Below are 55,706 nucleotides of genomic sequence, written 5' to 3'. Positions count from 1 at the left end.
CCCGATGTGTTACCCGCCCACCATGACCAAACGTGAAGCTCCAATCTACAAGGTGATTTTCCTTAACCAGGGCCAGGTGTTCGAAATGTACGCCAAGCAGATCTATCAAAGTGATCTGTGGGGCTTCCTGGAAGTGGAAGAGTTCGTCTTTGGCGAGCGCACACAGTTGGTCGTCGACCCGGGCGAGGAAAAACTCAAGGCTCAGTTCGAGGGCGTGGTGCGCAGTTTTGTGCCGATGCATTCGATCGTGCGCATCGATGAAGTCGAGCGCCTGGGCACGCCGAAAATCAGCGAAGCCCGTGGCATGAGCAATGTCATGCCGTTTCCGATGCCGATGCCTGAGAAGTAAGGCTTAAGACCGCGTCGACCCCTTCGCGAGCAAGCCCGCTCCCACTTTCGACCGAGTTCCACCTTTGGAATACAGTCGAAAGTGGGAGCGGGCTTGCTCGCGAAGGCGGCAGTAAAGGCGCTACAGAACTCAGGGCAGTGGCGAAAATGGCGAGCGGCCATCTGCGCTCTGCAGTTCCTGCAGGTAGTTACGGAAAATCTGACCCAACACCTGGGTCGCCACTTCCAGTTCGTCCCGCTGCATGTGCTCGGCCACTTCGTCGGCCGTGTCCAGCGCATCTTCGGCGCCGTTGACCGCCGCCATTTTCAGCACGATATACGCCTGAACGTTATTGGCCGGTACGCCTTCGCCGTGGAAAAACATGGTGCCCAGCTGGAATTGCGCCTGGGCGTGGCCCTGCAACGAGGCTTTCTCGAAGTAGCTCAAAGCCTTGTTGAGGTCGCGTGCGGGATTTTTACTGTCGTAGAAGTACTCGCCCAACTCGTATTGCGCCTGCGCATCCCCGCCATCGGCCTGTTTCTGGCACGCGCTCAGGGCTTCGGCCTGGCTTTCTGGCTGGGTATTGAGGGTGCAACGACCCATCGCTGGGATTAACAACGAGTTGCCGCCTGCCTGGGCAAACGCCAGCAGCGGCTGAAGGAGCAACAGGCAGCCCAGAACCAGGGTGCGGCCGGTGCGTTTCATGGGAATCGACTTACCTCTGACGGGGCGCGGGACCCACGGGGGGATCCAATAAGCGCGCATTATGAAATAAGCAGGCACCTGCTTACAAAGTCTTTACTCGTTTTTCTGCTGCGTGGGCAAGTTATCTGCCGGATTGCAGGTGAATTCTCGAAAAAAGACGGAAATGCCTGTAAGCAAAGTAGCAAATCTGACGCCGCCAGGGGCGACGTCGGATTTTTGAGCCGCTTATTTCAAGGCGGCGAAGGCGCGCTCGGCGGCATCAAGGGTCAGTTTCAGCTCGGCATCACCATGGGCGATCGAGGTGAAGCCGGCTTCAAAGGCGCTCGGGGCGAGGTACACGCCGCCGTCCAGCATCAGGTGGAAGAAGCGCTTGAACAGGTCGGCATCGCTGCCCATCACATCGTCGAAGGTGACGATGTCGTCGGCGCCGCTGAAGTACAGGCCGAACATGCCGCCCGCCTGGGTGGTCACGAACGGAATGCCGGCCGCATCGGCGCGCTGTTGCAGGCCGTCCAGCAGACGAGTGGTGTAGTCGGTCAGTTCGGCGTGGAAGCCCGGGCGGCTGATCAGGCGCAAGGTGGTCAGGCCGGCGGCCATGGCCAGCGGGTTACCCGACAGGGTGCCTGCCTGGTACACCGGGCCCAGCGGCGCGATGTGTTGCATGATTTCGCGCTTGCCGCCGAAGCAGCCCACCGGCATGCCGCCACCGATGATCTTGCCGAAAGTGCTCAGGTCCGGCGTAACGCCGTAGTAAGCCTGGGCGCCGCCGAGGGCCACGCGGAAACCGGTCATCACTTCATCAAAAATCAGTACGACGCCGTGCTTGTCGCACTGTTCGCGCAGGCCCTCCAGGAACCCCGGCGCCGGCGGCACGCAGTTCATATTGCCGGCCACTGGCTCGACGATGATGCACGCCACTTCCTGGCCGACTTCGCTGAGCATCTGCTCGACCGCAGCGATGTCGTTGAACGGCAGGGTCAGGGTGTGTTTGGCAAATGCTGCCGGCACACCGGCGGAGCTCGGTACGCCCTGGGTCAACGCGCCGGAGCCGGCTTTGACCAACAGGCTGTCGGAGTGGCCGTGGTAGCAGCCTTCGAACTTGATAATGCTGTCGCGGCCGGTGAAACCACGGGCCAGGCGAATCGCACTCATGGTGGCTTCGGTGCCGGAGCTGACCATCCGCACCATCTCCATCGACGGCACGATGGAGCACACCAGGTCGGCCATCTCGGTTTCCATGGCGGTGGGTGCGCCATAGGACAAGCCGTGTTGCAGCTGCTGGCGCACCGCGTCCAGTACGTCCGGATGGCTGTGGCCGAGAATCATCGGGCCCCACGAACCCACGTAGTCGACGTAGCGCTTGTCATCTTCGTCGGTGACGTAGGCGCCTTCGGCATGTTTGAAGAACAACGGCGTGCCGCCAACGCTCTTGAACGCTCGCACGGGGGAGTTCACACCGCCGGGGATGTGTTTCTGGGCATTGGCAAACAGGGTTTCGGAACGGGACATGATCGTGTTCTCTGAATTCAAGATTTTAGAAGATCGTTGAAGGCGCGGGCGCGGCGCGTGACTTCCTGGGTGCTGTCGGCACCAAACAGGCCGTGGACCACCGCCAGCAGGTCGGCACCGTGGGCCACCAATGGTTCGGCGTTTTCCAGGGTAATGCCGCCGATCACGCAGATCGGCAGATGCAACCGCGCGCGGGCCTGGGCCAGCAGTTCAACGGTGGCAGCCGGGGCGCCCGGCTTGGTGTTGGAGTTGAAGAAGCGGCCGAAGGCGACGTAACTGGCACCCTCTTTGGCGGCCTGCTCGGCCAGTTCGATCTGGCTGTGGCAGGTGGAACCGATGATGGCTTTGGAACCCAGCAGCGCGCGGGCCGGGGTCAGCGGGCCGTCGGTCTGGCCCAGGTGCACGCCAACGCCGAGGCGCGCGGCCAGTTCGGCGTCATCGTTGATGATCAGTTGCGTCTTGTAGCGCGAGCACAGCTCCCGCAGTTTTTCGGCTTCCCGCAGGCGGCGCGCTTCGTCGCTGCTTTTATCGCGGTATTGCAGCAGGGTCACGCCACCGTCCAACGCCGCTTCGACGTAGGCCAGGAACTTACCGGCCAACAGTTGGCTGTCGGTAATGGCATAAAGGCCACGTAGTTTCATCGGGCAGGCCTCTTGATGTTACGAGCAGAAATCCAGCGGCAGACGACGAGGCACGAATTGCCCCTGGCCGAGTTGTTCAGCGTCACGCAGGGTGCGCCAAGTGTAGTTGAGGGCCGATTGCACCGCGCTGACCAAACCTTCGCCTTGTGCCAGCCGACCGGCCAGTGCGCTGGCCAGGGTGCAGCCGGAACCGTGATAGCTGCCGGGCAGGCGCTGGCAGGTAAAGGTCTGGTGCGTGCCGTCGCGACTGTAGAGGCGGTTGTGCACTTCGTGCTCGTCGCCGTGGCCGCCGGTGATCAGCAAGTGCTTGATGAAAGGCAGCAGTTTCGCGGCGCATTCGTCCGCCGTGCCTTCGGGCAGTTCGGCGAGGATGCGGGCTTCGGGCAGGTTCGGCGTGGCGATCAGCGACAGCGGCAACAGCCGCTCGCGCATGGCGTAGCCCACTTCGTCCTTACCCAGGCTGCCGCCACCGCCGGCGCGCAGCACCGGGTCGCAGACCACCGGCAGATGCGGGTGCGCCTTGAGCAGCTCGACCACGGTGTCGACCATTTCCAGGGAACCGAGCATGCCCAGTTTCACCGCCGCCACTTCGGAATCGCCGAGCACAGCGTTGGCCTGGGCCAGCACCCACTCGCGATCCAGCACGCGGAAATCGCTGACATTGACGGTGTTCTGCACAGTCAGCGCGGTGACGGCCGGGGCCGCATGACAACCCTGGGCGAGCAGGGCTTCGATATCTGCCTGCAAGCCGGCGCCACCACTGGGATCATGGCCGGAGAGACAGAGGACAACGGGGCGAGAGCTGTAGATATTCATGGTGCGCGAGCTTACCACCAAACGCTTTTTGGGTGGCCGTCGGGCGAAGGTTGAATTTTTAGCGGATGAATAGGATGAAATGGCTGTTTGCTATCATCTTTGAAAACAGGTCAAATGCTCTGTAATGCCCGCTCTAGAGCCTTTCAAAAAATTATTTCAATGGTGTCTTTTGGCCTGTAATGGCTATGCTAGAGTGGATCCAAACCAATAACTGTATCGCCGGTTCACGTCTACTCAAAAGGAATGGAGGTTTTTGACATAACCGGACAGGTCACGCTGGGGCTCTATGCGCTATTTGCTGATGTTACTGTTGAGCGGGCTGCCGATGCTGGCGGGCGCAGTCGAGTTCAACGAGTCCACCTCCCGGTTGCCCCTGGGCCAAGTGATGCAAGTCCTTGAAGACCCAAGTGGCGCCCTGACGATTGGCGATATCAGCTCTCCGATCCTCGCCAGTCGCTTCAAAACTCATGACAAAGCCACCCTGAATGCCGGCTATTCGCGCTCGGTGTTCTGGCTCAAGGTCGACCTTCATTACCGTCCGAAAAACCCGGAGGCCTCGCGCAACTGGCTGCTGGAATTGGCCTATCCGCCGCTGAACCAACTGGAGCTGTACCAGCCCGACAGCGTCGGCAATTATCGACTGGTTTCGCGCACCGGCAGCATTCTGCCGTTTTCCAGCCGCGAAATTCGCCAGAGCAACTACCTGTTCAAGCTCGACTTGGCGCCTGACCAGCGGGAAACCCTGTACCTGCGCCTGCAAAGCCAAGGCTCGATCCAGGCGCCGCTGACCCTCTGGTCGACCACCGCGTACCTCGAAGAACAGCCATTGCGCCTCTATGTGCTGGGTGTGATCTACGGCGTGTTGCTGGGCATGCTGATCTACAACCTGTTCATTTACCTGAGCGTGCGCGACACCAGCTACCTCTATTACATCCTCTATATTGCCTCGTTCGGCCTGTATCAGCTGTCGGTCAACGGCGTGGCCGTGCAGTACTTCTGGCCGAATAACCCGTGGTGGGCGAACGCGGCGGTTCCCTTTTTGATCGGGTCGGCGGCGCTGTTCGGCAGCCTGTTTGCCCGCAGCTTCCTGCACACCGCGCTGTACAGCCGCTGGATCAACCGGCTGTTGCTGGCGCTGGCGGTCAGCGGCGCGGCGGTGATGGTGCTGGCCTTGTTCGCCAGTTATGCGCTGGCGCTGCGCCTGGCCACTGCTTTGGCGCTGGTGTTCACGGTGACCATCTTCGTCGCCGCCATCAAGGCCTGGTATTGCGGCCAGCGGATGGCGCGCTACTTCATCATCGCCTGGACCGCGTTCCTGCTGGGCGGTGTGGTGAATACGATGATGGTCCTGGGCTACCTGCCCAATGTGTTCCTCACGATGTACGCCAGCCAGATCGGCTCGGCACTTGAAGTGGCCTTGTTGTCCCTGGCCCTGGCCGACCGGATCAATTCGATGCGCGAACAACAGGCGCAGATCCTGCTGGATGCCAGCCAGAAACTCGAAGTGCTCAACACGCAACTGGCCCACAGCAATCGGCTCAAGGACGAATTCCTCGCCACCTTGACCCACGAGTTGCGCACGCCGATGAACGGCGTGATCGGCTCCCTGGAATTGATGCAGACCGAGCCACTGGAAGGCGACCTGGCGCAGTATCACCAAACCGCCGCTGGCTCGGCCCGCGAGATGATGCGCATGGTCAACGGCATCCTCACCCTTACCGAATTGCAGGCCGGGCGCCTCAGCCCGCAACCCCAGGTGTTCAGCCTGCGCGGGTTGCTCGACACCTTGCGCCAACAGTTCGCAGCTAGCGCCCAGAGCAAGGGCCTGGAGTTTTCGATTGATCTGGCAGATGAGTTACCGGACCGCGTCAATGGCGATCCCGGCAAGTTGGCGCAATGCCTGGATTGCCTGTTGGACAACGCGTTCAAATTTACCCACGAAGGCTCGGTACGGGTGCGGGTGGTCGGCGTGCCCCAGGCTGACGGGACGCTGCGCCTGACCTTTATTGTCACCGACACCGGCATCGGGTTCGCCTACCTCGATGAGGCGACCCTGTATCAGCGCTTCTTCCAGCTCGATGGTTCGACCACTCGCCGATACGGCGGCATGGGCATTGGCCTGGCAATCTGCCGGCAATTGATCGAGTTGCTCGGAGGCCGCCTCACCCATAATTCCGAGCCGCGGCGCGGCAGTCGCTTCCAGCTGGAGCTTGCCGTCAGTCCGGTCCAGCCCGAACCTGCGCCTGTGCGCCGAGTGCCGCAGGCACAACGTACGCCTCAGGAGTGCACGGTGTTGCTGGTGGACGACAACAGCGTCGCGCAATTGGTGGTGCGCGGCATGTTGCTCAAGCTCGGTTACCGCGTGAAAACCGTCGATAACGGGCCGGCTGCCCTGGCGCTGTTGCAGAGTGACACCTTTGATGCGGTGCTACTGGATGTGCCGGAAGGCGGGTTCTCGCTGTGTTGCCAGATCCGTGCATTGCCCGGCTGTGCCGAGTTGCCGGTGATCGCCTTGAGCACCTCCTTGCAAGCCCCGGAGCGTGAGAGCTGCCATGGGGTGGGTGTCACCGACCGAGTGACCAAGCCAGTACGTTTTGAGGCCTTGCAGTTGGTGCTGCAGCTGCGGTTGTTGCATATGGTTGAGGGTGAAAGCGCCGCCACTTAGGCGCTTATGCCACTTTTTTAACCCGGTTGACGGTGCTTAACTGAAATTCAGGCCTCAATGAACGTGGCCTTTTTTCAGGAGGCCCGTCATGAACCTGCACCCGTTTGCCGAAACCCACGACGTCACCAACCAGCCACCGTCCCTGGACGGCACCAACCTGTACCGTATCGATTTGCCCCTGCAAGAATGGTCCCGGCGCTTTGGTGCCGGCTGGGCCGAGCAGCGTATCGATACCTACGGTGCCTTGGCAGGCGGGCCGCTGATGGAGGCCGGTTTCCTGGCCAACCAGAACAAGCCGGTGTTCAACAGCCACGACCGTTTTGGTCATCGTATCGACCTGGTTGAATTTCATCCGGCCTACCACGAACTGATGCGCACCGCCGTCGAGCATGGCCTGCCTTCGTTGCCGTGGGCCCATCCGCAATCCGGTGCCCATGTGGCCCGCGCGGCGATGACCTACCTGCACAGCCAGGCCGAGGCCGGCACCGGCTGCCCGCTGACCATGACCTTCGCCTGCGTGCCGGCCCTGCGTTTGCAGCCGGACCTGGCTGAAACCTGGCTGCCGAAAATCCTCGCCACTGAATACGACCCGCGCAACGTCGGCATCGCCCACAAGGCCGGCGCCACTATCGGCATGGCAATGACCGAGAAACAGGGCGGCACCGACGTGCGCGCCAACACCACCCGTGCTTACCCCGTGGGCGCCGGTGGCCCGGGCCAGGCGTATGAGCTGGTGGGGCACAAGTGGTTCTGCTCGGCACCGATGTGCGATGGCTTCCTGACCCTGGCCCAGACCGACAAGGGCCTGACCTGTTTTCTGCTGCCCCGGCACCGCCCGGATGACACCCGCAACGAGTTCTACATCCAGCGTCTGAAAAACAAACTCGGCAACTGCTCCAACGCCTCCAGCGAAGTGGAGTTTCGCGGGGCGCTGGCCTGGATGATCGGCGAGGAAGGGCGCGGTGTGCCGACCATTATCGAAATGGTGGCCATGACCCGTTTCGATTGCATGGTCGGCTCCAGTGCCTTGATGCGCCAGGCACTGACCCAGGCCAGCCATCATTGCGCCCATCGACTGGTGGGCGGCCGGGTGCTCAGCGAGCAACCACTGATGCAAAACGTGTTGGCCGACCTGGCCCTGGAAAGCGAGGCATCCCTGGCCTTGAGCATGCGCATGGGCCGCGCGCTGGACCATCTGGATAACGAGCAGGAAGCCAAATTCGCCCGGCTGGTGACGGCGGTGGGCAAGTATTGGATCTGCAAACGCGCCCCGGCGATGATCAACGAAGCCGCCGAATGCATGGGCGGGGCCGGGTATGTGGAGGACAGCATCCTGCCGCGTTTGTACCGTGAGGCGCCGGTTAATTCCACGTGGGAAGGTTCCGGCAATGTGCAGTGCCTGGATGTGCTGCGGGCCTTGTCGAAAGAACCGGGCGTGCTGGAAGCGTTGTTTGTCGAGCTGGGGGATGGTCATGGCCATAAACACTTGGCGCGGCAGATCGAGCAGTTGAAGTCAGCGTTCATGGACACCCAGGACATTCAGTACCGGGCCCGGCAACTCACGGAAGACATCGCGGTGGCGTTACAGGCCAAGCTGTTGCTGGAGGCGGGTAATGCCAGTGTGAGTGATGGTTTTGTCGCCAGCCGCCTGGGTGAGTCGTCAGGCCGGGTCTATGGCACCTTGCCGCGCGGTGTGGATGTGGAGGCCATCGTCGCCCGGTCGACACCTCTGTTTTCCTGAACAAACACGGTCAAAATGTGGGAGCGGGCTTGCTCGCGAAGGCGGAGTGTCAGTCAATGTAGATGTCGACTGATTCACCGCCTTCGCGAGCAAGTCGAATCGTCGCACCGCCGCTCCCACATTGATCGCATTCCAATTCCGGTGTTCCAGTGCGCCAGGGATACAGGCAAGATGAACGCCTGCAAGTCAGAACACAGGATGCTTACCGTGACCGAAGCTTTTGTTGTCGTTCAAACCGCCGAAGAAGCCGTGGATCGGCTGGCGGCTCTCCATGAGCGTGCCACTGGCGCGCTCAATCAAGCCCTCAAGCGCTACCTCAAAGACCGCGTCGAGCCCGACGCCGAACAACGCGCGATGTTTCGCTACCCGGAACTTCGCCTGACCTACCTGGTGCAGGGCGAAGTCCCACAAACCACCCGGGCGTATGCCAAGGTCCAGTTGCCGGGGACCTACAGCGTCACCGTCACCCATCCTTCAGCCTTTCGCAAATACTTGCTGGAGCAACTGGTGCCGTTGATGCACGACTTCACCGTGACGGTGGAAGTGGGCGTCAGCCAGCAGAACATTCCTTACCCGTACGTGGTGGAGCAGGGCGACGAGCTCGCCGGCTCCGGCGTGACCGCCGCCACGCTGGCGCGGGTGTTCCCGAGTACTGACCTGTCCGCCGCCACCGATGGCATTGCCGACGGTCTCTATGATTGGGAAAACACCGATCCGCTGCCATTGGCGCTGTTCGATGCCGCCCGTGTCGATTTCTCCCTGCGCCGCCTGGTGCACTACACCGGCAGCGACTGGCGCCATGTGCAGCCGTGGATTTTGCTGACCAACTACCACCGTTACGTTGACCAGTTCATCGTGCATGGCCTGGAACAGTTGCGCAGTGACCCACGCTTTATCCGCATGGTGCTGCCGGGCAACGTGATCATCGACAAGAGCATGGACCACGGCGAAGCGTCTGCCATCGCCGCGGGCGTGGTCTGGCACCGCTACCAGATGCCGGCCTACCACTTGCAGGCCAGCGATGGCCACGGTGTGACCCTGGTGAACATCGGTGTTGGCCCTTCCAACGCCAAGAACATCACCGATCACCTGGCCGTACTGCGCCCGCATTGCTGGCTGATGATTGGCCACTGCGGCGGCCTGCGCCAGTCCCAGACCATCGGCGACTACGTGCTGGCTCACGCCTATATGCGCCGCGACGGGATTCTCGACCGGGTTGTGCCGCCGAACATCCCGATCCCGGCCCTGGCCGAAGTGCAGATGGCCTTGCAGCAAGCCGCCGCCAACGTCACCGGCGAGAAGGGCGAGGAGCTGAAAAAGCGCCTGCGCACTGGCACCGTGTTGACCTACGACGACCGCAACTGGGAGCTGCGTTGGGCCCAGGAGCGACCGCTGATCAACCTGTCCCGTGCCGTGGCCGTGGACATGGAAAGCGGCACCATCGCTGCCCAGGGCTACCGCCTGCGGGTGCCTTATGGCACGTTGCTGTGTGTGTCGGACAAACCGCTGCACAGCGAGATCAAGCTGCCGGGTTCGGCCAACGCGTTCTATGAGCGTGCGGTCAGCCAGCACTTGAAGATCGGCATCGAGGCGGTGGATCTGTTGCGCACCGAACTCAACTCGCTGCACTCGCGCAAACTGCGCAGCTTCGACGAGCCGCCGTTCCGCTAAACGGTTGGGATGGTTATTTAACGGTCAGGCCACTAGCATTGTCGGTCCTGACCGTTAGATGTTCCTTTGCCATGTCCCGTCCTGCCCGTCCCGTTTCCCGCCGCCCTGGTGTGAAAAGTCCGCAAACTTCGTCGGCCCCGCGTCGTGTCGCCAAAGCGCCACCGGCTGAGCCCAAGTTGATCCTGTTCAATAAACCCTTCGATGTGCTGACCCAGTTCAGCGACGAAGGCGGGCGGGCGACCCTCAAGGATTTCATCGACATCCCCGGCATTTACCCGGCCGGACGCCTGGACCGTGACAGTGAAGGTTTGTTGCTGCTGACCAACGACGGCCAATTGCAAGCGCGCATCGCAGACCCCAAGCACAAGCTGGCGAAAACCTACTGGGTGCAGGTGGAAGGCGAGCCGACCGAGGAGCAGCTGCAACGCCTGCGCGATGGTGTGCAACTCAACGATGGCATGACCCTGCCCGCCGAGGCCCGGCAACTGGACGAGCCGCAACTGTGGCCGCGCAACCCGCCGGTGCGGTTTCGCAAAAGCGTGCCGACCTATTGGCTGGAGTTGGTTATTCGAGAAGGGCGTAACCGCCAGGTGCGGCGCATGACGGCCGCCGTAGGGTTGCCGACATTGCGTCTGGTGCGGGTGCGGATTGGTGACTGGTCGATCGACGGCCTGGATCAAGGCCAGTGGAAGGAAGTGCCGGCGCGCTTATAAGGCGCCGGACTCGATCAGGCCGATCACCACGCTCTTGATGATAAACGCGGCGACGCCCAAGCCCAGCACGAAGAACAGGATCATCGAGCCAAAACGCCCGGCCTTGGATTTCTTCGCCAGGTCCCAGACGATAAAGCCCATGAAAATGATCAGGATGCTGACCAGGCCGGTCATCATCCATTCTTCAAACACGGCGGGATCAATCGAGTTCATTGGGTGGTTTCCGGCTGAGGCAGGCGTCGATTATACGCCAGGGCAATCGGCGCGACATTGACCTGCGTCGGTCTGTGGGAGCTGGCTTGCCTGCGATTGCATCACCTCGGTGTCTCTGCAAGACCGAGTCGTTTGCATCGCAGGCAAGCCAGCTCCCACATTTGTTCCGCGCTAGCCTTAGGTGCGCAAATGGGTCAGCGGCAACTCGGTGCTGTTGAGCACCTGGTTCAGCACAAAGCTTGAGCGCACGCTGGTGACGCCTTCGATGCGGGTCAGGTGCCCCAGCAGCAGTTTCTGGTAGTGGTCCATGTCTGGCACCACCACCTTCAGTTGGTAGTCAGCGTCCATCCCGGTCACCAAACTGCACTCCAGCACTTGCGGCAAGGTGCGGATGGCGGCTTCGAAGTTCTCGAAACGCTCGGGTGTGTGTCGGTCCATGCCGATCAGTACGTAGGCCGTGAGACTCAGGCCGAGCATCTTGCGGTCGAGCAGGGCGACCTGGCGGGCGATGTAGCCGTCGTCCTCCAATTGCTTGACCCGGCGTGAGCACGGCGAAGGCGACAGGCCGATGCGCTCGGCCAACTCCTGGTTGGAGATCCTCGCGTCGCGCTGTAATTCCGCCAAAATACTCAGGTCGTATCGGTCAAGCTTGCTCATGGGGCTGGCCTTTGTCGTAACTATTGCGGCGAATTATCTATCCAGGGTTAAAAATTGCGCAAGCACTGTTTATTGACGCAATCTTCGCAATCCTCTGTCCGGGCCTGGAGCGTAAAGTTATCAACAGAATCACCGCCCGGACATACAGTCCACTGCAGCCCGCTCATACCGCCGGCTGCGGCCGCCAACCCCACAGGGTTGCCCCGGCCCCCGGGCTGCACACTGTCCACAAGACGGCGTGAGGTGAGCCAACGTCAAAAGCGTTGAGCCAGGACGAAGTTCTCAAGGGGCGACCGACGGGTCGCCCCTTTTTATTGCCTGCGAAAATACTTCTCGTGACTGATAACCTGTCGCAGAACCGGGCCCCGGTTTTCCAGTCTTACGAGTAGGCCCTAATCCGCAGTGAGGAATAGCATGAAGCGCATCTGGCGTTTGGCAGGTGTTGGTTTGCTGATGGTAACCGTTGGTGCGCAAGTGATGGCCGACGAACAGCCTCGCTCCGAAGGCGGTGGCCAGCGTGAGGAAGGGCGCCCGGGCAATAACCAGCCGCGGCCGCAGAACAACCAGCCTCGACCGCAAAATAATCAACCGCGTCCTGAAGCCCCTCGTCCCGAGAACAATCAGCCGCGTCCGCAGAATCAGCATTTCGAAAATAATCAGCCACGGCCGCAGAACGAGCATTTCGAGCGGCCCAATGGTGGTGGCCAGTGGCAAGGTCGCCCGCAAGGCAATCAGCAACAACCTCCGCACCAGGCGCCCCAGCCGGCTAATAATCTGCCGATCCAGGGCCGCCCGGATACCGTGCGCCAGACCCAGGAACCGCGTCCCGGCAACTACCAGGACATTCCGCGTCGCAACGATGGTAATCAGCACTGGCAGGCAGGCAATGGCGGCCAGGGTGGCCCCGGCCGGCCCGGCTTCAATGGCGGTGGCAATAACCACCCCAACGATCATCGCTGGCCGGGCCGTCCCGACGGGCACGGTAATGGCTGGGGCCCCGGCCCGCAGTACCGTCCCGGTTACACCGTCGACCGTTTCCCCGACCGCAACTACCGCGTGCCGTATCGTGGCCAGGACTACTTCTTCTCGGGTGGCTACTGGTATCGCCCACAAGGCCCGCGCTATGTCGTAGTGGCGCCGCCATACGGGATTCGCGTGCAATACCTGCCGGATTACGCACGGGAAGTGTGGGTGGGCAGCGCACTGTTTTTCCTTGCCGCCGGTGCTTATTACACCTACGAAGAAAGCAGCCAGCAGTACGTGGTGGTGCAGCCACCACCCGCCGCGCCAGCGCCGCAGCCAACGCCCCAAGGCAACGGGTATGACGTGGTGGCTTACCCGGCCAACGGCCAATCACCGGCGCAGGTCCAGCAGGACGGTTACGACTGCTATCGCTGGGCGGTGCAACAAAGTGGTTTTGACCCAAGGACCGTCACCTACGCCCCAGACCCGGCCGTGGTGCAAACCTACCGCCAGGCCCAAGGCAACTGCCTGAGCAGTCGCGGCTATCAGGTGCAGTACTAGGCCTTCGCGCCCTTGACCACTTCCTGCGGGTCGGCGTGCACTAGCACTTCAGCTCGCGGGTAGGCTTTGTGGATGGCATCGGCGGCTTGATCGCTGATGCCGTGGGCCACGGATAAACTCAACTCCCCCGGTAACTCCAGGTGCAGCTGCACGAACCAGTGGCTGCCGGAAATCCGCGTGCGCAAGTCATGCGCCCCCAATACACCGGGCACGCTGCACGCCAGTTCCAGCATGTGCTGGCTGACATCCGGCGGCAGTTCCTCGTCCATCAGCACCGAAAAACTTTCCCGGGCGATCTGGATGGCGCTCCACAAGATGTAGGCCGCGATGCCCAGGCCGAACCAGGCGTCCACCTGATGAAAGCCGAACGCCGCCAGCACCAGCGCCACCAGGATGCTGCCGTTGAGCATCAAGTCTGAGCGATAGTGCAGCGAGTCGGCGCGAATGGCGTTCGAGCCGGTTTCGCGGATCACCCGGTATTGCAGGATCAGCAGCGCTGCGGTCAGCGCCAGGGACAGAACGATCACGCCAATGCTCAGCCATGGCGCGCCCACCGGTTCCGGATGCTGCAAACGCTGGAACGCCTGGAACGCGATCAACACCGCACTGCCAGCGATGAACAGCGCCTGGGCCATGCCCGACAGAGATTCTGCCTTGCCATGGCCATAACGGTGATCGTCGTCCGCCGGGCGCAACGCGTAGTGCACGGCCAGCAAATTCAGCAGCGAGGTGACGCCGTCGAGCAGCGAGTCGGTCAGCCCGGCGAGCATGCTCACCGAGCCACTGAGCCACCAGGCGATGGCCTTGGTCACAATCAGCACACAGGCCACGCCGACGGACGCGCGGGTGGCCAGGCGCAACAGCCGGGCGTGTTCGGGACTGGTGGTCATGGGGCGAGTCAGTCCTTAAGCGGCGGGTTGCAGGCCCAGGGTGGCGAGCTGTTGAACGCTGCCCTTGAACTGGATCATGCGCGGGTCGTCCAGCGGCAGGTTATGGCCAGTTTCTTTCTGGATAATGGTTTGCAGCTTGGCGTTGTCGACCTTGCCGTCGGCGCCGATGGCTTGCTGGAGTTTTTCCGGGGCCACCTGGGCGGTTTTGCCCGGTTCGAAATAAATCGCGCCGGTGGCGAAGTCGACACCAAAGGCGATCAGGCCCGGGATCACGTAGAACAGCAGGCCGACCGCATCGAGCACGGCAATCGCCGGGTCGATCTTGCCGTCGATCTGGCCACGGCGGTCGGGGTAGAAAATCGAACCGCACGCCGTCAACTGGCTCAGCAGGGTGACGGCCAGAACACCGCCGATGACACGGGAAGCAACACGCATGGGACTCTCCTGAAATGAACGGTAGGAGCGAGCTTGCTCGCGAAAAACGTCAACGATAACGCGTACTGCCTGAATGTGCGCGGCGCTCTTGGGTTTTTCGCGAGCAAGCTCGCTCCTGCAAGTGAAGGGTATGCCTTTGAGACCACCACCGGCACCCGGCAGTTCGCCGTTATACTCGCCGCTCTGCTTTGGAGCCAGTATGAATTCGTTGCCAATCGATGATGTTTTACCCGCCCTGCGCGACGCCTTGGCGACGCGCCATGAAGCCGTGCTCGAAGCACCGCCCGGCGCCGGTAAAACCACACGGGTGCCGTTGGCGCTGTTGAATGAACCCTGGCTGGCCGGGCAAACCATCTTGATGCTCGAACCCCGCCGGCTGGCCGCCCGCGCAGCGGCAGAAAGACTGGCCAGCGAGCTGGGTGAAAAGGTCGGCGAAACCGTCGGCTACCGCATTCGCCTGGACAGTAAGATCGGCCCCAACACCCGTATCGAAGTGGTCACCGAAGGCATCCTCACTCGCCGCTTGCAGGATGATCCGGCGCTGGACGGCGTGGGTTTGTTGATCTTCGACGAGTTCCACGAACGCAGCCTGGACGCCGACCTGGCATTGGCCCTGAGCCTCAATGGCCGAGACCTGTTTCGCGATGAGCAGCCACTGAAGATCCTGCTGATGTCCGCCACCCTGGAAGGCGAGCGCCTGGCCGGGTTGCTGGACGACGCGCCGATCCTGCGCAGCGAAGGGCGCATGTACCCGGTGCAGATGCGCTGGGGTCGGCCATTCCAGCCCGGCGAATTTATCGAGCCGCGGTTGGTGCAGACCATCCTTGAAGCCCTGCACGATGAAACCGGCAGCGTGCTGGTGTTCCTGCCGGGCCAGGCGGAAATTCGTCGGGTCAATCAGCAGTTGGCTGACGCACTGGGTGATAACACCAATGTGCTGTTGTGCCCGTTGCATGGCGAACTGGACTTGGCGGCCCAACGCGCCGCCATCGACCCGGCGCCTGCCGGCCAGCGCAAAGTGGTGCTGGCCACCAACATTGCCGAGACCAGCCTGACCATCAACGGCGTGCGCGTGGTGATCGACGCCGGGCTGGCGCGGGTCCCGCGCTTTGACCCGGGCAGCGGCATGACCCGCCTCGACACCCAGCGCATCTCCCGCGCCAGCGCCACCCAGCGTGCCGGCCGGGCAGGGCGACTGGAGCCGGGGGTGTGTTATCGGTTGTGGTCCGAGGATCAACATGAAGGGCTGGCGGCGTATTCCAGCGCGGAAATTCTCTCGGCGGATCTTTCCGGTTTGGCACTGCAATTAGGCCGCTGGGGCGTGGCGCCGACTCAGTTGGTGTGGCTCGACGTGCCGCCAACCGCCGCTTATGCACAGGCCCAGGATTTGCTCGAGCGTCTTGGCGCGTTGAGCGATACCAAGCTGACCGCCCACGGCCAGAAAATGGCCGGGTTACCCGCGCATCCTCGTATCGCTCATTTGCTGTTGCGAGGTCAGGATTTGGGCTTGGCAAACATGGCCTGTGACGTAGCAGCGCTGCTGGGTGAGCGCGATATCTTGCGCGGCGCCGGCGCGGATTTGCACAGTCGCCTGGCGTTGTTATCCGGCGAAGAAAAGGCCCGTGGCACCCAAGGTGGCGTGCAGCGTGCCAAACAACTGGCCCGGCAGTACCGTGGCTATTTAAGAGGCAAGGCTGAGCAACCGGTCGCTGATCCCGATCATCCGCGCTGGCTCGGCGCGTTGCTGGCGCTGGCCTACCCGGACCGTGTCGCCCAGCAACGGCGTGCGGGCGGTGCCGAATACCGCCTGGCCAACGGCCGAGCCGCGCTGTTCGCCGAAGCCGACAGCCTGATGAAACAACCCTGGTTGGTGATCGCCGACCTGGGCAGCCGCCAGGGCCAGCGCGAAGAACGGATTTACCTCGCGGCGGATTTTGATCCGGCGTTGTTTGATTCGGTATTGGCCGAGCAGGTGCGCAACGTCGACCAGTTGGATTGGGACGAACGCGAAGGCGTGCTGCGGGCCGAACGCCAGCGCAAGGTCGGCGAACTGGTGCTCAGCCGCGAGCCGCTGACCGGCCTCGACGAATCTGCCCGCAGTCAGGCGCTGGTTAACCTGGTACGGCGCAAAGGCCTCGAACTGCTGCCCTGGACTCCTGAACTTCGGCAATGGCAGGCGCGGGTGATGCTGCTGCGTCATCTGGACACCGGCAAGGCCAGTGAATGGCCGGATGTCAGCGACAGCGCCTTGCTCGCCAGCCTGGAACATTGGTTGATGCCCTACCTGGGCAAGGTGTCGCGCCTGAGCCATTTTGCCAATCTGGATATTTCCAGCTTCCTGCATAACTTGCTGCCGTGGCCGTTGCCTGCGCGGTTGGACGAGCTGGCGCCGCACCAACTGAAGGTGCCGTCGGGCTCGTCGGTGCGTCTGGACTACAGCGAGCAGCCGCCGATTCTGGCGGTGCGCTTGCAGGAATTGTTCGGGCTGGCGGACACCCCACGGATTGCCGGCGGGCGGCAGGTGGTCAAGCTGCACCTGTTGTCACCGGCAAGGCGCCCGGTGCAGGTAACCCAGGACCTGGCGAACTTCTGGCGCAGTACTTACGCCGAGGTGAAGAAGGATTTGAAGGGGAGGTATCCGAAGCATTACTGGCCGGATGATCCGTTGATCGCTGAACCGACTGCCCGGATCAAACCGAGAAAGTAAGCGCGATGAAGATCAAATGTGGGAGTGGCGGTGCGACGATTCGACTTGCTCGCGAAAGCGGAGTGTCAGTCAATGTAGATGTCGACTGACCCAACGCTTTCGCGAGCAAGCCCGCTCCCACATAAATCGGTTTTCACAGAGTATTTGCAGTGTGGCTTACTGCGCGGCGGGCAACAGGAACCGCGCAATCACCGGCAAGTGATTGGAGATACGCACCGTATCGCTCTGCCGCACCTTGCTCTCAACCTTTTTGATTCGCGAACTGTAGAACAGGTAGTCCAGCGTACGATCCGGCCCGTCCACGGTCGGGTCATTCGGGAAATACGTCAGCCATTTATCCCGATCAATGCCGCTGGATTCGTTGTTGCTCGGGATCATTGGGTACTTTTCCCACAGCAGATGCAGCTCACTGTCCGGCGAATATTGCCCGCGTTTACCGGCGTCCAGGCGCAGGAACTGCCCCAGGGGCAACAGGTTGAAATCCCCGCCCATCAGCCATGGCGTGCCACGGCTTTCGAATTTATCCACCAGCTTGACGGTCGCCTGCACCTGTTCCAGCACCGCGTTGTGCCCGGGGGCCGTGCCGTCCAGGCGAGTATTGAGCACGGCCAACTGGCCGCCGTCGCTCAACGGCAGGTAGGTCAGCAATAACGCGGGTTTGGCCTGGAATTGACGGCTGATCAGATTGGCGCGGGCCACCGGCAATTGCAGGCGCTCGGCGTGTTCGATCTGGTAGCGGCTCATGGTCACCAGCTTGCGGCCGACGCTGCCGAAGATGTGCAGGTCGGGCACAAAGTCGGCTTTCCAGTCGAATGCCTGGACGCTGCACGGGTAGAGGTCGGCCAGGCGCTCCTGGAGCAAGGCCAGTTGGTCCTGGTAGCTGGAAGGCTTGGCGCCTTCGTCGACTTCCTGCAACAGCAGGATGTCTGGCTGCTCGTCGCGGATCACCCGTGCCACTTCGTCGAGGCTGGCGGCCATGTCTTCAACGGTGGGGCGGTCGTCCGGGCCGCTGCCGTCTGCGGTGTCGTACCAGAACACGTAGTTTTTGCCCGCCAGGTATTGCACGTTCCAGGTCATGACCTTGAGGGCCTGGCCCGGCAGCAGGGTCGGCGCACGGGGCGCGACGCAGCGGATGGGCAGGGTTTCCTTGTCGGCAGGGCGCCAGGTCAGGCTGTAGACCAAGCCGGTCAGCAGGCCCGCGAGGATCAGCAGGCCCAGCAAGGTAATGCGCAGTAATCGGGTCATCGGCTCGGCTTATGGCGTTGCAGGACAAGGCCCGGAGCATATCACCGCACGTCGGCGTCGCCACCAATCAACATAAACAGGCGGAACAACACCACGCTGGTGAACAGCTGCAGGAAGCTTTGCGCGCTGTCCATCAGCAGGCCCAGCAGCGGGTTCGGGTCCGGGTAGACCGCCACGCTGGCGCCCTTGAGCAACCACAGTGGGGTCATAACGCACAGCAGGCACACGAGGATGCGCCAGAAATGCCCACGGGTCAGGCGCAGGCTTTCCTTCATGGCCGACAGCGCCGACATGCCCCTCAGTACCAGCAAGTATTCGGCGAAGGCCAGCACCACCATCAGCCACAAGCCCGGCAGGAAATACAGAGACAGACCCAGCAGGATCAGCAGCGTGCTGACTGCGGTCAGCAAGGCAAAGCGCGGCCACAGGGTCAGGGCCATCGCCAGCACATCCAGGGTGCGCGGCGATTCGCCCCGGGTGCGGGCGTCGAGGAACAGGATCAGCGCGCCGGTGTACAGCGGGTACACCAACAGCCCGACAATCACGCTGTAGCCGGGAAATGCATCAGGGCCGAGGGTGTGGTCGAGCACCTGTTGCAGCAGGGCCTCGAGGATCACCAATGGCAGGCACAACTGCACGATGGCACCCAGGTTGCGCTTGAAAAAGAAAAAGGAGTCGCGCAGTACGTCTAACGGATTCATCAGGGTCTTCACAGGCCGAAAAGCAAGGGCGTTACTTTAACCGATCATGAGCAGATGCAAGCAAACGTAAACCTTGCGTAAAGACCATTGAAACAATCAGTAACAGCCCCATAACTGGGTTGTACCTTGCACATCGTGCGCAAGGCGAAGATTTCTACCGGCAATCTAACGAGGTCGCCATGAACAGCGAAGAGCAAACCCTGATCGATGGACTGTTTTCACGGTTGCAGCAAGCCGAAACGGACTCAGCCCCCCGCGACGCCCAAGCTGAAGCGCGGATCAAGGAGCACGTCACTCGCCAACCGGCCGCTGCGTACTACATGACCCAGTCGATTCTGGTGCAAGAGCATGCAATCAAGAGCCTTGATGCGCAGAACAAGCAGCAGGGCCAACAAATCCAGCAATTGCAGGACGAACTGCAACAGGCCAGGTCCCAGGCGGCGCAGCCAGCACCGAGCAGTGGCGGTTTCCTGTCGAGCATCTTTGGTGGTGGCTCCCGCGACCCGCAGCCTGCCCAGAACGCGCCTGCGTCCTCCGGCGGCGGCTGGCGTGAACCGGCGCGTGCGTCGTCTGGCGGGCAACCCGCACCGCAGCAGAACTACGGTGCCCCGCAGCAGAATTACCAGCAACCACAACAGGCCCCCGCAGCGCCGATCGGCAGCGGTTTCCTCGGCGGCGCACTCAAAACCGCAGCCGGCGTGGCCGGTGGTGTGATGCTGGCAGAAGGCATCAGCAGCCTGTTCAACCACAACTCGCAACAGCCGCAAGTGGTGGAAGAAATCATCCGCGAAGAACCGGCGCCGGCCAGCGATAACGGCAACTGGGGCAACGACGACCAGAAATTTGCCGGCAACGACAGCTGGGGCAGTGACAACAGCTCCGACAGCTTCGCCGACAGCGACTATTCCGACGACTCCTCCTCCTTTGGCGACGACGATTCCTTCGTCTGACCCACACTCAACCGGGGCGCTTCGTCGCCCCGGGCTGATTTTTCTCGGAAACTGCCTTGTGGCTGGCATACTGGCAACCTTTCCGGGCCTTTGAGTCCGGGGTCCATGCGCGTGTCATGAGGATTTGCGGTGAAAAAGATAGCCGTGTTCGCCGATGTTCAAAACCTCTACTACACCGTGCGCCAGGCGTACGGCTGTCACTTCAACTACGCCGCCCTGTGGGCTGACATCAGCCAGCGCGGGCAGATTGTCGAGGCGTACGCCTATGCCATCGACCGTGGCGACAGCAAGCAGCAGCAGTTCCAGCAAATCCTGCGCAACCTTGGTTTTACCGTGAAGCTCAAGCCTTACATCCAGCGCAGCGACGGCTCGGCCAAGGGCGACTGGGACGTGGGCATCACCATCGACATCATGGACGCCGCCGCCCATGTCGACGAAGTGGTGCTGGCTTCCGGTGACGGTGATTTCGACATGCTGCTGGACCGCATCATCAACAAGCACGGCGTCGAGGCTGTGGCCTACGGCGTGCCGGGGCTGACGGCCAACTCACTGATACGCGCCGCCAGCCGCTACGTGCCGATCGAAGGCGCGTTGCTGCTTAAATAGATTTTCGACGGAGTTGGAACAGGTTTGGAACGTATAGCGGTCATCGACTTTGAAACCACCGGCATCCAGCCGAGCAGCAGTTGCCGGGCCACGGAAATTGCCGTGGTCATCCTGGAGCAGGGCCAGATAGTGGACCGCTACCAGAGCCTGATGAACGCCGGCGTACGCGTGCCGGGGTTTATCGAGCAACTGACCGGCATCAGCAACGCCATGCTGCGCACTGCGCCGTCGGCGGAGCGGGTGATGAACGAGGTGAACGAGTTTGTCGGCACCACACCGCTGCTGGCCCACAACGCCGCGTTTGACCAGAAGTTCTGGGATTTCGAGTTGGGGTTGATCCGGCGTACGCGTTTGCAGAAGTTTGCCTGTTCACTGTTGCTGGCGCGGCGCTTGATGCCAGCGGCGCCGAATCACAAGCTGGGTACGCTGACCTCATTTGCCCAACTGCCCCACACCGGCAAGGCTCACCGGGCGATGGCGGATGCGGAGATGGCGGCGAACCTCACCGCGCATCTGGCCCAGGAACTGCGCCGCACCCACGGGTTGCGGGAGCTGTCACACGAACTGCTGTGCAGCTTGCAGAAGGTTCCGGCGGCGAAGATCAATGATCATCTGAAGAAGCATCGCGGGTTCTGACGCGCTCAAGCCGAATGCCCTCTTCAACATCACGAAGATCCAAATGTGGGAGCGGGCTTGCTCGCGAATGCGGTGTATCAGCAAACACATGTGCTGACTGACACGGCGCCTTCGCGAGCAAGCCCGCTCCCACATGAGTTTTGCGGTGTTATTGAGGCTGTAAACAGTCCAGCGACCGATCCACCACCACCTTCGCCATCTCCACCAAATGCATCACCGCCCGCTGCTGCCCGTTCATGGGTTCGCCGGGTATCTGTGCGGTTGCCACGGCGCAATGCAGCAAGTCGGCCGCCCGTGCCAGGGCGTCTTCGAAACTCATGTTGTCGTTGAGCACGAAGGGTGCGCCGTCCGGAGCGGAGGCTTTGAGGTAGTAATCGATGGCGCGGCGGGTGAGGGTGTTGTCGCTGAGGATTTCTTCGTGGGAATTGGTTGTTTTGATCATGGGGGAAACTCCTGAAACTGAAGCTAATACCTCCCGCAAATCGGACTTGCACATCCGGTCACCGAATGGTCGATGACCGGGCGAGACTAGCGATGTGAATCAGCGCCGGCAAGCTTTGAAAGCCCTCTAGGAAAGGTCCTGCAAATGAAAGGGATCAGTCTTGCTGGCCCTCAAAAAGTACGCCCGCCAGAGAGGCGCCTATCAGTACTAAGAATAGTAAGTAGGCTAATTCCACAGATGCTATCGGAAGCATCTGTTTTTCCACGCGCCCCAGATTTTGTGTGATCTACCTCCCTAACATCCTCCCTGCCAATCACATGCAGGGAGGTATACCGCATGCAAGAAAGTGATCTTCACACTGCAATCATGCAGAGCAAGCGCGAACTAAGGCGATATGGCATTGATCTGGGCTTCACCTCACGCATTGCGTTCGATGTCAGTAGCGTGATGACTAGTTGCCCAGCTGTCATGTTATTACCTAGTCCATTGGGTAATGTCAGCTCCCCGAATTATCAGATTCTAAGGGCCATCCACACGGACCCCAGTGTTCCCAGCACAACCATCGAAGACCTGTGGAAGTGCACGCAGGAGCACTATGGTTTGACGGCGGCGACTGCTATTACTACGGCTGCCGGAATACCGATAAGCAAGATATCGGTGGGAGCCTGGGTTCAGGTTGGCTCAAGCAAAACGACCAATATTACTAGCTACATTGGCTGGCGATTCTTCCCGCGAACGCTGATCCGGCAGCCAACATTGGCCAAGATGGCAAAAGCCACTTTTGGCACCGTGCGTGTGTTTGGCATTATTGGCCGAGGTATTCCTTTTGTGGCGGTAGGGTTGGCAGTCTTCGATCTGGTCAGTATTGGCAAGTGCGCCTATGAGGCAAGAAATGGAAAGTAATCTGAGTCGTGAGGAAATCTGCGAAAAAGTGATTCAGCTTTTTCTCGAGGTCATTGGCTTCATCGATCGAAGCCAAGTGACAGAGCAAACAGACTTTATTCATGACTTTGAGATCATTGATGACGACCTGACTTGCTTCGTCATGCAGATCAAGTGGCAGTTCGATTTGCGCGCGACCCAGGAAGACTGGAATGGCATTACCACCATCGAGCAAATCGTCGAATTGATTGTGCGCAGCGGTGAAGCTACTGACGCCATCGCGGGCAAGCCCGGCTCCCACAGTTGAGCGCGTTGCCTGGCTGGATGCGATCAAAGGTGGGAGCCGGGCTTGCCCGCGATGGCGATAGATCAGCCACCATTCTTCCCATTCCCCTCCAACTGCCCCAACGGCACCCGTCGTTCTATCGCGCTCGACAAGATGATCGAGGTCTTGCTGAACCCAAACTTCGCCACCCGATTGATCAAACTCTCCAACTCCGGCATCGACCCCACCGCTGCCTGCATGATTACGCACGGATCGCCGGTCACCCGATGGCACTCAGTCAATTCGGGGATTTCCGCCAGTGCGTCGTAAACCTTCTGGCTCCCATGGTTGGTCAGCCGCAGCTCAATCACACACTGAATCGGCAACCCCACCTTCGACAGGTCAACCTTGGCCTGATACCCGGTAATCACACCACTGGCTTCCAGTTTCGCCACTCGCTCAGCCACGGCGGGCGCGGACAGGTTCACGGTGCGCGCCAGTTGCGCGTAGGACGCGCGGCCGTCTTCCAGCAGGGCGCTGAGAAGCATGCGGTCGTATTTGTCCATGATAAGGCTCCGGGAACGGGTGGCTTTCGAAAGCACGGTTTATAGCCTTGATAACCATGTTTTGAAAAGTGTACGGGCGCTTTAAACAGGTTTTGTAACTTATGTTTGCGGCCGGGGATTTCTAAAATAACGCTCCTTTGTCCTGCCGCAGAGCTACCCAATGCCTGGCCCACGTCGCTTTCCCTTACCGTTGATCGCTGCCTTTTTTGCGTTGTATGTGATCTGGGGGTCTACCTACCTGGTGATCCGCATTGGTGTGGAGTACTGGCCGCCATTGCTGCTGGCGGGTATTCGCTTTATGACAGCGGGTGCGCTGATGTATGCCTTCCTGCGCTGGCGTGGGGCGCCGGCGCCGACGTGGGTGCAGTGGAAGGCTGCCGCGAAGATCGGCATTTTGCTGCTGACCTTCGGCAACGGCGCGGTCAGTGTGGCCGAGCATACGGGCGTGGCGTCCGGGGTTGCCGCGTTAGCGGTGGCGACCGTGCCGTTGTTCACCTTGCTCTGTGGTTATTTCTGGGGCGCGCGTAATACCCGCCTGGAATGGGCCGGGGTACTGCTGGGGATTATCGGCATCGCCATGCTGAATATGGGCTCCAACCTGCAATCGAGCCCCACCGGTGCGGCCTTGCTGATTTTTGCGGCGGCGGCCTGGGCCTTTGGGTCGGTGTGGAGCAAGCATTTGCCGCTGCCTCAAGGTGCGATGGCCAGTGCGGCGGAGATGCTGATTGCTGGCGCCGTGCTCCTGGTGCTCAGTGCCGTCAGCGGCGAACACCTGCAAGCCATGCCGCCGCTGGAAGGCTGGCTGGCCTTGGCGTACTTGACTGTGTTCGGCTCGATCATCGCCTTCAATGCCTATATGTACCTGCTCAAGCACGTGCGCCCGGCGGCAGCCACCAGCTATGCCTACGTCAACCCGGCGGTGGCGGTGTTGCTCGGGATTGTGTTTGTCGGCGAGACCATCGGCACGGAAGAAGCCCTGGCGATGTTGGTGATCATCAGCGCTGTGCTGCTGATCAGCCTGCCACAGTGGCGAAAGCCGAAACCGGAAATAAGGTAAACTGCCGCGCATTGCGACCTTGCGCTGACTTTTTCCTACGGTATTACCATGACTTTCGCCACACTTGGCCTGATCGAACCCTTGCTGCGCGCCCTTGAGACGCTTGGCTACCAGACCCCGACGCCGGTGCAGGCGCAAGCCATTCCGGCGGTGCTGGCCGGTCGCGACCTGATGGCTGCGGCCCAGACCGGCACCGGCAAGACTGCCGGTTTCGCCGTGCCGCTGCTGCAGTTGCTGACCATGGAAGGGCCGAAAGTCAGCGCCAACTCGGTGCGCGCGCTGATCCTGTGCCCGACCCGCGAGCTGGCCGAGCAGGTTCACGCCAGCGTCGCCGAGTACGCCCAAAACTTGCCGCTGACCACTTACGCCGTATACGGCGGCGTGAGCATCAACCCGCAGATGATGAAGCTGCGCAAGGGTGTTGATGTACTGGTGGCCACCCCTGGCCGCCTGATCGACCTGTTCCGCCAGAACGCGCTGAAACTCAACCAGCTGCAAACCCTGGTGCTGGACGAAGCCGACCGCATGCTCGACCTGGGCTTCTCCGAAGAACTGGCGAACATCTACCGCATGTTGCCGAAAAAGCGCCAGACGTTGCTGTTCTCCGCAACCTTCTCCGACGAGATCCGCCAGTTGGCCGGGCAGATGCTGATTGACCCGCTGACCGTCGAAGTCAGCCCGCGCAACGTCGCTGCCAACACCGTCAAGCAATGGGTGGTGCCGGTGGACAAGAAGCGCAAGGCGGAACTGTTTGTGCACCTGATGCGCAAGGGCCGCTGGAAGCAAGTGCTGGTGTTCGCCAAGACCCGTAACGGCGTGGATGCGCTGGTGGAAAAACTCCAGGGCCTGGGCATCAATGCTGACGGGATTCACGGCGACAAACCACAAGCCACTCGCCAGCGCGCGCTGGATCGCTTCAAGAGCAGTGACGTGCAGATCCTGGTGGCTACTGACGTAGCGGCCCGTGGCCTGGACATCGAAGACTTGCCGCTGGTGGTCAACTTTGACCTGCCGATCGTAGCTGAGGATTACATCCACCGCATCGGCCGTACCGGTCGTGCGGGCAACACCGGTGAGGCGATTTCCCTGGTGTGTGCGGATGAAGTGAACATGCTGTCGGCCATTGAGACGCTGACCCGTCAGACATTGACCCGGAAGATGGAGCAGGACTTCGAACCGGAGCATCGCGTGCCGGACACCGATGCCACTGGCCAGGTGGTGAAGAAGCCGAAAAAGCCGAAGAAACCCAAGGCGTCCGGTGGCGGCAAGCGCAACCTGGGCAAGTGGGTGGAGAGTGGCGAAGTATCGGTGGCTGAGCCGTCGATCAAGCCAGTGCGCAAGGTGCCTGCGTTTAATACTGGCCCGCGCAAGAAGAAGTAAGGTCACTGTAGCGAGGGAGCGTGCTGTGGTGAGGGAGCTTGCTGTGGCGAGGGAGCTTGCTCCCGCTGGAGTGCGCAGCGCTCCCGCTTTTTTTGGGGCCGCTACGCAGCCCAGCGGGAGCAAGCTCCCTCGCCACAGGTAATAACGATCGTTCCCACGCTCTGCGTGGGAATGCATCCTGTGACGCTCTGCGTCAGCTTCAGAAGCGGACGCGGAGCGTCCAGGGCGGCGTTCCCACGCGGAGCGTGGGAACGATCAGTCCTTCAGCCACTCCAGCATGCCGCGCCCAGCCACTCGCCCGCTGGCAAAACACCCCGTCAGCAAATACCCGCCTGTCGGTGCTTCCCAATCCAGCATCTCGCCTGCGCAAAACACGCCCGGCAATTGCTTGATCATCAAGCGTTCATCCAGCGCCTCAAACGGCACACCGCCCGCAGTACTGATGGCTTCGTCCATCGGCCGGGTTTTCACCAGCGTCAGCGGCAGCGCCTTGATATCCACCGCCAACTGCGCCGGATCATTGAAATGCTCGGCCGGGGTCAATTCCCGCAGCAGCGCCGCCTTCACCCCATCCAATCCCAACTGACTGTGCAAATGCTTGCTCATCGAGCGTGAGCCGCGTGGCTTGCTCAGCGCTGCAATCACCTTGTCCAGTGGCCTGCCCGGCAACAGGTCGATATGCACCGTGGCCGATCCATCCCGATTGATCGCCTCACGAATCGGCGCCGACAACGCATAGATCAGGCTGCCTTCGATGCCTGTGGCGGTGATCACGCATTCACCTAGCCGAGGTTTATCGTCCGCTAACCCGATGGCGACGTTTTTCAACGGTGCCCCGGCGAATTTGCTGACCATCAATTCGCTCCAGGCTGACACCTCGAAGCCACAGTTACTCGGTTGCAACGCTGCGTAAGGCACGCCTTGGTCTTCCAGCAACTTCAGCCACGCCCCGTCCGAACCCAGCCGCGACCAGCTGCCGCCGCCCAACGCCAGCAGCACCGCATCCCCGCGCACACATTTGTCGCCTTCGGGGCTGTGGATAAGCAGGCTGCCGTCTGAATTCCAGCCCAGCCAGCGATGACGGGTGTGGATAACTACCCCTTGGTCCCGCAGGCGCTTGAGCCAGGCGCGCAGCAGCGGGGCGGCTTTCATGTCGGTAGGAAACACCCGGCCGGAACTGCCGACAAAGGTTTCAATCCCCAGCCCATGTATCCATTCGCACAACGCTTCGGCACCGAACTGACGCAGCAACGGCGCCATGAACGGCGCCCGCTCGGCATACCGCGACAAAAACGCCGGGTAGGCTTCGGAGTGGGTGATGTTCATGCCGCCCACGCCCGCCAGCAGGAACTTGCGGCCAACCGACGGCATACCGTCGTACAAGTCGACCCGGACTCCGGCCTGGCTCAACACTTCCGCGGCCATCAGCCCGGCAGGGCCGCCGCCGATGATGATGACGTGTTGAGGTGAGGTTTGAGGCTGGGGCATGGGGATAACTGCGGTTCGGCAAAGTAGGCCGAGCATTCTACCCGAGGACGGCGAAACTGCCTGATCAAAAAATGAACAGCTTTCTGCAGCCCATGCAGCTTATGGCTTGCAGAGGCTTTCACTCAGGTTATCCACAGGCAGTTCCACAGCGATTGTGGGTAAGGTGCATAACTCAATGACAACCGGATGACGTCCAGACCCGCTGCGCACTGTGGTGCAGGATCCCGTGGCGACGGGCCAGGGCAGGGCGGTCTTTGCTGTAGCCACCGCCGATCACGCCGACCACCGGAATATCGCGGCCCAGGCAGTGGCGCATCACGCTTTCATCACGGGCGGCGACGCCTTGGTCTGTCAGCTTGAGGTAGCCGAGGGCGTCGTCCTTGTGCACATCTACGCCGGCGTCATACAGCACCAGGTCGGGCTGATACAGCGGCAGCAGGTAATTGAGGGCATCGTCGACCACCTTGAGGTAGTCCGCGTCGCCCATGCCCATCGGCAGCGGGATGTCCCAGTCGCTTTCGGCCTTGCGGGCGGGGAAGTTTTTTTCGCAGTGCAGGGACACGGTGATCGCGTCCGGGGTGTCGTGCAGGATGCGCGCGGTGCCGTCGCCCTGGTGCACGTCGCAGTCGAAGATCAGCACCCGGTTGACTCGCCCGTTGGCCAGCAGGTAACGGCTGATCACCGCCAGGTCATTGAAAATGCAGAAACCTGCCGGGTAATCGTAGTGGGCGTGGTGGGTGCCGCCGGCCAGGTGGCAGGCCAGGCCGTGCTCCAGGGCCTGCTCGGCGGCCAGCAACGAGCCGCCCACCGCGCGCACGGTGCGCCGGGCCAGGGCTTCGCTCCAGGGCAGGCCGAGGCGCCGCTGGTCTTCGCGGGACAACTCGCCGCTCATGTAGCGTTCGATATACCCAGGTTCATGGGCCAGGGCCAGAATCTCGGCAGGGCAGAGTCCCGGGCGCAGCAATTGGCTGTCCTTGGTCAGGCCGCTCTCCACCAGGTGGTCGCGCAACAGGCGGAATTTATCCATGGGGAAGCGGTGGTCCGCCGGGAACTCGGGGCTGTAGTCGTCGTGGTAGATCAATGGCAAAGGCATGGCGATTTCTGACGGGAACCAGCGACGGATCTTAACAGCGCCTTACACTCACGCACATGGCAAGGGAGGGGGACCAATGGAGCCGATACTGGAATTGGAAAGCGCACGCCTGGTGCTGCGCCAATGGAGTGATGCCGACCTGCCGGAGTTTGCGCGCATGTGCGCCGACCCGCAGGTGATGCGTTATTTCCCGGCCACCTTGAGCCGCCTGGAAAGCGCTGCGCTGATCGGGCGTATTCGCGGCCATTTTGCCGAGTACGGTTTCGGCCTGTGGGCGTTGCAGCGTAAGGACAGCGGCGAATTCATCGGCCTCACCGGCTTGCTGAATGTCAGCTTCGAGGCGCCGTTCACCCCGGCGGTGGAGATCGGCTGGCGCCTGGCCAAGGAACACTGGGGCCTGGGCTACGCCAGTGAGGCGGCATGGACCGCCCTGCGCTGTGGTTTCGACCGGCTGAAGCTGGACGAGATCGTTTCGTTTACCACTGAAGCCAATCTGCCATCACAAAAAGTCATGCAAGCCATCGGTATGCATTACGATCCCCTGGCAGATTTTGAACACCCCAAGGTCGCAGCGGATGACCCGGTGCGGCATCATGTGTTGTATCGCATCACCCGCGCCCAATGGTTGGACACGCTGCACGGATAAGCAGCCCGGAATGCCCAATAGATTGTTGTAGGAGATGCTCTATGAGCCAAGTGTTGGAAGATCTGGTGGACCTGCTGACCCTGGAGCCGATCGAGGAAAACCTCTTTCGTGGCCGCAGCCAGGACCTGGGCTTTCGCCAGTTGTTCGGCGGCCAAGTGCTCGGCCAGTCGCTGTCGGCGGCCAGCCAGACCGTTGAAGAAACGCGGCATGTGCATTCGTTGCACGGTTACTTCCTGCGCCCGGGCGATGCGGCGCTGCCGGTGGTTTATTCGGTCGACCGAGTGCGCGATGGCGGCAGTTTCAGCACGCGCCGGGTGACGGCGATCCAGAAGGGCAACCCGATCTTCACGTGCAGCGCTTCGTTCCAGTACGACGAAGAAGGCTTCGAGCACCAGACCACCATGCCTGTGGTGGTCGGTCCGGAAAACCTGCCGTCGGAGCTGGAACTGACCCAACAGCGCGCGCACCTGATTCCTGAGCACATGCGCGAAAAGCTGCTGTGCCCCAAGCCGATCGAAGTGCGGCCGGTGACCGAGAAAGACCCGTACAACCCGCAGCCGTCCGACCCGGTCAAATACGTGTGGTTTCGCGCGGATGGCGCCTTGGCCGACTCGCCGGCGCTGCACAAATACCTGCTGGCCTACGCCTCGGATTTCGGCCTGCTGACCACTTCGCTGCTGCCCCATGGCAAAACCGTGTGGCAGAAAGACATGCAAGTCGCCAGCCTCGACCACGCGCTGTGGTTCCACGCCGACCTGCGTGCCGATGACTGGTTGCTCTACGCCATGGACAGCCCGTGGGCCGGCAATTCCCGTGGGTTCTCCCGGGGCAGCGTGTACAACCGCGCCGGGCAACTGGTGGCGTCGGTCACGCAGGAAGGCTTGATTCGTCATCGCAAGGATTGGGCATGAGCCTGAGTGATGTGAAGCATTGGGTGTTCGACATGGATGGCACCCTGACGGTGGCCGTGCATGACTTTGCGGCGATTCGGGTGGCGCTGGATATTCCGGCGACTGACGACATTCTTACGCACCTGGCGGCATTGCCTGCTGATGAAGCAGCAGCCAAGCATGCGTGGCTGCTGGAGCATGAGCGTGAGTTGGCGCTGGGTTCGGTAGCGGCTGAGGGCGCGGTGGAGTTGGTGCGGGAACTGGCCGGGCGTGGTTATCGCCTGGGTATCCTGACGCGCAATGCGCGGGAGCTGGCCCATGTGACGTTGCAGGCAATCGGCCTGGCAGACTGCTTTGCGGTTGAGGATGTGTTGGGGCGTGATGATGCGCCGCCCAAGCCTGATCCGGGTGGTTTGTTGAAACTGGCGCAAGCGTGGGAAGTGGCGCCGCAAGAGATGGTGATGGTCGGTGATTACCGATTTGATCTGGATTGTGGGCGGGCGGCGGGGACCAGGACGGTGTTGGTTAACTTGCCGGATAACCCGTGGCCGGAACTCGCGGATTGGCATGCCGAAGATTGTGCGGTATTGCGTCGAATGCTCTAAACCCAGGCAATGAAGATCAAATGTGGGAGCGGCGGTGCGACGATTCGACTTGCTCGCGAATGCGGTGTGTCAGTCAATACATATGCTGACTGATCCACCGCATTCGCGAGCAAGCCCGCTCCCACATTTTTGATCCGGTTTCTTCAGTGGTTATTGGAACAGTACTTTCTGCCCTTCAGGCGACGTAAACATCTTGTCCCCGTCATGCCCAACCCCCGGCACTTCCACCAGCTTATGGCCCAACTGCGGATGCCGCTGCTTGAGGTAGTCAAAGTAGTTGTGCCCGCGAATCAACCGATACGCACCCTGGGTTTCAGCCCCACAGCTCTTGTCCAGCGCCGGGTGATTCGGGTCGGTGTCTTGCTGGCCCAGCAGGTAAGTGACATTGCGCGACACGTACGCCTGCTCAAGCTGCTCGGCACTTTGCCCCTTGGCGTAGGCCGGCAGGTTTTGCATGCCGTATTTCCAGTCATTAAAGCCCGGGCAACTGGCCACATCGAACTTCACCGGCCGTTGCGGGCTGAAGTACGCGTAGGACGAAGGGTTGGCCACCACGTAGCGCAGGCTGATGCCTTCGGTTTGCAGTAGCGGGTGATCATGCCCGGTCAGTGCAAAACGCTGCACCACTTGGCCGCCGCCAGAATGGCCGGCCACCACGATTTCCTTCAGGTTCGGGAACAGCTTGCGGTTGCCCAGGTGCTTGATGATCTGGTCCAACGCGCCGTAGGAGCTGATTTGGCCCGGGCCGGTGGACGGCTCGCCGGCCATCCAGTCATTGCTGTTCCAGCGCAGGGTCTGGCTGTCGATCTGGTTGCGCTTGATGTCGGTCTGGTTGAGAAACTGCGGCGCAATCACCAGGGTATTGGCGTTTTGCCCTGCGGCTTCGGCGGCTTTTTCGCCGCTGCCCAGGTAGGTCATGGCGTTGCGCAGGCGGCCATGCACGATGATCAGCGCGCGGGTGACTTGAGGCAGTGGCTGGCGCCAGTCCTGGCTCAAGCCGACGCTCAGGTCGCCGGCATCCAGGTGAAAACGATCGGGACTGACCACCTTGACGCCATGCTCGGCAGCCCAGGTGGGAGTGGAACAGGTGATCAACAAACCTAACAGCAGACCCAGTCGTTTATTCATTTAAAGGCTCTTGGCGGTAAAGGTGTCGCATTGAGTGATCTGGCCCTGGGCAAAGCCGGTCTTGAACCAGCGAACCCGCTGTGCCGAGGTGCCGTGGGTAAACGAGTCAGGTACCACGCGGCCCTGGCCCTGTTGCTGCAAGCGATCATCGCCGATGGCGTTGGCCGCATTCAGTGCCTCTTCAATGTCGCCGGGCTCCAGCCAGTTCAGGCGTTTTTGCGCGCGGTTGGCCCACACCCCGGCGAAGCAGTCGGCTTGCAGCTCCTGGCGCACCAGCAGGCCGCCGTCGCCTTGCATCTGCCGGCCTTGCTGGCGGGCTGCCTGAATCTTCGCCGAGATGCCCAGCAGCGTCTGAACGTGGTGTCCGACTTCATGGGCGATCACGTAGGCCTGGGCGAAATCCCCGGCGGCCTTGAAGCGTTGGGACATTTCCCGGAAGAAATCCAGGTCCAGGTATACCTGTTGGTCTGCCGGGCAATAGAACGGCCCGCTGGCGGACGTGGCGCCACCGCAGGCGGAGTTCACCCGGCCGCGGAACAGGATCAGTTTGGGGTTCTTGTAGCTCAGGCCGTTTTCCTGGAACACCTGGGCCCAGGTGTCTTCGGTGTCGCCGAGGACGGCGCGCACGAAGTCGGCCTGTTCATCATTGGCCGGCGGTGCCTGGCGGGTTTGCGGGCTGACGGAGGGCGCTTGCTCGGTGAGCTGGCCGCTGAGTTGCCCGAGGATCTGCATCGGGTCCTGGCCGGTCAGCCAGCCGATGCCGACGATCAGCACGATCGCCGTCAGGCTCAGGCCCTTGCCGCCGCCAAAGCGCATGCCGCCACCACCACCGCTGTCATCGCGGGCGTCCACCACGTTGTCGCTGCGTCGGCCTTTTTTCCATAGCATGTGGCAATCCTCTTGATGGTTCTGCAGCTCAGTGTTGTTGGTGTGTAGGGTTGGCGCCAGTCCGGCTGTCGGTGGCGAGGGGGCTTGTCCCCCGTTGGACTGCGTAGCAGTCCCAATAAGAACACCGAATCCTTCCAGAAAGAACACTTTGGCCTGCTATGGGGCTGCTGCGCAGCCCAACGCGGGGCAAGCCCGCTCGCCACAGGTAATGGGTGTCCAGCGGGAAGTTATGGGTGTCAGTCGCGGCAATAACCTTCGCCGGTGTCGACGATCAGGCAGTCTTTCTTGTCGGCCAGCCATTTCAGGCCGGTGGCTTCGCCGTCGCCGGCGCTCAGGATCTGCGGGCCGTCCGGGCGTTCAAAGGTGATGCCGTCTTCAGAGGCCTGGCCCTTGAAGGTGCCGGAATCATCGTCATCCAGGCCGTATTTCATGGTCAGTACATAGTGGCCGCGGCCAATGCTGTCGTCCTTGGCGATGGTCAGGTTCAGGCCTTCGACACCAATCCACTTGCCGACCCATTTGTCGGTGGGCAGCACTTCCGGTACCAGCGTCGCTTGGACGGAGGGCGGTGCCGGTGCTCTGGCGGTCTCGGCTTGTTTGTCGCAGGCGCTGAGCAGCGCCAGGGTCGAAAGAATAAACAGGGTTTTTTTCATGGTACGAAGGCCTTGGTTAAAAAACGCGCAATGGGCGGGCGGACGTGAGCGTTGGACTGGAAAACCGCAATTTAGTGCGCTGTTCGAACAGTGTTTGGTTATGCTCTTGAGCGAGGCGCGTCACCCGTTCTAGATTATGCCGCGGTATGCGGCGGTCATTTCAGCCTGCCACTCAAGAGAATGCAATGACCCTCAGCACCCCACTTTCCGGCGTCAACCACCCACTCAAAGGCATTTTGCTGATTGTGGTGGCCACTTTTCTGTTTTCCAGCCACGACGCGCTGTCCAAATACCTGGCCGGGTTTTACCCGATCGTGATGGTGGTGTGGGCCCGTTACCTGGTGCATACGCTGTTGATGGCCGGGATTTTCCTGCCGCAATCAGGGCTGCGGGTGCTGCGCAGCAAGCGCCCTTTGCTGCAGGTGGCGCGCGCGTTGTGCCTGCTGGGTACCAGCCTGTTTTTCACGGCGGCGTTGCACTTTATCCCGTTGGCCGAGGCCACGGCGGTCAACTTTCTTGCGCCGATCCTGGTCACTGCCTTGTCGGTGCCGCTGCTGGGTGAGCACGTGACCCGTGGCCAATGGCTGGCGGTGATTTGCGGGTTCATCGGGGTGCTGATCATTGTGCACCCGGGCGGTGAGCTGTTCACCCCGGCGGTGTTGTTGCCGCTGACGTCCGCGCTGTTCTTCTGCTTCTACCAACTGCTCACCCGCATCCTCAGCAAGTACGACACGCCCACCACCAGCAACTTCTTCGCCGGGCTGTGCAACACCTTGGTGATGAGTGCGCTGGTGCCGTTCTTCTGGCAAGTGCCGAGCCTGTGGCATGGGGTGTTGATGCTGGCGCTGGGCAGTTGCGGGATGACCGCGCACTTGATGCTGACCCAGGCGTTCCGCTTCGCGGCGCCGGCCCTGCTGGCGCCGTTCGGCTATTGCCAGATCGTGTTTGCGGGGTTGTTGGGCTGGCTGGTGTTCAACCACACCCCGGACCTGACCACGGTGGTCGGGATCGGGGTGATTTGCCTGAGCGGGTTGGCCGCTGCCTGGCAGCAGCGGCGCAGGTAGGAGAATCAGGCCTCGACGGTCGGAATCTTGCGCGGCGCCATAAAGTACATCCAGATCAGCGCGATGAAATACATCGCCGGAATCAGGGTGAACAGCACCGTGTAGTTGTTGTTGGTCACGGTCAGGATATGGCCGACGATCTGGGTCATGAACATCCCGCCGATGGCCGCGCACATGCCGCCAAAGCCAAACACCGTGCTCATCATGTGCTTGGGTGTGTAGTCCATCACCAGGCTCCAGATGTTGGCCGTCCAGGCCTGGTGCGCGCCGATGGCCAGGGAGATGGCAAACACCGCGACCCACAACTGGCTGGAACCGGCGGCCATGATCACCCCGACGATGCAGCACGCGAACAGCAGCATGGATAACAGCCGCGCCTTGATCGGATTCATCCCACGGCCGATCAGGAACGAAGACAGAATCCCGCCGCCGATGCTGCCGAAGTCCGCCGTCAGGTAAATGATGATCAGCGGGATGCCCATCTGGGTCACGTTGATGCCCAGGTTGTATTGCTGATTCAGGAACGGCGGCAGCCAGTACAGGTAGAACCAGAACACCGGTGCGGTCAACGAGTAGGCGAGGGCGAAGGCCCAGGTGCCGCGCATGCGCAGGATGCGGCTGAACGGCACGCGGGGTTGTTCTGGCTCGACTTCCTGCTGCACGTAGTCCAGTTCCGATTGCTTCACGCTCGGGTGGTCTTCCGGGTTGTAGTACTTCAAACCCCAGAACACCAGCCAGATCGCACCCAGTGCCGACATGCACAGGAACGCGGCCTGCCAGCCCCATACATGGAGGATCAGCGGCAGCAGCATCGGCGTCATCATCGCGCCGACGTTGGTGCCGGCATTGAAGATCCCGGTGGCCACTGCCCGCTCGCCAGCAGGGAACCACAGGCGAGTGGTCTTGACGCAGGCCGGGTAGTTGGCAGCTTCGGTCAAACCGAGAATGAACCGACACACCATAAAGCCTACGGCCGAAGTGGCCAGGCCATGGGCGCCGGTGGCCAGGCTCCACAGCAGCACCGCGCAGAAAAACACGCGCTTGACGCCGACCCGGTCGATCAACCGGCCTTGCAGCACAAAGCCGATGGCGTAACCCACCTGGAACCAGAAGTTGATGTTGGCGTAGTCCATCGCCGTCCAGCTCATTTCCTTGGCCAGGATCGGCTGCATCACGCCGAGGGCGGCGCGGTCGATGTAGTTCAGGGTGGTGGCGAAAAACACCAGGGCCAGCATGCCCCAGCGGGTTTTACCGACAGCCATGGCGCCACGGATTTTGTCGCCGATGCCGCTATGGGGATTGCTGTGGCGCACGGCCACGGCGGGATTTTGCGAAGGCATGAGGAAGTACCCGTTTTTTTGAAATTTTTATGGTGTGTTCAGGGTCTTGGTTAACCGAGGCCACTCAACCAGAGCGGGACTCAATGTGCTGTCGATGGTGAGCAGTGGCTAAAAAATCGTCAATTCGCTGATTGCCATTCTGTTCGATAATCGCCCATAAAACTAACCGGTTCGTACATTTCAATTGCTGTGTCGAGTCTAGCGGCCAATAATTTGCCGTAAATAAGACATGCCTCAATGCCGGGAGTCGCCCCATGCAACGCTCCATCGCCACCGTTTCCTTGAGCGGAACCCTGCCGGAAAAACTCGAAGCCATCGCGGCCGCCGGGTTTGACGGCGTGGAAATCTTCGAAAACGATCTGCTGTATTACGACGGCAGCCCGCGTGAAGTTAGGCAGATGTGCGCCGACCTCGGCATTGCCATCACCTTGTTCCAGCCCTTTCGGGATTTTGAAGGCTGCCGCCGCGACCGCCTGGCGCGCAATCTGGAGCGGGCCGAGCGCAAGTTCGACTTGATGCAGGAACTGGGCACCGACCTGGTGCTGGTGTGCAGTAACGCGTCAGCCGATTCCGTTGGCGATGAAAGCATTCTGCTGGATGACTTGAGCCTGCTGGCCGAACACGCTGGCCGGCGTGGCCTGCGCATTGGCTATGAAGCGTTGGCCTGGGGCCGGCACGTCAACACCTGGCAACAGGTGTGGAACCTAGTGCGCAAGATCGATCACCCGAGCCTGGGCGTGTTGCTCGACAGCTTCCACACGCTGTCCCTCAAGGGCAATCCGAGCACCATCGCCGAGATTCCCGGCGACAAGATCTTCTTTGTGCAGATGGCCGACGCGCCGATCCTGGCCATGGATGTACTGGAGTGGAGCCGGCATTTCCGCTGCTTCCCCGGGCAAGGCGAATTCGACCTGGCGGGCTTTCTCGCCCCAATCATCAAGAGCGGCTACACGGGGCCGTTGTCGTTGGAAATCTTCAACGACGGCTTCCGCGCCGCGCCGACCCGGGCCAACGCCGCCGACGGCCTGCGCTCGCTGCTGTACCTCGAAGAGAAGACACGGCAGCGGCTGGCGGAGGAAGCCAAACCGATCCCCGAGATTCTGTTTGAAACCCCGGCCGCCAGCGAATACGACGGTATTGAATTCCTGGAATTTGCCGTGGATGAAAACCTCGGTGCCAAGCTCACCTCATGGCTGGAGCGCCTGGGCTTCGTCAAGGCCGGGCAGCATCGCTCCAAAAGCGTGAGCCTGCTGCGCCAGGGTGATATCAACCTGATCCTCAATTGCGAACCCTATTCCTTCGCCCACAACTTCTTCGAGGCCCACGGTCCGTCGTTGTGCGCCACGGCGATCCGCGTGAAGGACAGCGCCAAGGCCCTGGAACGAGCGGTGGCCTACAAGGGCCAGCCGTATCGTGGCCTGGTCGGCCCCAACGAGCTGGAGCTGGCGGCCGTTCGTGCACCAGATGGCAGCCTGATCTACCTCGTCGATCAGAACGAAGGCGGCCTGTACGACACCGACTTCAACCTGCAACCCGCAAGCGCTGCCAGCGGCGGCCTGCTGCGCATCGACCACATGGCGATGGCCTTGCCCGCCGACAGCCTCGACAGCTGGGTGCTGTTCTACAAAAGCCTGCTGGATTTCGAGGCCGATGATGAAGTGGTGCTGCCCGACCCCTACGGCCTGGTGAAAAGCCGGGCACTGCGCAGTCGCTGCAGCTCGATTCGCCTGCCGCTGAATATTTCCGAGAACCGCAACACCGCGATTTCCCACGCGCTGTCGAGCTATCGAGGCTCGGGCGTGCACCACATTGCCTTCGACTGCGCAGACATTTTCGCCGAGGTCAGCCGGGCCAAGGACGCCGGCGTGCCGCTGCTGGATATTCCGCTGAACTACTACGATGACCTGGCAGCGCGGTTTGATTTCGACGACGAGTTCCTCAGTCAGCTGGCGTACTACAACGTGCTGTACGACCGCGATGCCCAGGGCGGTGAGCTGTTTCACGTTTACACCGAGCCGTTCGAAGGCCGGTTTTTCTTCGAGATCATCCAGCGCAAGAACGGTTACACCGGTTACGGCGCGGCCAACGTGGCGGTGCGCCTGGCGGCCATGGCCAAGTCCCGCAGCGGTGCGGCGCGCCAGGCCAGGTTGTAAGGTGCTGGCGCTTCCTTCGGCGTGCGGCGCGGCCCATAATCACCGCCTGCACCTAAGGCCGTGAGCGCACCATGACCCTGACTTCCGAGCTTCCCGCCGCGGCCACTGCGCCGCGCAAGAGCCGCAAGAACAACCCGGAAAAGACCCGCGAGAACATTCTCCAGGAAGCCATCGTCGAGTTTGTTCAGCAGGGCCTGTCCGGCGCCCGAGTGGACGCGATCGCGGAGCGTATCCAGACCTCCAAGCGCATGATCTATTACTACTTCGGCAGCAAGGAGCAGCTCTACGTCGAGGTGCTGGAGAAGCTCTACGGCGACATTCGCAACACCGAGACCCGTATGAACCTGACGGCCCTGGAGCCTCGGGAAGCGATTCGCCGGCTGGTGGAGTTCACCTTTGATCACCACGATCAGAACGTGGATTTTGTGCGGATCGTGAGCATCGAGAACATCCACAACGCCGAGTACGTAAAGCAGTCGACGTCGATCAAGGCGATGAACAGCAACATCCTCGAAGCCCTCGGCACTACGTTGCGCCGGGGTGCGGAGATGGGGTTGTTCCGTGAAGGGCTGGAGCCGCTGGACGTGCACTTGCTGATCAACTCGTTCAGYTTTTATCGAGTGTCCAACCGCCACACCTTCAGCGAGATCTTTCAGATCGAGTTGTCGGATGAGGCGGTCAAGCAGCGGCATCGGGCGATGATCTGCGAGTCGGTGTTGCGCTATTTGCAGGCCTGAGCTGACACAGTTAATGGAACAACTCGGTCAAATGTGGGAGCGGGCTTGCTCGCGAATGCGGAGTGTCAGCCACCGGATGTTTTACTGAGCCACCGCATTCGCGAGCAAGCCCGCTCCCACATTTTTGATCCCGTTTCTGCAGCTAGATGTTCATGCTTCCGAAGTGCGCGAGCATTCTCTCGGCATCCGCCACTTCGCCAGTGAACAACTCAAACGCCTTCACCGCCTGAAACACCGCCATGTTGCCGCCATCCAGGGTGCGGCAGCCCAAGGCACGGGCGTTGCGCAGCAGTTCGGTTTCCAGCGGGAAATACACAATCTCCGCTACCCACAAGTCGGCGCGCAAGGTGTCCAGCGGTACGGGCATGCCCGGCAGCTTGGCCATGCCCATGGGTGTGGTATTCACCAGGCCGTCGGCTTCGGCCATGGCGCTTTCCAGGTCATTGCCGGCCTGGGCCCGACCAGCGCCGAAATGCTGGTTGAGGTTGTCCGCCAGGCTGCGGGCGCGTTCGGCATCCACGTCGAAGATACTCAAGCGTTCCACGCCTTCGCCCAGCAGCGCATGGGCCACTGCCGCCCCGGCACCGCCCGCGCCCATCTGCACCACGAACGTGCGAGCCACATCATTCAAGCCGCGACGAAAACCTTCGGCAAAGCCCAGGCAGTCGGTGTTGTGGCCGATGCGTTTACCGTCGCAAAGCACCACGGTATTCACCGCGCCGATGCCCCGCGCTTCGGGCGACAGTTCGTCCAGCAGCGGCAGGATCGCCTGCTTGCACGGGTAGGTGATGTTCAAGCCGGTGAAGTGCATCTGCTCGGCGGCCATCAACAGGTCGGGCAGGGCGCGGGTATCTGTCTGCAACTGATCAAGGTCGATCAGCCGATACAGGTAACGCAAGCCCTGGGCGTCACCTTCGTGCTCGTGCAGGGGCGGGGTGCGGGAAGCCTGGATGCCGGCGCCTATCAGGCCGGCGAGAATTCGACGTTTGGACACCGGGTTCATCCCTTCAAGGTCTTGCTGAAATGTTCGAGGGCCAGGTGATAACCATGGCTGCCAAAACCGGCCAGCACCGCCTTGGCAATCGGCGACACAAACGAGTGATGACGGAACGCTTCCCGGGCATGCACGTTGGACAAATGCACTTCGATCACCGGCACTTCACTGGCCACCAGCGCGTCGCGGATCGCCACCGAGGTGTGGGTCCAGGCCGCGGGGTTGATCACGATGCCGGCGCAACGGGCGCGGGCGCCGTGGATCCAGTCCAGCAATTCGCCTTCGTGGTTGGTCTGGCGGAATTCGACTTTCAGTCCCAGCTGTTCGGCGCTGCGGCCACACAGGGCGGCGACGTCGGCCAGGGTTTCGTGGCCATAAGTGGCGGGCTCGCGAGTGCCGAGCAGGTTGAGATTGGGGCCGTTGAGCACCAGCACGATAGGGGGCATGAAGGGTTCTCCACTGTTGTTTTTATGTATGCCGATAAAATGTACTGAATGGTTAATTTGGTCAATCGCCTGGGTGGGAACCGTTCGATTACCGAACGCCAATTGAAAGCAGGTGTAACTCGGTGGCTCGTTTTCTGGGCGTTGTTCCCTCTTTCCATGAGCGGTTACAACCCGGCAGTCGACGAACTAGCGCCTGCAACTAGCCTGTGACGGTATCTCCAGCAAGAGGAGCCGGTTGTCGGGTGCATGAGGAAAAGTGTTACCTGGCGGAAAATAACCTAACGGATGGGTTGCGATGAAGGTAGGCACTTACAAAGGACATGTGATTGCGGTGTTTCTCAGGGATGAGCATTGCCCGCCTCATGTGCATGTGGCCGGCAAGGAATGGGATGCGCGGTTTCGTTTCAGTTTTCTGGATGGGCATGTGGCGTTGTGGGATGTAGACCCCGAACGGCGTCGGCCATCGGTGTCGATTCTTGAAGGGATTCGCCACACCCTCATGCAACCGCATTACCTGGCGCGGGCGCGAAGGATCTGGTGGGAAAAACTGCAAACGATCTGCCTGGAAAACCATTCCTGGGATTGGGAAGCCGGTGAGGTGTTGCCCGGGTTGATCATTCAGCGGGGCGTTTATGTGATTGCACGTGCCCGGCACGATGTTGTGGGGCAGAAAACAATTTTGAATCTGGTCAGGGCGCCGGGTTTTGTGGAGATCGATTTATGAAAAAAATCGTAAAGGCCAAAGTTTTACCGTATGTACCGATCACCGAGGCCGATATCGACAAGGCAATAGACCGAGGACGCAGGTCAACGCGTCTGTACGCTAACGCCAGCAATGTGCGTTATGAAAATGACTGCATATCCATTGGTTTCAGCGACGGCAGTCGCGTCATGTTGCCTGTGGCGGGGCTGCCGGAATTCGAAGGGTTCAGCTTGCAGGATTTCCAGCAATTGGAGGTCGGTTTTGGTGGAAAGGCGCTTTGCTGTGAGGCCCAGGACCTGGATGTTTCCATCACGGGCCTTATCGCCACAAGCCAGCCGTTAATGGCCCTGGCTACGAGCCTGGTAGCCTCCAGCAACGGTCGCAAGAGCAGCGCTGCCAAATCCGCCGCCGCCCGAGCCAATGGCAAGAAGGGCGGCCGGCCACGCAAGGAGGTTTTGGAGGACGCTGATTCAACTGATGTATGAGGATCCAATGTGAGAGCTGGACAGCTCCCACACCTGGTTACTTACCGCCGTGTCAGCAACACACCCGATTCCATATGGTGCGTCCACGGAAACTGGTCAAACAACGCGCACTTGGTAATCCGGTGCGTGTCATGCAGTTGCGCAATGTTCGCCGCCAGCGTCTCCGGGTTGCAGGAGATGTACAGGATGTTCTCGAAGCGCCGGGTCAGCTCGCAGGTGTCCGGGTCCATCCCGGCACGCGGCGGGTCGACGAACACGCTGCCAAATTCGTAGCTCTTGAGGTCGATGCCGTGCAGGCGTCGGAACGGCCGCACTTCGTTCAGGGCTTCGGTCAGTTCTTCAGCAGACAAGCGCACCAGGGTGACGTTATCCACCGCGTTTTCATCGAGGTTGCTCAGGGCTGCATTCACCGAGGTCTTGCTGATTTCGGTGGCCAGCACTTTGCGCACGCGGGTGGCCAGGGGCAGGGTGAAGTTGCCGTTGCCGCAATACAGCTCGAGCAAGTCATCACTGCGCTCGCCCAAAGCGTCGTACGCCCAGTTGAGCATCTTCTGGTTCACGGTGCCGTTGGGCTGGGTGAACGCGCCTTCAGGCTGGCGATAGCTGAAGGCGCGACCGCCGACGTCGAGTTTCTCGACCACGTAATCGCGGCCGATCACGTCACGCTTGCCCTTCGAACGGCCGACGATGCTGACATTCAGATCAGCCGCCAGCTTATTCGCTGCCGTATGCCAATGCTCATCCAGCGGGCGGTGATAACACAGGGTGATCATCGCGTCGCCGGCCAGGGTGGTGAGGAACTCCACCTGGAACAGCTTGTGGCTCAGGGCGGCGCTGGCTTGCCAGGCGGCCTTGAGCTGCGGCATCAACTGGTTGATGCGCAGGCTGGCAATCGGGAACTCTTCGATGAGGATCGGCGTGCGCTTGTCGTCCTGGGAGAACATCGCGTAGTGGCGCTGACCCTCTTCGCGCCACAGGCGGAACTCCGCCCGCAAGCGGAAGTTCTGCAACGGCGAGTCGAAAACCTGAGGCTCCGGCGCGTCGAACGGCGCCAGCAGGTCACGCAAGCGCGTGACCTTTTCTTCCAGTTGAACGGTGTAGCTTGCGGCGTCAAAAGTCATGCGTTGAACCAGCCCAGCTTGATCACGAACAGAATCGACAGGATCACCAGCGCCGGGTTCAGCTCACGGTAGCGGCCCGAAAGCAGCTTGATGGCGGTCCAGGCGATGAAACCGAAGGCAATGCCGTTGGCGATGGAATAAGTGAATGGCATCGCCAGGGCGGTGATCACCACCGGCGCGGCGACGGTGATGTCGTCCCAGTCGATTTCGGCCAGGCCCGAGGTCATCAGTACGGCAACAAACAACAGCGCCGGTGCGGTGGCGAAGGCCGGAACGCTGGCCGCCAGTGGCGAGAAGAACAGCGCCAGCAGGAACAGGATCGCGACCACAACCGCGGTCAAACCGGTACGGCCACCGGCGCTCACGCCCGCAGCCGATTCGATGTAGCTGGTGGTGGTCGAGGTGCCCAGCAGCGAGCCGGCCATGGCCGCAGTACTGTCAGCGATCAGCGCACGGCCCATTTTCGGCATGTGGCCGTCCTTGCCCATCAGACCCGCGCGCTTGGCGACGCCGATCAGGGTGCCGGAGTTGTCAAACAGGTCGACGAACAGGAACGCGAAGATCACGCTCACCAGACCGATGTCCAGGGCGCCTTTGATGTCCAGTTGCAGGAAGGTCGGGGCCAGCGAAGGTGGCATCGACATCACGCCGCCGAACGGGGTAAAACCCAGAGCGATGGAGGCGATGGTCACCACCAGAATGCCGATCAACACTGCGCCGCGCACTTTCAGGGCTTCCAGCGCAACGATCAGCGCGAAACCGAGGGTGGCGAGGATCGGTGCCGGTTGTTTCAGGTCGCCCAGGCCCACCATGGTGGCCGGGTTGCTGACCACGATGCCGGCGTTGTGCAGGGCGATCAACGCCAGGAACAGGCCGATACCCGCCGCAATCGCCGAGCGCAGCGGCAGCGGGATGCTGTTGATGATCCATTCACGGATGCGGAAGATCGACAGCAGGAAGAACAGCACCGCCGAGATGAACACGGCACCCAGCGCCACTTGCCAGGTATGGCCCATGTGCAGGACGACGGTGTAGGTGAAGAACGCGTTGAGGCCCATGCCCGGTGCCAGGGCAATCGGGTAGTTGGCGATCAGGCCCATCACGGTGGAACCGATGGCCGCCGCGAGGCAGGTCGCGACAAAGACCGCGCCCTTGTCCATGCCGGTCTCGCCGAGGATGCTCGGGTTGACGAACAGGATGTAGGCCATGGCCAGGAAGGTGGTGACGCCCGCGAGAATCTCGGTGCGCACATTCGTGTTGTGTGCCTTGAGTTGAAACAGCTTTTCCAGCATGCCTGCTCCCTGTGACGCTATTTTGCGTCGTTATTTGTTGACCTCTAAGTCAAAGCACAAACTGCGCCAAGCGGCTGTGGTTCCAGAGAGGATCGGAAAAAGCGGCGCATCATACCAGCAGCCGAGGGCCAGTGGCGCATAGGCTTGATCATGGCCTTGAGGCATACTGCGCCGACGTTTATTACAGGGTCATCGACAGCATGAAAAAAGCCAGCGCCTGGAGTCTAGCTCTGTTCGGTTGTATCGGCCTGTGGCTCGGTGCAGCACCGGCGTGGGGCGCGCCTGCACCGGCATTGAGCGAGGTGCGGGTGTTCAAGGTGCAGTCGGCCAATTGCACGGAAACCATCCCTGAACGGGCGGCCAGCACCCAGATGTGCACGCACCGTGGGCAGACGCTGGTGTACGTGATGGAAGTCGGCCTGGGCAACAGCTCCCAGGCGTTTTTCGACGGCGCGCCGGTGTCCGGCACCAGCACCGCCATCTGCCAGGTCGGCTCCATCAGCCAGGCGTGCAGCGGCGCGGGAACGTTGATGGGCTACATCTATACGTTCCAACTGGAAGTCGAAGCCGGCGGCACGTTCCAGTACAGCAACACCTCGATCAACCCACCGCGCAACCAATTGGTCACCACCCTCAGCATTCGCTGATCGCCACCCATCAATTGCCTTGAACGCTCATAAACTCCGGAAGTCGGACCGCTAAGACGGCGACTTTTCCGAACGCCGCGATTGCACACCAATCCGTGAGGTGTTTATGAGCGCGACCCCCACCGGCGCGGCGGCCAAGCCGTTCGTCAGCCATCCGATACGCATGACCCTCAATCGCCGGGACATCCAACTGGATGTATTGCCCTGGACCACCCTGCTGGACCTGCTGCGCGAGCAACTGGACCTGACCGGCACCAAGAAGGGCTGCGACCACGGCCAGTGCGGCGCCTGCACCGTGTTGCTCAACGGTAAACGGGTGAACGCGTGCCTGACCCTGGCGGTTATGTGCGACGGTGCCGAATTGACCACCATCGAAGGCCTGGCCTCGGGCGAAGACCTGCACCCGATGCAAAAGGCCTTTATCAAACACGACGCCTTTCAGTGTGGTTACTGCACGCCGGGGCAGATTTGCTCGGCGGTGGGCCTGGCCCGTGAAGGCCGTGCCCACGACACCGCGCAAATCCAGGAACTGATGAGCGGCAACTTGTGCCGCTGCGGCGCCTACAACAACATCCGCGATGCCATCGAAGAAGCCTTGCCGGCGTGCCGTGCGCAGGGAGGTGAGCAATGAATCCCTTCCATTACAGCAAACCGCTGGATGTGCAGGAGGCGGTGCACCTGGTCAGTCCGGAATCGCGGTTTATTGCCGGTGGTACCAACCTGTTGGACTTGATGAAAGAAAACATCAGCCGCCCCGAGCACCTGATCGATATCACCGGCCTGCCGCTTCGCGAGGTGGAAGAAACCACTGAAGGTGGCCTGATGATCGGCGCCCTGGTGAGCAACGCCGACCTCGCGTGGCACCCACTGATCGAACAACGCTACCCGTTGTTATCCCAAGCCATCCTTGCCGGCGCCTCGCCGCAATTGCGCAACATGGCCAGCACCGGCGGCAACCTGTTGCAACGCACCCGTTGCTACTACTTCTATGACGCCGCCGTGCCCTGCAACAAACGCGAGCCCGGCAGCGGTTGCCCGGCGCGGGTCGGGTTGAATCGTATCCATGCGATTCTCGGCGCCAGCGATCAGTGTGTCGCCACCCATCCTTCGGACATGTGCGTGGCCCTGGCCGCGCTGGATGCCAGGGTGCATGTGCAGGGTCGGGGCGGTGCGCGGGTCATCGAGTTCGCCGACTTTCATCGGTTGCCGGGGGATACGCCCCAGCGGGATAACCAGTTGGCCGATGATGAGTTGATCACTGCGATCGAGTTGCCCGCTGACCACCTGGCTGCCCACAGCCACTACCTGAAGATCCGTGACCGCGCTTCTTATGCATTCGCTTTGGTATCCGTTGCGGCAGCGCTGGAACTGGAAGGCGATGTGATCGTAGACGCGCGCCTGGCCCTTGGCGGCGTCGCCCACAAGCCCTGGCGTGACCGCGCGGTGGAAGCCGCGCTGATCGGCCAGTCCATCAGCCGCGAAACCTTCAGCACTGCCGCCGAAACCTTGCTGCTGGACGCCGAGCCGCTGGAACACAACGGCTTCAAGATCAAACTGGCACGCCGCGCGATCATTCGTGCCCTGAGCGATGCCGCTGTTGCGGGAGCCACATCATGAGTGCGATCGGCAAGCCGTTGGACCGGGTGGACGGTCTGCTCAAAGTGACCGGGCAAGCGCGATATACCGGAGAATTCCCCGAGGATGGCCTGCTGCACGGCAGCGTGGTGTCGAGCAACATCGCCAAGGGCCGGGTTGTCCGCATCGATGCTTCCAAAGCCCTGGCGCTGCCCGGGGTAGTGATGGTGCTTGATCACCTCAACCGCCCGAAACTCGCCAGTTACGACGACAGCTACGCCGATGCCGATGCCGCCGACGGCTCGCCATTTCGCCCGCTGTACAACGACCGCGTGCTGTATAGCGGCCAGCCGTTGGCATTGGTGATTGCCGATAACCTGGAATTGGCGCGTCATGCCGGCTCTTTGGTTGAGATCGAATATGCCGCCGAGCCCTCCGAGACCGACCTGTTGGCCTTGCAGGACCAGGCCCACCCATCGCCGCAAACACCGCCCAAGCCGCGCGGCAACTTCCAGGCCGAATGGACCGGCGCCGCCACGAGCCTGGACCTGCACTACAGCACGCCTATCGAGCACCACAACCCGATGGAGCCACACGCCAGCACCGTGCTGTATCAGCCGGACGGCACCTTGCATATCCACGACAAGACCCAGGGCCCGCAGAACTGCCAGGCTTACGTGCAGAAAGTCTTCGGCCTGGATAAGAGCCAGGTGCGAATCTTCGCTGCGTTTGTCGGTGGTGCCTTCGGTTCAGGCTTGCGGCCGCAGTACCAACTGCCGCTGGCAGTCATGGCATCGCTGGCCCTGAAGCGTTCGGTGAGCGTCACTCTTACACGCCAGCAGATGTTCACTTTTGGCTATCGCCCGCGCACCTTGCAGCGCCTGCAATTGGGCGCAGCCGCGAATGGTCGCTTGCTCGCCCTGGGCCACACCGCCATCGGCCAGACCTCGCGCTTCGAGGATTTCAGTGAGCACGTGGTGGAGTGGAGCGGCATGCTCTATCACTGCGATAACGTGCTGTTGACCTACAAACTGGTGCCGCTGGATGTGTTCACGCCGTTGGACATGCGCGCACCCGGCGCGGCGCTCGGGGTGATCGGCCTGGAGTGCGCCATGGACGAACTGGCCTGCGCCCTGGGCATCGACCCGGTGCAACTGCGGCTGATTAACTACGCCGAGCGCAATCAGAACGAAGACAAGCCCTGGTCCAGCAAAGCCTTGCGTGAGTGCTACAGCGAAGGTGCCGAGCGTTTCGGCTGGAGCCAGCGCAACCCGGAACCACGGAGCATGCGCGACGGTCGCCAACTGATCGGTTGGGGCATGGCCGGCGGCGTATGGGAAGCGATGCAAATGAAGGCCAGCGCCAAGGCGCGAATCGATCACCTGGGCAAACTCACGGTCAGCAGTGCCACCACCGATATCGGCACCGGCACTTACACGGTCATGACCCAGATTGCGGCCCAGGCCAGCGGCGTACCGGTAGGCGACGTGACGTTTCTGCTGGGGGATTCATCATTGCCGACGGCGCCGCTGCAGGGTGGCTCGTTTACCGTGTCGTCGGTGGGCAGCGCGGTGCAGCAGGCGTGCGAGGCGTTGAATGCCAAGCTGTTGGATATTGCGCGCAAGACGTATCCGGCTTTTAAAGATGCAGAGTCGGCGCGCTTCGAGAATGGCCAGTTGCATGCCGGGGACCAGCGCATCTCCCTGGCGCAGCTGGTACAGGACAGCGGCGAGCAAGCACTGGAGGTGCAGGTTGACTGCGAGCCAGGCAAACAGCGCGAAGGCTATGCCTCAGCGACGCATTCAGCAGTGTTCGTCGAAGTGCGGGTGGATGAGGACCTGGGCACTATCAAGGTCAGCCGGGTGGTCAGTGCGGTTGCGGCCGGGCGGGTGGTTAATCCGAAGATGGCCCGCAGCCAGATTCTCGGCGGTGTGGTCTGGGGCATCGGCATGGCGTTGCATGAGGAGACCCAAATTGACCATCAATTAGGCCGCTATATGAACCACAGCCTGGCCGAGTACCACATCCCGGTAAACGCGGATATCGGCGAGATTGATGTGCTGTTTGTCGAAGAACACGACGAGATCGTCAACGCCCTGGGTTCCAAGGGCGTCGGCGAGATCGGGATTGTCGGGGTTGCCGCTGCGGTGGCCAACGCGGTGTATCACGCCACCGGCAAGCGGGTGCGGGACTTTCCCGTCACCCTCGACAAGGTGTTCTAAACCTTGGCGGGTTCTTCCACCGGCACATGCATGCGGTCGCGGTTGGCCAGGGTCGGGAACAGTTTGATCCAGACCCCGGTCACCAACAGCGTGCCGATGCCGCCCATGACCACGGCGGGTACGGTGCCGAACCAGTGGGCGGTAATCCCGGACTCAAACTCGCCCAACTGATTCGACGCGCCGATAAACAGCCCGTTGACCGCGCTCACCCGGCCGCGCATTTCATCCGGGGTTTCCAGTTGCACGAACGAGGCGCGGATCACCATGCTGATCATGTCCGCTGCGCCCAATACCACCAGCACGGCCAGGGAGAACCAGAACGAGGTCGACAGGCCGAATGCAATGGTGGCTACGCCAAACACCCCAACCGCCGTAAACATGATCCGCCCGACATGCCGGTCCACGGCAAACCGTGCCAGCCACAACGACATCAACAATGCCCCGACCGCTGGCGCCGAACGCAGCAGCCCGAGGCCCCATGGGCCGGTCAGCAGAATGTCCTTGGCAAACACCGGCAGCAACGCGGTGGCGCCGCCCAGCAGTACGGCAAACAGGTCCAGGGAAATCGCCCCGAGGATGTCTGGCCGACTGCGGATAAAACGAATCCCGGCCAGCAACGAATCCATGGTCGCCTTGGCCTTGTTCAGCGGCGTCTGGCGTGCAGGCAGGTTGAGGGTCAGCACGCAGGCGATCAGGTACAGCACCACCGTGGGGCCGTACACCCAGACGCTGCCGAAGGCGTATAACAAACCGCCCAGGGCCGGCGCCACAATGGTGGCCAATTGCTGTGCCGACTGCGACGACGCCACCGCGCGGGGAAACAGTGCGGTGGGCACGATGCTCGGCAGCATGGCCTGGGTGGTGGGCATTTCAAACGAGCGGGCTGCGCCCAGCAGGAACGCCAGGATAAAAATCATCTCGCGGGTGACATTGCCGGTCAGTCCGCCGATCGCCAGGGACAGCGCGATCAACGCTTGAACGGTTTGGCAGATGGCTGCGACCTTGCGCCGTTCATAGCGGTCGGCCACATGGCCGGTGTGCAGCATGAACAGCACCCGCGGGACGAATTCCACCAGGCCGACCAAACCCAGGTCCAGCACGTTGCCGGTCAGTTGGTAGAGGTTCCAGCCGATGGCCACGGTGAGCATCTGGAAGCCGCTGGCGGTGAAGATCCGCGCCAGCCAGAACGCGATGAAAGGGCGGTGATGACGTAACAGCAGCGCGGGTTCACTGGGCATCGGGGAGACGGGTCTGGGTGGGGGAACGGTGAGGTTATCACCAACTTGTAACCAATAGTTGCGTGGTGGGTTGGGGGGATGAGATATGTTCAGTCTGGCTGAGTACATATCCGTTTCTTCGGTAACGGCCACCTATGGTTCCGCTCTTACAGCGGGTCACTTTTGGCAAACGCCCCAAAAGTAACCAAAAGGTCTTTGCCCCACCACTCGGTGCCTCGCCTAGGCTCGGCATGCCCGCACTCCGGCCCGATTCCGCGGGCCGCCGCGACGGGCCATCCATGGCCCGGCGCGGCTAAATCGGCTTCCCTGCCGATTTACCCGCTCCACCGTGCCTGCTTGCGGCCATCGTGGTTAACGGGGCCCGCAGATCAAAATCAAAAGCAGATCAAAAGCCAGAGCACAGCGGCCTACCGGCCGGCTTGAGTGTTAGAAGCAGAGGCAAGATCCAGAGCGAAAACAGAGCTGCTTTTCTGTGGGAGCGTGCCCGCTTTAGCTTTTGCTGTTGCTTCACCACACTCAAGCCGGCCTGTAGGCCGCTGTGCCCTTGATCTGCTTTTGATCTTGATCTTAGGCGCCCCGTTAAACCACGCTGGCCGAACGTAGGCAGTACGGAGCGGGTAAACCGGCAGGACGCCGGTTTAGCCGCGACGGGGCAGGGACGCCCCGTCGCGGCGGCCCGCTTCGTGCTGCCGGAGCTGAGGGCACACCGAGCCTAGGCGAGGTGCCGAGTGGTGGGGCAAGAGCGTTTTGCTTACTTTTGCGCTGTTCAAAAGTGAGCCGCTGTAAGAGCCAGCCCTTTCAAGGTCTTTGCCTAAATCGCGTCCTACGCCTATTCCAGGCTGAAATTAAGAAAAAAACGAGTTGAATTTGGTTCAGTCAACATCTCTTTTGGTCAAAAAATGATCATGTTTTGAGGCTTTTTCCAAAGACCTTGAAAGGGCTGGCTGTAAGAGCGGAACCCATACCAGCCATCACCCAAATAACGGATATACACCCAACGCAAGCCCAATCTCCCCCCACACAACCCTTACTCACCACTGAGGCAACCTGTCACGCGGCAAAAGACCACGCCTTGCTCTCGCGAAAATGGGACTACTCTTTCAGCAATGCTTGATCCAGATCAAAACCTTCGCCGGGATTGCTCTGGCGGCCGCAAGGCCAGAATCCCTGCGTGGTTGGTTATAAAAAGAAACGAATTTGAATTCGCCACACTCCATATCCGTGGGGGCAGTGGGTGCAGGCCTCCAGCCAGCATTCTGTATTACCTGACAGAGGAAGACTTATGTTCGGTTTGGAGGCGCTAGATCTCGCCCGAATTCAATTCGCGTTCACCATCTCATTCCATATCCTGTTCCCGGCCATCACCATCGGCCTGGCCAGTTACCTTGCGGTGCTGGAAGGCCTGTGGCTCAAGACCAACAACGACACCTACCGTGACCTCTACCATTTCTGGTCGAAGATCTTTGCCGTCAACTTCGGCATGGGCGTGGTCTCCGGTCTGGTCATGGCCTATCAGTTCGGCACCAACTGGAGCCGCTTCTCGGACTTCGCCGGTGCCGTCACCGGGCCGTTGCTGACCTATGAAGTGCTCACGGCATTCTTCCTTGAAGCCGGCTTCCTGGGAGTCATGCTGTTCGGCTGGAACAAGGTCGGACGCAAGCTGCACTTCTTCGCCACGGTGATGGTGGCCGTCGGCACGCTGATCTCGACCTTCTGGATTCTCGCCTCCAACAGCTGGATGCAGACGCCACAGGGTTTTGAAATCATTGATGGCCGGGTGATTCCTACCGACTGGCTGGCCGTGATTTTCAACCCGTCGTTCCCCTACCGCCTGATGCACATGGCCACGGCAGCCTTCGTCGCGACCGCGTTCTTCGTCGGTTCTTCGGCGGCCTGGCACTTGCTGCGCGGCAAGGACAACCCGGCGATCCGCACCATGCTGTCGATGGCGATGTGGATGGCGCTGATTGTCGCGCCGATCCAGGCGGTCATCGGTGACTTCCACGGCCTGAATACCCTCAAGCATCAGCCGGCGAAGATCGCCGCGATTGAAGGCCACTGGGAGAATATCGGCGACGAGCCCACCCCGTTGATCCTGTTCGGCTGGCCGGACATGAAAGCTGAAAAAACCAAGTTCGCGGTGGAAATCCCGTACCTCGGCAGCCTGATCCTGACTCACTCCCTGGACAAGCAGGTGCCGGCCCTCAAGGACTTCCCGCCTGAGGATCGTCCGAATTCGACCATTGTGTTCTGGTCGTTCCGGGTCATGGTGGGCCTGGGCTTCCTGATGATCTTCACCGGCCTGTTCAGCCTCTGGCTGCGCCGTGGCGACAAGATGTACACGTCCAAGCCGTTCCTGTACCTGGCGCTGTGGATGGGCCCGTCCGGCCTGATCGCGATTCTCGCCGGTTGGTTCACCACCGAAATCGGCCGGCAGCCGTGGGTGGTCTACGGGCTGATGCGCACGGCGGATGCTTCGTCCAACCACAGCTTTGCGCAGATGAGCATCACGTTGGTTTTGTTTGTGGTGGTGTATTTCGCGCTGTTCGGCGCGGGCCTGGGCTACATGATGCGCCTGGTGCGCAAAGGGCCTGTGACCCACGAAAGCACCGAGCCTACTCACGGTGGTCCTGGGCAGAAACGCACACCGGCGCGTCCGTTGTCGGCGGCTGATGACAGTGCCGATGCCGATCACGGCGACACCTTGAACAAGGGGAACTGAGCCATGGGTATTGATCTTCCGCTGATCTGGGCCGTGATCATCATCTTCGGCATCATGATGTACGTGGTCATGGACGGCTTCGACCTGGGGATCGGCATTCTCTTCCCGTTCATCCCGGGCAAGACTGACCGTGACGTGATGATGAACACCGTCGCCCCCGTGTGGGACGGCAACGAAACCTGGCTGGTACTCGGCGGCGCGGCGTTGTTTGGCGCCTTCCCGCTGGCCTATTCGGTGGTGCTCTCGGCGCTGTACCTGCCGCTGATGCTGATGCTGATTGGGCTGATCTTTCGCGGCGTGGCGTTTGAATTCCGCTTCAAGGCCAAGGACGACAAGCGTCACCTGTGGGACAAGGCCTTCATCGGCGGCTCGCTGGCGGCGACGTTCTTCCAGGGCGTAGCGCTGGGGGCGTTCATCGATGGCATCCCGGTGGTCGACCGCCAGTTTGCCGGCGGTTCACTGGATTGGCTGACGCCGTTCACGATGTTCTGCGGGGTGGCCTTGATCGTGGCGTATGCGCTGCTGGGTTGCACCTGGCTGATCATGAAGACCGAAGGCAGCTTGCAGGAGAAGATGCACAACCTCGCGCGGCCCCTGGCATTCGTGGTGCTGGCGGTGATCGGTATCGTCAGCCTGTGGACGCCGCTGGCTCATCCGGAAATCGCCTCGCGCTGGTTCACCCTGCCGAATCTGTTCTGGTTCCTGCCGGTGCCGATTCTGGTGCTGGTGACCATGTACGGCCTGATTCGCGCCGTGGCCCGTAATGCGCATTACACGCCGTTCCTGCTGACGCTGGTGCTGATCTTCCTCGGCTACAGCGGTCTGGGGATCAGCCTGTGGCCGAATATCATCCCGCCATCGGTATCGATCTGGGACGCCGCCGCGCCGCCGCAAAGCCAGGGCTTCATGCTGGTGGGCACCTTGTTCATCATCCCGTTCATCCTGGGCTACACCTTCTGGAGCTACTACGTGTTCCGCGGCAAGGTCACCCACGAAGACGGTTATCACTAGGAGGATTGACTCATGTCCGGCAAACCTTCGTTGCACGACATCGAACAGGCCGAGAAAAAGCCGCTCTGGCAGCGTCTGGGCTGGCTGGCGATGATCTGGACCGGCAGCGTCCTGGCCCTGTTCGTGGTGGCCAACCTGATGCGCATGTTCATGAATGCCGCGGGCCTGACCACCCACTGACATCCCGTTGTAAATATTGCCCTCCTTTATGGAGGGCTTTTTTATTTGCGCGCCTTGAGAATCACGAACTTCGGCGTCGCCGCCACTTGCTCGACACCGCGGAACAAACGCGCCAGCTTGCTGTGATAACCCAAGTGCCGGTTGCCGACGATATACAGGGCGCCGCCTACTACCAGCGCTTCCCGTGCCTGCTGGAACATGCGCCAGGCGAGGAAATCACCCACCACTTGCTGCTGGTGGAACGGCGGATTGCACAGCACCACGTCCAGTGATTGCGGCTCCTGATCGGCCAGGCCGTCGCCGGGGCGAATCAGCACGTCGCGCTCGCCCAGGGCCGCGCGCCAGTTCTCGGCGGCCGATTGCACCGCCATATAGGACTCATCCACCAGCGTGTACTGCGCCTCGGGGTTTTGCAGCGCGCTGGCAATCGCCAACACACCGTTGCCGCATCCCAGGTCTGCCACGCGGGCGCTGCCCAGGTTTTGTGGCAAGTGCGGCAGGAAGGCCCGGGTGCCGATGTCCAGGCCTTCGCGGCAGAACACGTTGGCGTGGTTGAGCAGTTCGATGGCCGGGGTGTCCAGGCTGTAGCGCGTCGGGTAGGGCGATACTGCGTGCGGCCGGTCGGTCAGGGTGGCGATCAGCAGGCGGGCCTTCTTGACCGCAAGAGAGGCGTGCATCGGCCCGATAAAGCGCTCCAGCAATTCACCGGCGGCGCGAGGCAAGTGCTTGACCATCGCCCCAGCAATGACCTCGGCGCCAGGTGCCAGCTGGCCTTGCAGGCGAATCAGTTGTTCTTCGAGCAGGGCCAGAGTCTTCGGCACGCGGATCAGTACGCGGTCGAACGGCCCGGCTGGGGTCTGGCTGGCGGGCAGGAACGTTACCGCGTCGAAGGTCTTGCCGTTGCGCGCCAGGTTCTTCTCCAGGCCCAGGGCACCGAGGAACGAGTCACCACTGGATGTCAACTGCACATGCCCTTCGAGGCTGGCCGCCAGGGCGCCGAAACTGTCGTTGAGCACCAGTACGCGGGTCGCCGGCGTCAGCTGTTGTTCCGCCAGGTAGCTGAGCAAGTACTCATCGGCTGCATCAAACGCTTGCAGCGGGTCGTTGTGCTGTTCTGGCTGACGGATCAGGTCGAGTTGGGCGAAGGGGCTGTCGAGCAGGGGCATGGCAGGGGAGACTCTGGGTAAGCGAACCATCGGGGTGAACGGCGACAGGAGGCTCATCAGGCACTCGCGTCATCACCGGGAACTGGTCGCAAATGTTACGTTTTTTTCCCCTGGATTACATTCGGTGTTTAAAACAACCCGCATTTCACTGCCGTGATCACTGCGGCAATCTTGTTACTGACCCCGAGTTTCTTCATTGCACTGCTGATATGGAAACCGACCGTGCGTTCGGAAAGGCACAGGATGGTGGCGATGTCGGAGGCGGTCTTGCCCATGGCCGACCATTGCAGGATTTCGGTTTCCCGCGGGGTCAATTTACTGGGGGCTTGCGGGCTAGGAGCGTCAGCATACTTTTTTGCGACGACCGCATGCATCGCGTGGCAAATCCAGAGTACTTGCCCGGCTTTTTCATAGAGTTCTTCAGGTCCCACAGGGACGGAGGTACGGGCCAAGGTCAGCATGCTGAAAACACCCTGGAAGTCATGGATCGACTGTGTCCATCCGAAATTCAGGCCGTGGGTTTGGGCATGAACCCATAAGTCCGGTACCGAGGAAAAGATTTTCTCTTCCCAGACGATGGGTAGAACCGAGCGTTTGCAGTGTGCAACAACAGGATCCAGATCAAAGTAGTGTTGTTGTTTGTACAGCGTATTCCACTCATTTGAATAGTTGTTGAGGTTGACGGTTTTCGTTTGGTTGTTGGGTAGATGAGAACTAAGGGTGAATGCGCAGTATTGGAAGCCAAGCTCGTAGGTAAGGTTGAGGGCGGCTTCGTACATACTGGTTATTTCGCTTTCGCCTTCGAGTTTGGGAACGCGAGTGTTGTGCCAGTTGATCATCGGTAACGCTCCATGTGCACGGTTTTTTCATGGGGTACTTCCAGTCCCCCCCGGTTACGACATGAAAAATTAGTGTAGGACAACGGCTACAGTTCGAAATGAAAATTCTGTTATTTTCGGCTGTGCTTTTAGTCAAAGAGTACCTGTACAAATTAAAATCGGTGTACAAGTTTCCGAGCGCGATAAAGGTTTTTCCATTTTTTTGAAGGGCTTGCTGTGAGTGTTACTTATTAATATTTAGTTGCATTTCATCATCTAGCGTCTTGTCGAAGTGCGGCTAATAGCCAAATGTTTAGTACCGTCCAGCGTTTGCCGATTTGTGCTTGTGGAAAAATCGTTGGCCAAGACCTCTGCGCAGCGGCAATGCCAGCACAAACCATTGGTGTTTCCAGGCGCTGCTTTGAGGGACACTAGGGGCCTCTGCAAATGGAGTTT

Annotated in this window: 55 protein-coding genes; 30 read left to right on the top strand and 25 right to left on the bottom strand. The window is 61.1% G+C overall.

Annotated elements, in window-relative coordinates; translation table 11 throughout:
* Positions 1–22 precede the first annotated feature (22 nt).
* Positions 23–349 carry a DUF1820 family protein gene (locus AU074_RS06845; RefSeq protein WP_003215457.1) on the top strand — a complete coding sequence of 109 codons (327 nt, stop codon included), beginning with the start codon at positions 23–25 and terminating at the stop codon, positions 347–349.
* 129 nt (positions 350–478) lie between these two features.
* On the opposite strand, the gene AU074_RS06840 is transcribed toward AU074_RS06845, so the two are convergent.
* The 4 genes from AU074_RS06840 to AU074_RS06825 form a co-directional block, all read right to left on the bottom strand.
* Entirely contained in the window at positions 479–1,033 is a 555-nt protein-coding gene (locus AU074_RS06840; protein WP_076014075.1) for a tetratricopeptide repeat protein, read from the bottom strand.
* 225 nt (positions 1,034–1,258) lie between these two features.
* The gene (gene hemL, locus AU074_RS06835) at positions 1,259–2,542 is read right to left on the bottom strand and encodes a glutamate-1-semialdehyde 2,1-aminomutase (RefSeq protein ID WP_076014074.1); all 1,284 of its coding nucleotides are present in this window, start codon (positions 2,540–2,542) and stop codon (positions 1,259–1,261) included.
* 17 nt (positions 2,543–2,559) lie between these two features.
* Positions 2,560–3,183 (bottom strand): thiamine phosphate synthase, encoded by a 624-nt coding sequence (gene thiE, locus AU074_RS06830; protein ID WP_076014073.1) that lies wholly within the window; start codon positions 3,181–3,183, stop codon positions 2,560–2,562.
* An 18-nt stretch (positions 3,184–3,201) separates the two neighbouring features.
* A complete protein-coding gene (locus AU074_RS06825; protein ID WP_003215474.1) occupies positions 3,202–3,999 on the bottom strand; it encodes a hydroxymethylpyrimidine/phosphomethylpyrimidine kinase in 798 nt (265 codons plus the stop codon).
* 286 nt (positions 4,000–4,285) lie between these two features.
* Here AU074_RS06825 and AU074_RS06820 point away from each other — a divergent pair, with 286 nt between their 5' ends.
* The 4 genes from AU074_RS06820 to AU074_RS06805 all read left to right on the top strand — a co-directional run bounded on the left by AU074_RS06820 (position 4,286) and on the right by AU074_RS06805 (position 10,789).
* Positions 4,286–6,664 (top strand): 7TM diverse intracellular signaling domain-containing protein, encoded by a 2,379-nt coding sequence (locus AU074_RS06820; RefSeq protein ID WP_076014072.1) that lies wholly within the window; start codon positions 4,286–4,288, stop codon positions 6,662–6,664.
* A gap of 88 nt (positions 6,665–6,752) precedes the next feature.
* Positions 6,753–8,405 (top strand): acyl-CoA dehydrogenase family protein, encoded by a 1,653-nt coding sequence (locus tag AU074_RS06815; RefSeq protein ID WP_076014071.1) that lies wholly within the window; start codon positions 6,753–6,755, stop codon positions 8,403–8,405.
* Positions 8,406–8,576: 171 nt separating this feature from the next.
* Positions 8,577–10,076: an AMP nucleosidase gene (gene amn, locus AU074_RS06810; RefSeq protein ID WP_173860363.1), complete on the top strand. Its 1,500-nt coding sequence runs from the start codon at positions 8,577–8,579 to the stop codon at positions 10,074–10,076.
* Positions 10,077–10,147: 71 nt separating this feature from the next.
* The gene (locus AU074_RS06805) at positions 10,148–10,789 is read left to right on the top strand and encodes a pseudouridine synthase (protein ID WP_076014070.1); all 642 of its coding nucleotides are present in this window, start codon (positions 10,148–10,150) and stop codon (positions 10,787–10,789) included.
* Here AU074_RS06805 and AU074_RS06800 read toward each other — a convergent pair.
* Both AU074_RS06800 and AU074_RS06795 read right to left on the bottom strand, forming a co-directional pair.
* Positions 10,784–10,993, bottom strand: a complete 210-nt coding sequence (locus tag AU074_RS06800; protein ID WP_026077819.1) for a DUF2788 domain-containing protein — start codon at positions 10,991–10,993, stop codon at positions 10,784–10,786. The genes AU074_RS06805 and AU074_RS06800 overlap by 6 nt on opposite strands.
* A 186-nt stretch (positions 10,994–11,179) precedes the next feature.
* A complete protein-coding gene (locus tag AU074_RS06795) occupies positions 11,180–11,659 on the bottom strand; it encodes an Lrp/AsnC family transcriptional regulator (protein ID WP_003194418.1) in 480 nt (159 codons plus the stop codon).
* 414 nt (positions 11,660–12,073) lie between these two features.
* On the opposite strand from AU074_RS06795, the gene AU074_RS06790 reads away from it, so the two are divergent.
* Complete coding sequence (locus AU074_RS06790; RefSeq protein ID WP_076014069.1) at positions 12,074–13,183, top strand: DUF6515 family protein; 1,110 nt, start codon at positions 12,074–12,076, stop codon at positions 13,181–13,183.
* Here AU074_RS06790 and AU074_RS06785 read toward each other — a convergent pair.
* Both AU074_RS06785 and AU074_RS06780 read right to left on the bottom strand, forming a co-directional pair.
* Positions 13,180–14,073 (bottom strand): cation diffusion facilitator family transporter, encoded by an 894-nt coding sequence (locus tag AU074_RS06785; RefSeq protein ID WP_076014068.1) that lies wholly within the window; start codon positions 14,071–14,073, stop codon positions 13,180–13,182. The two genes, AU074_RS06790 and AU074_RS06785, sit on opposite strands and share 4 nt — an antisense overlap.
* Before the next feature lie 15 nt (positions 14,074–14,088).
* Positions 14,089–14,508 carry a hypothetical protein gene (locus AU074_RS06780; protein ID WP_017476229.1) on the bottom strand — a complete coding sequence of 140 codons (420 nt, stop codon included), beginning with the start codon at positions 14,506–14,508 and terminating at the stop codon, positions 14,089–14,091.
* Between the two features lie 33 nt (positions 14,509–14,541).
* On the opposite strand from AU074_RS06780, the gene AU074_RS34415 reads away from it, so the two are divergent.
* On the top strand, positions 14,542–14,730 hold the full coding sequence (locus tag AU074_RS34415) for a hypothetical protein (RefSeq protein WP_076014067.1): 189 nt from the start codon (positions 14,542–14,544) through the stop codon (positions 14,728–14,730).
* Positions 14,708–17,215, top strand: a complete 2,508-nt coding sequence (gene hrpB, locus AU074_RS06770; RefSeq protein WP_076014066.1) for an ATP-dependent helicase HrpB — start codon at positions 14,708–14,710, stop codon at positions 17,213–17,215. The genes AU074_RS34415 and hrpB overlap by 23 nt, the downstream gene beginning before the upstream one ends.
* A 156-nt stretch (positions 17,216–17,371) precedes the next feature.
* Here hrpB and AU074_RS06765 read toward each other — a convergent pair whose 3' ends face one another.
* The gene (locus tag AU074_RS06765) at positions 17,372–18,460 is read right to left on the bottom strand and encodes an endonuclease/exonuclease/phosphatase family protein (RefSeq protein WP_076014065.1); all 1,089 of its coding nucleotides are present in this window, start codon (positions 18,458–18,460) and stop codon (positions 17,372–17,374) included.
* A gap of 41 nt (positions 18,461–18,501) precedes the next feature.
* A complete protein-coding gene (locus AU074_RS06760) occupies positions 18,502–19,161 on the bottom strand; it encodes a YciC family protein (protein ID WP_076014123.1) in 660 nt (219 codons plus the stop codon).
* A 179-nt stretch (positions 19,162–19,340) separates the two neighbouring features.
* Here AU074_RS06760 and AU074_RS06755 point away from each other — a divergent pair, with 179 nt between their 5' ends.
* The 3 genes from AU074_RS06755 to AU074_RS06745 all read left to right on the top strand — a co-directional run bounded on the left by AU074_RS06755 (position 19,341) and on the right by AU074_RS06745 (position 21,353).
* Positions 19,341–20,111: a DUF2076 domain-containing protein gene (locus AU074_RS06755; RefSeq protein ID WP_076014064.1), complete on the top strand. Its 771-nt coding sequence runs from the start codon at positions 19,341–19,343 to the stop codon at positions 20,109–20,111.
* A gap of 129 nt (positions 20,112–20,240) precedes the next feature.
* A complete protein-coding gene (locus AU074_RS06750) occupies positions 20,241–20,717 on the top strand; it encodes an NYN domain-containing protein (protein WP_017476223.1) in 477 nt (158 codons plus the stop codon).
* A 24-nt stretch (positions 20,718–20,741) separates the two neighbouring features.
* On the top strand, positions 20,742–21,353 hold the full coding sequence (locus AU074_RS06745; RefSeq protein WP_017476222.1) for a PolC-type DNA polymerase III: 612 nt from the start codon (positions 20,742–20,744) through the stop codon (positions 21,351–21,353).
* Positions 21,354–21,501: 148 nt separating this feature from the next.
* Here AU074_RS06745 and AU074_RS06740 read toward each other — a convergent pair whose 3' ends face one another.
* Positions 21,502–21,795: a DUF6124 family protein gene (locus AU074_RS06740; RefSeq protein WP_076014063.1), complete on the bottom strand. Its 294-nt coding sequence runs from the start codon at positions 21,793–21,795 to the stop codon at positions 21,502–21,504.
* Positions 21,796–22,131: 336 nt separating this feature from the next.
* Between AU074_RS06740 and AU074_RS06735 the strand changes: the two genes are divergently transcribed.
* Both AU074_RS06735 and AU074_RS06730 read left to right on the top strand, forming a co-directional pair.
* Positions 22,132–22,698, top strand: a complete 567-nt coding sequence (locus AU074_RS06735; RefSeq protein WP_076014062.1) for a hypothetical protein — start codon at positions 22,132–22,134, stop codon at positions 22,696–22,698.
* Positions 22,688–22,984 carry an acyl carrier protein gene (locus AU074_RS06730; protein WP_076014061.1) on the top strand — a complete coding sequence of 99 codons (297 nt, stop codon included), beginning with the start codon at positions 22,688–22,690 and terminating at the stop codon, positions 22,982–22,984. The genes AU074_RS06735 and AU074_RS06730 overlap by 11 nt, the downstream gene beginning before the upstream one ends.
* Before the next feature lie 62 nt (positions 22,985–23,046).
* Here AU074_RS06730 and AU074_RS06725 read toward each other — a convergent pair whose 3' ends face one another.
* Positions 23,047–23,508: an Lrp/AsnC family transcriptional regulator gene (locus AU074_RS06725; RefSeq protein ID WP_010174823.1), complete on the bottom strand. Its 462-nt coding sequence runs from the start codon at positions 23,506–23,508 to the stop codon at positions 23,047–23,049.
* Positions 23,509–23,668: 160 nt separating this feature from the next.
* On the opposite strand from AU074_RS06725, the gene yedA reads away from it, so the two are divergent.
* Together yedA and AU074_RS06715 are read left to right on the top strand one after the other, a co-directional pair.
* Positions 23,669–24,565, top strand: a complete 897-nt coding sequence (gene yedA, locus AU074_RS06720) for a drug/metabolite exporter YedA (RefSeq protein ID WP_076014060.1) — start codon at positions 23,669–23,671, stop codon at positions 24,563–24,565.
* A 48-nt stretch (positions 24,566–24,613) separates the two neighbouring features.
* Entirely contained in the window at positions 24,614–25,945 is a 1,332-nt protein-coding gene (locus tag AU074_RS06715) for a DEAD/DEAH box helicase (protein ID WP_076014059.1), read from the top strand.
* A gap of 255 nt (positions 25,946–26,200) precedes the next feature.
* Here the strand turns inward: AU074_RS06715 and AU074_RS06705 are convergent, their stop codons facing one another.
* Both AU074_RS06705 and AU074_RS06700 read right to left on the bottom strand, forming a co-directional pair.
* Positions 26,201–27,433, bottom strand: coding sequence for a TIGR03862 family flavoprotein (locus AU074_RS06705; protein ID WP_076014057.1), 1,233 nt, complete (start codon positions 27,431–27,433; stop codon positions 26,201–26,203).
* A 172-nt stretch (positions 27,434–27,605) separates the two neighbouring features.
* Complete coding sequence (locus AU074_RS06700; RefSeq protein WP_076014056.1) at positions 27,606–28,526, bottom strand: histone deacetylase; 921 nt, start codon at positions 28,524–28,526, stop codon at positions 27,606–27,608.
* A gap of 76 nt (positions 28,527–28,602) precedes the next feature.
* On the opposite strand from AU074_RS06700, the gene AU074_RS06695 reads away from it, so the two are divergent.
* From AU074_RS06695 to AU074_RS06685, 3 genes are read left to right on the top strand one after another with little or no spacing between them, the layout of a single operon-like run.
* Positions 28,603–29,172, top strand: coding sequence for a GNAT family N-acetyltransferase (locus AU074_RS06695; RefSeq protein ID WP_076014055.1), 570 nt, complete (start codon positions 28,603–28,605; stop codon positions 29,170–29,172).
* A gap of 41 nt (positions 29,173–29,213) precedes the next feature.
* Positions 29,214–30,083 carry an acyl-CoA thioesterase II gene (tesB, locus tag AU074_RS06690; RefSeq protein ID WP_010174840.1) on the top strand — a complete coding sequence of 290 codons (870 nt, stop codon included), beginning with the start codon at positions 29,214–29,216 and terminating at the stop codon, positions 30,081–30,083.
* Entirely contained in the window at positions 30,080–30,667 is a 588-nt protein-coding gene (locus AU074_RS06685; RefSeq protein WP_076014054.1) for an HAD family hydrolase, read from the top strand. Before tesB ends, AU074_RS06685 begins: the two co-directional genes overlap by 4 nt.
* 150 nt (positions 30,668–30,817) lie before the next feature.
* On the opposite strand, the gene AU074_RS06680 is transcribed toward AU074_RS06685, so the two are convergent.
* The 3 genes from AU074_RS06680 to AU074_RS06670 all read right to left on the bottom strand — a co-directional run bounded on the left by AU074_RS06680 (position 30,818) and on the right by AU074_RS06670 (position 33,336).
* Positions 30,818–31,795 (bottom strand): hypothetical protein, encoded by a 978-nt coding sequence (locus AU074_RS06680; protein ID WP_076014053.1) that lies wholly within the window; start codon positions 31,793–31,795, stop codon positions 30,818–30,820.
* A complete protein-coding gene (locus AU074_RS06675; protein WP_076014052.1) occupies positions 31,796–32,683 on the bottom strand; it encodes a neutral zinc metallopeptidase in 888 nt (295 codons plus the stop codon).
* 236 nt (positions 32,684–32,919) lie between these two features.
* A complete protein-coding gene (locus AU074_RS06670) occupies positions 32,920–33,336 on the bottom strand; it encodes a membrane lipoprotein lipid attachment site-containing protein (protein WP_076014051.1) in 417 nt (138 codons plus the stop codon).
* 185 nt (positions 33,337–33,521) lie between these two features.
* Here AU074_RS06670 and AU074_RS06665 point away from each other — a divergent pair, with 185 nt between their 5' ends.
* Positions 33,522–34,400, top strand: a complete 879-nt coding sequence (locus tag AU074_RS06665; protein ID WP_017477864.1) for a DMT family transporter — start codon at positions 33,522–33,524, stop codon at positions 34,398–34,400.
* Between the two features lie 5 nt (positions 34,401–34,405).
* Here the strand turns inward: AU074_RS06665 and AU074_RS06660 are convergent, their stop codons facing one another.
* Positions 34,406–35,740 carry an MFS transporter gene (locus AU074_RS06660; protein ID WP_076014050.1) on the bottom strand — a complete coding sequence of 445 codons (1,335 nt, stop codon included), beginning with the start codon at positions 35,738–35,740 and terminating at the stop codon, positions 34,406–34,408.
* 254 nt (positions 35,741–35,994) lie between these two features.
* Here AU074_RS06660 and quiC point away from each other — a divergent pair, with 254 nt between their 5' ends.
* Both quiC and AU074_RS06650 read left to right on the top strand, forming a co-directional pair.
* Positions 35,995–37,893: a 3-dehydroshikimate dehydratase QuiC gene (quiC, locus tag AU074_RS06655; RefSeq protein WP_076014049.1), complete on the top strand. Its 1,899-nt coding sequence runs from the start codon at positions 35,995–35,997 to the stop codon at positions 37,891–37,893.
* Positions 37,894–37,964: 71 nt separating this feature from the next.
* Positions 37,965–38,630 (top strand): TetR/AcrR family transcriptional regulator, encoded by a 666-nt coding sequence (locus tag AU074_RS06650; RefSeq protein WP_076014048.1) that lies wholly within the window; start codon positions 37,965–37,967, stop codon positions 38,628–38,630.
* Positions 38,631–38,772: 142 nt separating this feature from the next.
* Here AU074_RS06650 and AU074_RS06645 read toward each other — a convergent pair whose 3' ends face one another.
* Both AU074_RS06645 and aroQ read right to left on the bottom strand, forming a co-directional pair.
* Positions 38,773–39,633 carry a shikimate dehydrogenase gene (locus tag AU074_RS06645; RefSeq protein ID WP_076014047.1) on the bottom strand — a complete coding sequence of 287 codons (861 nt, stop codon included), beginning with the start codon at positions 39,631–39,633 and terminating at the stop codon, positions 38,773–38,775.
* The gene (gene aroQ / locus AU074_RS06640; protein WP_017477859.1) at positions 39,630–40,070 is read right to left on the bottom strand and encodes a type II 3-dehydroquinate dehydratase; all 441 of its coding nucleotides are present in this window, start codon (positions 40,068–40,070) and stop codon (positions 39,630–39,632) included. The genes AU074_RS06645 and aroQ overlap by 4 nt, the downstream gene beginning before the upstream one ends.
* A gap of 295 nt (positions 40,071–40,365) precedes the next feature.
* Between aroQ and AU074_RS06635 the strand changes: the two genes are divergently transcribed.
* Positions 40,366–40,794, top strand: coding sequence for a DUF4160 domain-containing protein (locus AU074_RS06635; protein ID WP_076014046.1), 429 nt, complete (start codon positions 40,366–40,368; stop codon positions 40,792–40,794).
* On the top strand, positions 40,791–41,258 hold the full coding sequence (locus tag AU074_RS06630; RefSeq protein WP_076014045.1) for a DUF2442 domain-containing protein: 468 nt from the start codon (positions 40,791–40,793) through the stop codon (positions 41,256–41,258). Before AU074_RS06635 ends, AU074_RS06630 begins: the two co-directional genes overlap by 4 nt.
* A 41-nt stretch (positions 41,259–41,299) precedes the next feature.
* Here AU074_RS06630 and trmA read toward each other — a convergent pair whose 3' ends face one another.
* Together trmA and AU074_RS06620 are read right to left on the bottom strand one after the other, a co-directional pair.
* Positions 41,300–42,379: a tRNA (uridine(54)-C5)-methyltransferase TrmA gene (trmA, locus tag AU074_RS06625; RefSeq protein ID WP_076014044.1), complete on the bottom strand. Its 1,080-nt coding sequence runs from the start codon at positions 42,377–42,379 to the stop codon at positions 41,300–41,302.
* Positions 42,376–43,671 (bottom strand): NCS2 family permease, encoded by a 1,296-nt coding sequence (locus AU074_RS06620; protein WP_063026981.1) that lies wholly within the window; start codon positions 43,669–43,671, stop codon positions 42,376–42,378. The genes trmA and AU074_RS06620 overlap by 4 nt, the downstream gene beginning before the upstream one ends.
* A gap of 200 nt (positions 43,672–43,871) precedes the next feature.
* Between AU074_RS06620 and AU074_RS06615 the strand changes: the two genes are divergently transcribed.
* The 4 genes from AU074_RS06615 (at position 43,872) to AU074_RS06600 (ending at position 48,115) form a co-directional block, all read left to right on the top strand.
* Entirely contained in the window at positions 43,872–44,318 is a 447-nt protein-coding gene (locus AU074_RS06615) for a DUF4879 domain-containing protein (RefSeq protein WP_076014043.1), read from the top strand.
* Positions 44,319–44,424: 106 nt separating this feature from the next.
* The gene (locus tag AU074_RS06610) at positions 44,425–44,949 is read left to right on the top strand and encodes a (2Fe-2S)-binding protein (protein WP_076014042.1); all 525 of its coding nucleotides are present in this window, start codon (positions 44,425–44,427) and stop codon (positions 44,947–44,949) included.
* The gene (locus AU074_RS06605) at positions 44,946–45,935 is read left to right on the top strand and encodes a xanthine dehydrogenase family protein subunit M (protein WP_076014041.1); all 990 of its coding nucleotides are present in this window, start codon (positions 44,946–44,948) and stop codon (positions 45,933–45,935) included. The genes AU074_RS06610 and AU074_RS06605 overlap by 4 nt, the downstream gene beginning before the upstream one ends.
* Complete coding sequence (locus AU074_RS06600; protein WP_076014040.1) at positions 45,932–48,115, top strand: xanthine dehydrogenase family protein molybdopterin-binding subunit; 2,184 nt, start codon at positions 45,932–45,934, stop codon at positions 48,113–48,115. Before AU074_RS06605 ends, AU074_RS06600 begins: the two co-directional genes overlap by 4 nt.
* Here the strand turns inward: AU074_RS06600 and AU074_RS06595 are convergent.
* A complete protein-coding gene (locus AU074_RS06595) occupies positions 48,112–49,353 on the bottom strand; it encodes an MFS transporter (protein WP_076014039.1) in 1,242 nt (413 codons plus the stop codon). The genes AU074_RS06600 and AU074_RS06595 overlap by 4 nt on opposite strands.
* Positions 49,354–50,635: 1,282 nt before the next feature.
* On the opposite strand from AU074_RS06595, the gene AU074_RS06590 reads away from it, so the two are divergent.
* Genes AU074_RS06590 through AU074_RS06580 form a run of 3 tightly spaced genes read left to right on the top strand, consistent with a single transcriptional unit; the run spans position 50,636 to position 53,266 of the window.
* Positions 50,636–52,075: a cytochrome ubiquinol oxidase subunit I gene (locus AU074_RS06590; RefSeq protein WP_076014038.1), complete on the top strand. Its 1,440-nt coding sequence runs from the start codon at positions 50,636–50,638 to the stop codon at positions 52,073–52,075.
* A 3-nt stretch (positions 52,076–52,078) separates the two neighbouring features.
* Complete coding sequence (gene cydB / locus AU074_RS06585) at positions 52,079–53,086, top strand: cytochrome d ubiquinol oxidase subunit II (protein ID WP_008432810.1); 1,008 nt, start codon at positions 52,079–52,081, stop codon at positions 53,084–53,086.
* A gap of 12 nt (positions 53,087–53,098) precedes the next feature.
* The gene (locus AU074_RS06580) at positions 53,099–53,266 is read left to right on the top strand and encodes a DUF2474 domain-containing protein (RefSeq protein ID WP_076014037.1); all 168 of its coding nucleotides are present in this window, start codon (positions 53,099–53,101) and stop codon (positions 53,264–53,266) included.
* Positions 53,267–53,307: 41 nt separating this feature from the next.
* Here AU074_RS06580 and AU074_RS06575 read toward each other — a convergent pair whose 3' ends face one another.
* A complete protein-coding gene (locus AU074_RS06575) occupies positions 53,308–54,432 on the bottom strand; it encodes a methyltransferase (protein ID WP_076014036.1) in 1,125 nt (374 codons plus the stop codon).
* Positions 54,433–54,560: 128 nt separating this feature from the next.
* Positions 54,561–55,271: a LuxR family transcriptional regulator gene (locus tag AU074_RS06570; RefSeq protein ID WP_076014035.1), complete on the bottom strand. Its 711-nt coding sequence runs from the start codon at positions 55,269–55,271 to the stop codon at positions 54,561–54,563.
* Positions 55,272–55,706: the final 435 nt, after the last annotated feature.

Origin of the sequence: Pseudomonas sp. ATCC PTA-122608 (genome assembly GCF_001952855.1) — a bacterium.
Classification (GTDB): Bacteria; Pseudomonadota; Gammaproteobacteria; order Pseudomonadales; family Pseudomonadaceae; genus Aquipseudomonas.
The sequence above is the reverse complement of the archived record's forward strand: the minus strand, read 5'-3'. Positions and strand labels throughout refer to the sequence as shown.

Bases quoted from the DNA above. Each gene is read 5' to 3' on its own strand.
- AU074_RS06845 (WP_003215457.1), top strand. From the start codon at position 23: ATGACCAAACGTGAAGCTCCAATCTACAAGGTGATTTTCCTTAACCAG.
- AU074_RS06840 (WP_076014075.1), bottom strand. From the start codon at position 1,033: ATGAAACGCACCGGCCGCACCCTGGTTCTGGGCTGCCTGTTGCTCCTT.
- hemL (WP_076014074.1), bottom strand. From the start codon at position 2,542: ATGTCCCGTTCCGAAACCCTGTTTGCCAATGCCCAGAAACACATCCCC.
- thiE (WP_076014073.1), bottom strand. From the start codon at position 3,183: ATGAAACTACGTGGCCTTTATGCCATTACCGACAGCCAACTGTTGGCC.
- AU074_RS06825 (WP_003215474.1), bottom strand. From the start codon at position 3,999: ATGAATATCTACAGCTCTCGCCCCGTTGTCCTCTGTCTCTCCGGCCAT.
- AU074_RS06820 (WP_076014072.1), top strand. From the start codon at position 4,286: ATGCGCTATTTGCTGATGTTACTGTTGAGCGGGCTGCCGATGCTGGCG.
- AU074_RS06815 (WP_076014071.1), top strand. From the start codon at position 6,753: ATGAACCTGCACCCGTTTGCCGAAACCCACGACGTCACCAACCAGCCA.
- amn (WP_173860363.1), top strand. From the start codon at position 8,577: ATGAACGCCTGCAAGTCAGAACACAGGATGCTTACCGTGACCGAAGCT.
- AU074_RS06805 (WP_076014070.1), top strand. From the start codon at position 10,148: ATGTCCCGTCCTGCCCGTCCCGTTTCCCGCCGCCCTGGTGTGAAAAGT.
- AU074_RS06795 (WP_003194418.1), bottom strand. From the start codon at position 11,659: ATGAGCAAGCTTGACCGATACGACCTGAGTATTTTGGCGGAATTACAG.
- AU074_RS06790 (WP_076014069.1), top strand. From the start codon at position 12,074: ATGAAGCGCATCTGGCGTTTGGCAGGTGTTGGTTTGCTGATGGTAACC.
- AU074_RS06785 (WP_076014068.1), bottom strand. From the start codon at position 14,073: ATGACCACCAGTCCCGAACACGCCCGGCTGTTGCGCCTGGCCACCCGC.
- AU074_RS06780 (WP_017476229.1), bottom strand. From the start codon at position 14,508: ATGCGTGTTGCTTCCCGTGTCATCGGCGGTGTTCTGGCCGTCACCCTG.
- hrpB (WP_076014066.1), top strand. From the start codon at position 14,708: ATGAATTCGTTGCCAATCGATGATGTTTTACCCGCCCTGCGCGACGCC.
- AU074_RS06765 (WP_076014065.1), bottom strand. From the start codon at position 18,460: ATGACCCGATTACTGCGCATTACCTTGCTGGGCCTGCTGATCCTCGCG.
- AU074_RS06760 (WP_076014123.1), bottom strand. From the start codon at position 19,161: ATGAATCCGTTAGACGTACTGCGCGACTCCTTTTTCTTTTTCAAGCGC.
- AU074_RS06755 (WP_076014064.1), top strand. From the start codon at position 19,341: ATGAACAGCGAAGAGCAAACCCTGATCGATGGACTGTTTTCACGGTTG.
- AU074_RS06740 (WP_076014063.1), bottom strand. From the start codon at position 21,795: ATGATCAAAACAACCAATTCCCACGAAGAAATCCTCAGCGACAACACC.
- AU074_RS06735 (WP_076014062.1), top strand. From the start codon at position 22,132: ATGCAAGAAAGTGATCTTCACACTGCAATCATGCAGAGCAAGCGCGAA.
- AU074_RS06730 (WP_076014061.1), top strand. From the start codon at position 22,688: ATGGAAAGTAATCTGAGTCGTGAGGAAATCTGCGAAAAAGTGATTCAG.
- AU074_RS06725 (WP_010174823.1), bottom strand. From the start codon at position 23,508: ATGGACAAATACGACCGCATGCTTCTCAGCGCCCTGCTGGAAGACGGC.
- yedA (WP_076014060.1), top strand. From the start codon at position 23,669: ATGCCTGGCCCACGTCGCTTTCCCTTACCGTTGATCGCTGCCTTTTTT.
- AU074_RS06715 (WP_076014059.1), top strand. From the start codon at position 24,614: ATGACTTTCGCCACACTTGGCCTGATCGAACCCTTGCTGCGCGCCCTT.
- AU074_RS06705 (WP_076014057.1), bottom strand. From the start codon at position 27,433: ATGCCCCAGCCTCAAACCTCACCTCAACACGTCATCATCATCGGCGGC.
- AU074_RS06700 (WP_076014056.1), bottom strand. From the start codon at position 28,526: ATGCCTTTGCCATTGATCTACCACGACGACTACAGCCCCGAGTTCCCG.
- AU074_RS06695 (WP_076014055.1), top strand. From the start codon at position 28,603: ATGGAGCCGATACTGGAATTGGAAAGCGCACGCCTGGTGCTGCGCCAA.
- tesB (WP_010174840.1), top strand. From the start codon at position 29,214: ATGAGCCAAGTGTTGGAAGATCTGGTGGACCTGCTGACCCTGGAGCCG.
- AU074_RS06685 (WP_076014054.1), top strand. From the start codon at position 30,080: ATGAGCCTGAGTGATGTGAAGCATTGGGTGTTCGACATGGATGGCACC.
- AU074_RS06680 (WP_076014053.1), bottom strand. From the start codon at position 31,795: ATGAATAAACGACTGGGTCTGCTGTTAGGTTTGTTGATCACCTGTTCC.
- AU074_RS06675 (WP_076014052.1), bottom strand. From the start codon at position 32,683: ATGCTATGGAAAAAAGGCCGACGCAGCGACAACGTGGTGGACGCCCGC.
- AU074_RS06670 (WP_076014051.1), bottom strand. From the start codon at position 33,336: ATGAAAAAAACCCTGTTTATTCTTTCGACCCTGGCGCTGCTCAGCGCC.
- AU074_RS06665 (WP_017477864.1), top strand. From the start codon at position 33,522: ATGACCCTCAGCACCCCACTTTCCGGCGTCAACCACCCACTCAAAGGC.
- AU074_RS06660 (WP_076014050.1), bottom strand. From the start codon at position 35,740: ATGCCTTCGCAAAATCCCGCCGTGGCCGTGCGCCACAGCAATCCCCAT.
- quiC (WP_076014049.1), top strand. From the start codon at position 35,995: ATGCAACGCTCCATCGCCACCGTTTCCTTGAGCGGAACCCTGCCGGAA.
- AU074_RS06645 (WP_076014047.1), bottom strand. From the start codon at position 39,633: ATGAACCCGGTGTCCAAACGTCGAATTCTCGCCGGCCTGATAGGCGCC.
- aroQ (WP_017477859.1), bottom strand. From the start codon at position 40,070: ATGCCCCCTATCGTGCTGGTGCTCAACGGCCCCAATCTCAACCTGCTC.
- AU074_RS06635 (WP_076014046.1), top strand. From the start codon at position 40,366: ATGAAGGTAGGCACTTACAAAGGACATGTGATTGCGGTGTTTCTCAGG.
- AU074_RS06630 (WP_076014045.1), top strand. From the start codon at position 40,791: ATGAAAAAAATCGTAAAGGCCAAAGTTTTACCGTATGTACCGATCACC.
- trmA (WP_076014044.1), bottom strand. From the start codon at position 42,379: ATGACTTTTGACGCCGCAAGCTACACCGTTCAACTGGAAGAAAAGGTC.
- AU074_RS06620 (WP_063026981.1), bottom strand. From the start codon at position 43,671: ATGCTGGAAAAGCTGTTTCAACTCAAGGCACACAACACGAATGTGCGC.
- AU074_RS06615 (WP_076014043.1), top strand. From the start codon at position 43,872: ATGAAAAAAGCCAGCGCCTGGAGTCTAGCTCTGTTCGGTTGTATCGGC.
- AU074_RS06610 (WP_076014042.1), top strand. From the start codon at position 44,425: ATGAGCGCGACCCCCACCGGCGCGGCGGCCAAGCCGTTCGTCAGCCAT.
- AU074_RS06605 (WP_076014041.1), top strand. From the start codon at position 44,946: ATGAATCCCTTCCATTACAGCAAACCGCTGGATGTGCAGGAGGCGGTG.
- AU074_RS06600 (WP_076014040.1), top strand. From the start codon at position 45,932: ATGAGTGCGATCGGCAAGCCGTTGGACCGGGTGGACGGTCTGCTCAAA.
- AU074_RS06595 (WP_076014039.1), bottom strand. From the start codon at position 49,353: ATGCCCAGTGAACCCGCGCTGCTGTTACGTCATCACCGCCCTTTCATC.
- AU074_RS06590 (WP_076014038.1), top strand. From the start codon at position 50,636: ATGTTCGGTTTGGAGGCGCTAGATCTCGCCCGAATTCAATTCGCGTTC.
- cydB (WP_008432810.1), top strand. From the start codon at position 52,079: ATGGGTATTGATCTTCCGCTGATCTGGGCCGTGATCATCATCTTCGGC.
- AU074_RS06580 (WP_076014037.1), top strand. From the start codon at position 53,099: ATGTCCGGCAAACCTTCGTTGCACGACATCGAACAGGCCGAGAAAAAG.
- AU074_RS06575 (WP_076014036.1), bottom strand. From the start codon at position 54,432: ATGCCCCTGCTCGACAGCCCCTTCGCCCAACTCGACCTGATCCGTCAG.
- AU074_RS06570 (WP_076014035.1), bottom strand. From the start codon at position 55,271: ATGATCAACTGGCACAACACTCGCGTTCCCAAACTCGAAGGCGAAAGC.